This window comes from Micromonospora sp. PTRAS2 (assembly GCF_054052245.1).
This window is the reverse complement of sequence record NZ_JBSWBU010000005.1, coordinates 115343-173013: the sequence shown is the minus strand read 5'-3', so window position 1 is coordinate 173013 and position 57671 is coordinate 115343. Positions and strand designations below refer to the sequence as shown.

The 57671-nt window shown below is 75.6% G+C and carries 39 protein-coding genes and 1 pseudogene (2 of these 40 running past the window's edge); 20 read left to right on the top strand and 20 right to left on the bottom strand.

Annotated elements, in window-relative coordinates:
* The 3 genes in view from ACVMYR_RS18610 to ACVMYR_RS18600 are tightly spaced (each overlapping or abutting the next) and all read left to right on the top strand, a layout consistent with a single transcriptional unit that may run on beyond the window.
* Positions 1-1518 carry the 3' portion of a class I SAM-dependent methyltransferase gene (locus tag ACVMYR_RS18610; protein WP_431896824.1) on the top strand. 390 nt of this gene lie to the left of the window's left edge, so 1518 of the gene's 1908 nt are visible here — the last part of the coding sequence; its start codon lies beyond the left edge, outside the window; its stop codon occupies positions 1516-1518.
* Positions 1515-2246 carry a cytidylyltransferase domain-containing protein gene (locus tag ACVMYR_RS18605; RefSeq protein WP_077937060.1) on the top strand — a complete coding sequence of 244 codons (732 nt, stop codon included), beginning with the start codon at positions 1515-1517 and terminating at the stop codon, positions 2244-2246. The genes ACVMYR_RS18610 and ACVMYR_RS18605 overlap by 4 nt, the downstream gene beginning before the upstream one ends.
* Entirely contained in the window at positions 2243-3298 is a 1056-nt protein-coding gene (locus ACVMYR_RS18600) for a PseG/SpsG family protein (RefSeq protein ID WP_457122397.1), read from the top strand. Before ACVMYR_RS18605 ends, ACVMYR_RS18600 begins: the two co-directional genes overlap by 4 nt.
* Positions 3299-3340: 42 nt before the next feature.
* On the opposite strand, the gene ACVMYR_RS18595 is transcribed toward ACVMYR_RS18600, so the two are convergent.
* Positions 3341-5320 (bottom strand): hypothetical protein, encoded by a 1980-nt coding sequence (locus tag ACVMYR_RS18595; protein WP_457122324.1) that lies wholly within the window; start codon positions 5318-5320, stop codon positions 3341-3343.
* A gap of 123 nt (positions 5321-5443) precedes the next feature.
* Here ACVMYR_RS18595 and ACVMYR_RS18590 point away from each other — a divergent pair, with 123 nt between their 5' ends.
* Both ACVMYR_RS18590 and ACVMYR_RS18585 read left to right on the top strand, forming a co-directional pair.
* Positions 5444-6076 (top strand): alpha-ketoglutarate-dependent dioxygenase AlkB, encoded by a 633-nt coding sequence (locus tag ACVMYR_RS18590; protein WP_396788182.1) that lies wholly within the window; start codon positions 5444-5446, stop codon positions 6074-6076.
* Between the two features lie 80 nt (positions 6077-6156).
* Positions 6157-7479 (top strand): uracil-xanthine permease family protein, encoded by a 1323-nt coding sequence (locus ACVMYR_RS18585; protein ID WP_457122323.1) that lies wholly within the window; start codon positions 6157-6159, stop codon positions 7477-7479.
* Between the two features lie 22 nt (positions 7480-7501).
* Here ACVMYR_RS18585 and ACVMYR_RS18580 read toward each other — a convergent pair whose 3' ends face one another.
* Both ACVMYR_RS18580 and ACVMYR_RS18575 read right to left on the bottom strand, forming a co-directional pair.
* A complete protein-coding gene (locus ACVMYR_RS18580) occupies positions 7502-9991 on the bottom strand; it encodes a DNA topoisomerase (ATP-hydrolyzing) subunit A (RefSeq protein ID WP_396788181.1) in 2490 nt (829 codons plus the stop codon).
* Positions 9992-10071: 80 nt separating this feature from the next.
* Positions 10072-12171 (bottom strand): DNA gyrase/topoisomerase IV subunit B, encoded by a 2100-nt coding sequence (locus ACVMYR_RS18575; RefSeq protein ID WP_198956506.1) that lies wholly within the window; start codon positions 12169-12171, stop codon positions 10072-10074.
* Between the two features lie 318 nt (positions 12172-12489).
* Here ACVMYR_RS18575 and ACVMYR_RS18570 point away from each other — a divergent pair, with 318 nt between their 5' ends.
* Positions 12490-13746, top strand: coding sequence for an SGNH/GDSL hydrolase family protein (locus ACVMYR_RS18570; RefSeq protein WP_077937055.1), 1257 nt, complete (start codon positions 12490-12492; stop codon positions 13744-13746).
* 62 nt (positions 13747-13808) lie between these two features.
* Here the strand turns inward: ACVMYR_RS18570 and ACVMYR_RS18565 are convergent, their stop codons facing one another.
* Both ACVMYR_RS18565 and ACVMYR_RS18560 read right to left on the bottom strand, forming a co-directional pair.
* A complete protein-coding gene (locus ACVMYR_RS18565) occupies positions 13809-14447 on the bottom strand; it encodes a class I SAM-dependent methyltransferase (protein ID WP_077937054.1) in 639 nt (212 codons plus the stop codon).
* A gap of 51 nt (positions 14448-14498) precedes the next feature.
* Positions 14499-14951 carry an RrF2 family transcriptional regulator gene (locus tag ACVMYR_RS18560; RefSeq protein WP_077937053.1) on the bottom strand — a complete coding sequence of 151 codons (453 nt, stop codon included), beginning with the start codon at positions 14949-14951 and terminating at the stop codon, positions 14499-14501.
* 177 nt (positions 14952-15128) lie between these two features.
* Here ACVMYR_RS18560 and ACVMYR_RS18555 point away from each other — a divergent pair, with 177 nt between their 5' ends.
* From ACVMYR_RS18555 to ACVMYR_RS18540, 4 genes are all read left to right on the top strand, one after another.
* Complete coding sequence (locus tag ACVMYR_RS18555; protein ID WP_228986338.1) at positions 15129-16352, top strand: globin domain-containing protein; 1224 nt, start codon at positions 15129-15131, stop codon at positions 16350-16352.
* 78 nt (positions 16353-16430) lie between these two features.
* Complete coding sequence (locus ACVMYR_RS18550) at positions 16431-17696, top strand: glycosyltransferase (RefSeq protein WP_077937051.1); 1266 nt, start codon at positions 16431-16433, stop codon at positions 17694-17696.
* Positions 17697-17755: 59 nt separating this feature from the next.
* On the top strand, positions 17756-18619 hold the full coding sequence (locus tag ACVMYR_RS18545) for an alpha/beta hydrolase family protein (protein ID WP_077937050.1): 864 nt from the start codon (positions 17756-17758) through the stop codon (positions 18617-18619).
* 78 nt (positions 18620-18697) lie between these two features.
* Entirely contained in the window at positions 18698-19327 is a 630-nt protein-coding gene (locus tag ACVMYR_RS18540; RefSeq protein ID WP_043962742.1) for a hypothetical protein, read from the top strand.
* A gap of 92 nt (positions 19328-19419) precedes the next feature.
* Here the strand turns inward: ACVMYR_RS18540 and ACVMYR_RS18535 are convergent, their stop codons facing one another.
* Entirely contained in the window at positions 19420-20328 is a 909-nt protein-coding gene (locus tag ACVMYR_RS18535) for a DUF72 domain-containing protein (protein WP_077937048.1), read from the bottom strand.
* 121 nt (positions 20329-20449) lie between these two features.
* Here ACVMYR_RS18535 and ACVMYR_RS18530 point away from each other — a divergent pair, with 121 nt between their 5' ends.
* On the top strand, positions 20450-20953 hold the full coding sequence (locus ACVMYR_RS18530) for a DinB family protein (protein WP_396788174.1): 504 nt from the start codon (positions 20450-20452) through the stop codon (positions 20951-20953).
* Between the two features lie 60 nt (positions 20954-21013).
* Positions 21014-21943, top strand: a complete 930-nt coding sequence (locus ACVMYR_RS18525; RefSeq protein WP_457122322.1) for a hypothetical protein — start codon at positions 21014-21016, stop codon at positions 21941-21943.
* A 517-nt stretch (positions 21944-22460) separates the two neighbouring features.
* Here the strand turns inward: ACVMYR_RS18525 and ACVMYR_RS18520 are convergent.
* Entirely contained in the window at positions 22461-24527 is a 2067-nt protein-coding gene (locus tag ACVMYR_RS18520; RefSeq protein ID WP_077937045.1) for an amylo-alpha-1,6-glucosidase, read from the bottom strand.
* Entirely contained in the window at positions 24524-24934 is a 411-nt protein-coding gene (locus tag ACVMYR_RS18515; RefSeq protein WP_077937044.1) for an SCP2 sterol-binding domain-containing protein, read from the bottom strand. Before ACVMYR_RS18515 ends, ACVMYR_RS18520 begins: the two co-directional genes overlap by 4 nt.
* Before the next feature lie 187 nt (positions 24935-25121).
* Between ACVMYR_RS18515 and ACVMYR_RS18510 the strand changes: the two genes are divergently transcribed.
* Positions 25122-26171 (top strand): NAD(P)-dependent alcohol dehydrogenase, encoded by a 1050-nt coding sequence (locus tag ACVMYR_RS18510; RefSeq protein WP_396788172.1) that lies wholly within the window; start codon positions 25122-25124, stop codon positions 26169-26171.
* Here ACVMYR_RS18510 and ACVMYR_RS18505 read toward each other — a convergent pair.
* Entirely contained in the window at positions 26158-26670 is a 513-nt protein-coding gene (locus ACVMYR_RS18505; protein ID WP_396788171.1) for a mycothiol transferase, read from the bottom strand. The genes ACVMYR_RS18510 and ACVMYR_RS18505 overlap by 14 nt on opposite strands.
* 104 nt (positions 26671-26774) lie before the next feature.
* On the opposite strand from ACVMYR_RS18505, the gene ACVMYR_RS18500 reads away from it, so the two are divergent.
* The 3 genes from ACVMYR_RS18500 to recD2 all read left to right on the top strand — a co-directional run bounded on the left by ACVMYR_RS18500 (position 26775) and on the right by recD2 (position 30780).
* Positions 26775-27290, top strand: coding sequence for a 2'-5' RNA ligase family protein (locus ACVMYR_RS18500; RefSeq protein WP_077937041.1), 516 nt, complete (start codon positions 26775-26777; stop codon positions 27288-27290).
* Positions 27291-27517: 227 nt separating this feature from the next.
* A complete protein-coding gene (locus ACVMYR_RS18495; RefSeq protein ID WP_158229401.1) occupies positions 27518-28351 on the top strand; it encodes a glycosyltransferase family 8 protein in 834 nt (277 codons plus the stop codon).
* Between the two features lie 140 nt (positions 28352-28491).
* Positions 28492-30780, top strand: coding sequence for an SF1B family DNA helicase RecD2 (gene recD2, locus ACVMYR_RS18490; protein ID WP_396788170.1), 2289 nt, complete (start codon positions 28492-28494; stop codon positions 30778-30780).
* A 98-nt stretch (positions 30781-30878) separates the two neighbouring features.
* On the opposite strand, the gene ACVMYR_RS18485 is transcribed toward recD2, so the two are convergent.
* The 4 genes from ACVMYR_RS18485 to ACVMYR_RS18470 all read right to left on the bottom strand — a co-directional run bounded on the left by ACVMYR_RS18485 (position 30879) and on the right by ACVMYR_RS18470 (position 34073).
* Positions 30879-31184: a DUF5988 family protein gene (locus tag ACVMYR_RS18485; RefSeq protein WP_228986339.1), complete on the bottom strand. Its 306-nt coding sequence runs from the start codon at positions 31182-31184 to the stop codon at positions 30879-30881.
* A 158-nt stretch (positions 31185-31342) separates the two neighbouring features.
* On the bottom strand, positions 31343-32080 hold the full coding sequence (locus ACVMYR_RS18480; protein WP_077937038.1) for an ABC transporter permease: 738 nt from the start codon (positions 32078-32080) through the stop codon (positions 31343-31345).
* On the bottom strand, positions 32077-33018 hold the full coding sequence (locus ACVMYR_RS18475) for an ABC transporter ATP-binding protein (protein WP_077937037.1): 942 nt from the start codon (positions 33016-33018) through the stop codon (positions 32077-32079). Before ACVMYR_RS18475 ends, ACVMYR_RS18480 begins: the two co-directional genes overlap by 4 nt.
* A 281-nt stretch (positions 33019-33299) precedes the next feature.
* Positions 33300-34073, bottom strand: a complete 774-nt coding sequence (locus ACVMYR_RS18470) for an HAD-IA family hydrolase (protein WP_431894323.1) — start codon at positions 34071-34073, stop codon at positions 33300-33302.
* Between the two features lie 173 nt (positions 34074-34246).
* On the opposite strand from ACVMYR_RS18470, the gene ACVMYR_RS18465 reads away from it, so the two are divergent.
* Positions 34247-35656, top strand: a complete 1410-nt coding sequence (locus ACVMYR_RS18465) for an acyl-CoA synthetase (protein WP_077937036.1) — start codon at positions 34247-34249, stop codon at positions 35654-35656.
* Positions 35657-35718: 62 nt separating this feature from the next.
* Here ACVMYR_RS18465 and ACVMYR_RS18460 read toward each other — a convergent pair whose 3' ends face one another.
* Complete coding sequence (locus ACVMYR_RS18460) at positions 35719-36381, bottom strand: 4'-phosphopantetheinyl transferase family protein (protein WP_229404332.1); 663 nt, start codon at positions 36379-36381, stop codon at positions 35719-35721.
* Between the two features lie 174 nt (positions 36382-36555).
* On the opposite strand from ACVMYR_RS18460, the gene ACVMYR_RS18455 reads away from it, so the two are divergent.
* On the top strand, positions 36556-37008 hold the full coding sequence (locus tag ACVMYR_RS18455) for a cold-shock protein (protein ID WP_043964304.1): 453 nt from the start codon (positions 36556-36558) through the stop codon (positions 37006-37008).
* A gap of 129 nt (positions 37009-37137) precedes the next feature.
* Here the strand turns inward: ACVMYR_RS18455 and ACVMYR_RS18450 are convergent, their stop codons facing one another.
* Positions 37138-38541 (bottom strand): AMP-binding protein, encoded by a 1404-nt coding sequence (locus ACVMYR_RS18450; protein ID WP_077937034.1) that lies wholly within the window; start codon positions 38539-38541, stop codon positions 37138-37140.
* A 1498-nt stretch (positions 38542-40039) separates the two neighbouring features.
* Between ACVMYR_RS18450 and ACVMYR_RS18445 the strand changes: the two genes are divergently transcribed.
* A complete protein-coding gene (locus tag ACVMYR_RS18445) occupies positions 40040-42880 on the top strand; it encodes an AAA family ATPase (RefSeq protein ID WP_077937032.1) in 2841 nt (946 codons plus the stop codon).
* A 505-nt stretch (positions 42881-43385) separates the two neighbouring features.
* Positions 43386-46229, top strand: a complete 2844-nt coding sequence (locus tag ACVMYR_RS18440; protein ID WP_228986341.1) for a helix-turn-helix transcriptional regulator — start codon at positions 43386-43388, stop codon at positions 46227-46229.
* Between the two features lie 68 nt (positions 46230-46297).
* On the opposite strand, the gene ACVMYR_RS18435 is transcribed toward ACVMYR_RS18440, so the two are convergent.
* The 5 genes and pseudogenes from ACVMYR_RS18435 to ACVMYR_RS18415 form a co-directional block, all read right to left on the bottom strand.
* On the bottom strand, positions 46298-47725 hold the full coding sequence (locus ACVMYR_RS18435; protein ID WP_457122321.1) for a glycosyltransferase: 1428 nt from the start codon (positions 47723-47725) through the stop codon (positions 46298-46300).
* Between the two features lie 13 nt (positions 47726-47738).
* A complete protein-coding gene (locus ACVMYR_RS18430; protein WP_043962725.1) occupies positions 47739-48572 on the bottom strand; it encodes an ABC transporter permease in 834 nt (277 codons plus the stop codon).
* Complete coding sequence (locus ACVMYR_RS18425) at positions 48569-49606, bottom strand: ABC transporter ATP-binding protein (RefSeq protein ID WP_043962724.1); 1038 nt, start codon at positions 49604-49606, stop codon at positions 48569-48571. Before ACVMYR_RS18425 ends, ACVMYR_RS18430 begins: the two co-directional genes overlap by 4 nt.
* Positions 49607-49690: 84 nt before the next feature.
* Positions 49691-53674, bottom strand: a pseudogene (locus ACVMYR_RS18420) (type I polyketide synthase); the annotation flags it as partial.
* Positions 53675-53699: 25 nt separating this feature from the next.
* A protein-coding gene (locus tag ACVMYR_RS18415) for a type I polyketide synthase (RefSeq protein ID WP_457122320.1) crosses the window boundary here: on the bottom strand, positions 53700-57671 show its 3' portion. 5598 nt of this gene lie beyond the right edge of the window; 3972 of the gene's 9570 nt are visible here — the last part of the coding sequence; its start codon lies beyond the right edge, outside the window; it ends in the stop codon at positions 53700-53702.

Sequence of the window (57671 nt, the reverse complement as noted above, 5' to 3'; positions counted from 1 at the left end):
GCCGCCGTGCTCGCCCCCGGCGGGACCCTGCTGCTGCGGCTGGACAACCCGGTGGGGCTGACCCGGATGGTCGACACCGCGCCCTGGTACGCCGGCCGCGACGACGCCGACTGGGCGGTCGGCGGGGCGCTGGACGCCGGCCGTCCCGTCAACCTGGAGCAGGCGCGGGAGCGGCTGGCCGGGGCGGGGCTGCGCCCCGGCGGCTGCTTCGCCGCGTACCCCGAACCGGCCGCGCCGACCGCGCTGGTCGACGCCGGCGCGCTGGCCGCGCGCCCCGGCAGCGGGTTGTTGGACGCGGTGCTGCACGGCGCGTGCGCGCCGGGCCACGGCGACCGTCCCGTGCTCCAGGACCCGGCCCGGCTGGCGGTCGACGCGCTGCACGCGGGGCTGGGCGCCGCGCTCGCCCCGGGCTGGCTGGTGCTGGCCCACCGCGCGGCCCCGGCCGTCCCCGCGGCGGGCGACCCGCCGAACCCGGCCGGCGCAGCCCCGCCCGCGCCGACCGCAGAGGCCGGACCCGGCGGGCTGCCGGTGCTGTGGGTGCAGACCGGGCCGCCCGGGATCGGCGTGGTGGAGGTGACGGCGGCGGCGGACGGCTGGCGGTGGCGGGTGCCCGGCCCGGTCGCGGCGGCCACCGACGCCCCGTTCGCCACCCGCGCGGCGGCCTGGCGGGACCCGGCCGTGCTCACTGGTGCGGTGCCCGAGGGCCGGCTGCTGCGCACCGTCCTGCTCGACGCCTGCCTGCGCCGCGACCTGGCCGCCCTGCGCCGGCTGCTGCGCGGGTACGCGGCCTGGCTCGACGCGCACGCCGACGACGCCGGCCGGCTCACCGGCGCGACGGCCCTGGCCAGCCTCGACAACGTGGTGCTCGCCGACGGCGGGGCCTGCACGGCCCGGGACGCCACCGGTGCTGCCCCGGCGTTCGCGGTGCTCGACCCGAGCTGGCGGGCCAGCGACCCGTGGCCGGTGGACGTGACGCTGGCCCGGGGCCTGTGGCGGTTCGCCGCCGCCCTGGCCACCGGCGGGTACGCCCACCCCTGGTCGTCCACCCTCGACGTGGCCGGGCTGACCGTGGTGCTGGCCGGCACCGCCGGACGCGACCTGGACCGGGCGACGGTGACGGCCGCCGTCGACGCGGAGGTCGCGGTCACCGCGGCGCTGCGCGGGTTGGACAACGCCGACCGCGTCGCCCTCGCCGACGAGCTGCGCGCGGTGGAGCCCACCGCGCCCCCGACCGGCCTGGACAGCCACCAGCAGCTCCGCGAGGCGTGGCTGCGGCAGAAGGCGGAGCTGACCCGGGTGACGGCCCTGCTGCGCTGGACGGAGGAGCTGCTCACCTCCCGGGAGCGGGCGCTGCGCCGGGCCGAGGCGACCATCAACCTGCTCAGCGGCTCGCTCAGCTACCGGGTCGGCCGGCTGGCGATCACCCCGGCCCGGCTGGCCAAGCGGGGCGCCCGCGCGGCGAAGCGGCGGGCCAAGGACGCGCTCGCGCCCCGGCGCGACGAACAGGAGCAGCAGTGACGCGGATCGTGGGGATCGTGCAGGCCCGGATGGGCTCGTCGCGGCTGCCCGGCAAGGTGCTGCGGCCACTGGCCGGGCGCTCGGTGCTCGGCCGGGTGGTCCGGGCCGCCGCCGACGGCGGGGTGCTCGCCGACCTGGTGGTCGCCACCAGCACGGAGGCCGCCGACGACGCGGTGGTCGCCGAGTGCGCCCGGCTCGGCGTGGCCTGCCACCGGGGGCCCGTCGACGACGTGCTCGACCGGTTCGTGGGCGCGCTCGACGCGCACCCCGGCGACGCGGTCATGCGGTTCACCGCCGACTGCCCGCTGCTCGACCCGGACATCGTCCGGCTGGTCGCCGACGTGTACCGGGCCGTGCCGGGGCTGGACTACGCGAGCACGTCGATCGCGCGTACGCTGCCGCGCGGGCTGGACGTGGAGATCATCCGGGCGGACACGCTGCGTACGCTGCACCGCATCGCCACCGACCACCACCGGGTGCACGTAACCTCGTACGCGTACACCCATCCGGAGCTGTTCCGGGTGCTCGGGGTGACGCTCACCCCCGACCGGTCGGCCCTGCGGCTCACCCTCGACACCGAGCAGGACTGGGCGCTGGTGCGGGCGGTGACCGACCACTTCGGCGACGTCAGCGTCCCGCTGGCGAAGCTCGCCGACTGGCTGGCGGGCCAGCCGGCCCTGCGCGCCCTGAACGCCTCGGTGCGGCAGAAGCGGCTGGAGGAGTCCTGAGCACCGTACGCGTCGGGGTGCGCTGCGACGCCGGGCCCACCCGGGGGGTGGGGCACCTGGTGCGCTGCCTCGCCCTGGCCGAGGAGTTCCTCGCCCGGGGCCACCGCGTCGAGTTCTTCGGCACCGTCGAGGGGGTCGGCTGGGCGGGCCGGCAGCTCGCCGACCGGGGCATCCCGCTGCACCCCGGGCCGCAGCGCCCCGCCGACCTCGTGGCGACGGCCCGCCGGCACGGCCTCGACGTGGTGGTGCTCGACTCGTACGAGCTGGACCCGGCCGGGGCGGGGGCGCTGCGCGCGGCGGGGGTGGTGACCCTCGCCGTCGTCGACGGCGACACCCGGGGGCAGGACGCCGACGTCTACCTGGACCAGAACCTGGGCGCGGCGCACGGGCCGCTGCCCGGCAGGCTGCTCGCCGGGACGGCGTACCCGCTGCTGCGCGACGCGGTGGTGGCCGCCCGGCCGGCGGCGCCCCGCCCCGCGACGCCGGCGGCCCGGCCCCGGGTGCTCGCCTTCTTCGGCGGCACCGACGCGTTCGGGGCCGCCCCCGTGCTGGCCCGGGTGCTGTTGGCCACCGGGCATCCGATGGACCTGACCGTGGTCGTCGGCCGCGCCGACGTCGAGGCGGAACTGGCGGCGCTGGCCCCCGGCCGGGGTCAGGCCGTGCGGCCCGTGCCGCCGACCGACGACCTGCCCGCCCTGGTCACCGCCGCCGACCTGGTGGTCAGTGCCGCCGGCACGTCCACCTGGGAGCTGTGCTGCCTCGGCGCGCCGGCCGCGCTGGTGTGCGTGGTGGACAACCAGCGCGAGTCGTACGGCCGGGTGGTGGACGCGGGGCTCGTGGCCGGCCTCGGCGAGCTGCCCGCGCTGGCCGCCGACGGGCTGCCCGGCCGGACGGCCCGCGCCGGGGCCGCGCGGACGCTGCGCGCCCTGCTCGACTCCCCCGAGCGCCGGGCCGCCCTGGCCGCCCGCGCCTGGGCCACGGTCGACGGGCGCGGCCGGGCCCGGGTCGCCGACGCGGTGCTCGCCCTCGTCGGCACGCCCACCCGCGGCTAGGGGACCGCCCCGCGCCGCCGCCTGCCGGGCAGCCGCTCCAGCTCAGGGCAGCCGCTCCACGCTGACCCGGGCGCGCAGCTCGGGGCGGGCGGCGAGCAGGTCCTCGACGACCCTGGCCGCCGCCGCGTCGGCGGCCAGGAAGCGGATCGGCCCCGGCACCGCCGCCACCACGGCGGCGCTGCGGGCCGGCTCGGCCAGCGGCAGCCGGTACACCGCCGGCCCCGACGCGCCGGCGGTGCCCTGGAGGGTGGAGACGAACAGGGTGACCAGGTAGCCCTCGCGGCGGCGGTCACTCACCACCACCGTCACGGTGCCCGGCGCGGCCGGCGGCCGGGCCAGCGCGCGGACCGTCAGCGCCGCCGGGCCCGGGCGGGCCAGCGACCCCGACCACCAGGCCGCCGCCCAGGTGGTGACCCGGTCGCCGAACGGCTGGGCGAAGAGCCCGGTGCCGCGCGGCAACCCGGCCGCCCCGACGCAAGCCAGCACCACCGCGACCGCCACCGCCCACCGCGCGCCGGCCCGCTGTCCTTCGGCCCGCCGGCCCGCTCCGCCGCCGGCCCGGGCGCCGGGCACGGTCCGCCCCGGTGCCGGCAGCAGCAGGGCCAGCGCGCCCGCGCCGACGAGCAGCACCGCCAGCAGCAGGTGCAGCGTCTTGCCGTAGTAGTAGCGTGGGTCGGTGCCCAGCGCCCGGAAGTAGAGCAGGAACCCGGCCGCGAACACGCTCGCCGCGGCGAGCGCGTTCGCGTAGCGCCGCCACACCGGCAGCCGCCGGCCGGCGACCAGGCCCGCGCCGACCAGGCCCGCGAGGGCCAGGAACGCGTCGTAGCGGGGGAACACGCCGCCGCCGGTGGCCACGTTGTCGACCTGGTCGGTGCGCAGCAGGCCGGCGACGGCCGGCAGCGGCGTCAGCACCGCCGCCACCAGCGCCACCACCGCCAACGGCCGCGGCCGGCGACGCAGCCGCCGACGGTCCCGGACCAGCCACGCCGCCACCAGCGCCGCGACCACCGGCAGGAACATCAGGTACGCGAAGCCGACCGTCACGCACAGCGCGCCGACCACGGCCACCTGGGTGCCGGTGCGGGCCACCGGACGGCAGGTCACCGCCACCAGCAGCACCGTCGCCGCCAGCCCGAGGCTCTCGCCCGGGTAGCCGTAGACGACGAAGCGGGCCAGCTCGGAGCCGAGGCAGGCGGCCGTGACCGCGCCGGTCAGCGCGAGGGCGCGGGGCAGGTCGAGCCACGGGCCGGCGAGCCGCTGCGCCGCCCACGTCACGGCGAGCACCAGCAGCCCCCACGCCCCGACCGACCAGCCGAGGTAGTGGTCGAGGGCGTCGGCAGGCCCGGCGGGGGCCGTCGAGGACCGCAGGAACGTGTCCAGCAGCGCGGCGGTGAGGTGGAAGCCCTGCGGATACCAGACCATCGGCTCCGGGGCGATCCGCGCCGCCGCCTGCGGGTCGGTGAACAGGTAGCCGCCGACGGCCCGGATGCCCTCCACCGTGGCCAGGTGCCGGCTGTTGTCCTCGCCGGTCATCGCGTACGCGAGGCGGCCGGCGAGGTCACCGGCGCGCAGGTACGGCCACGCCATGGCGACGGCGGCCAGCAGCGCCGCCCCCACCGGCGGCAGGTCGGCGGCGACCGGACGGGGCAGCCTCGGCCGGCGACCGGTGGCCGCCGCGATCCCCAGCAGGCCCGTCAACGCGGTCCCCGCCACCGGCACCGGGTGCAGCCCCCACGGCCAGGCCGAGAAGAGCAGCCCGGCGGCACACGTCGCGCCGGCCAGCAGGGCGCCGGCCAACACCAGCCGGTCCAGCAGGGTCCGGCCGCCGCGCAGCAGCCCGGCCGTCAGGCCGAGCAGCACCAGCGGCAGCAGCCCGGCCAGCCCCGCCGCGTACGCCAGCAGGGGCCCGACCCACGCGGCGACGAGCCAGCCGACCAGCCGGCGGGCGTGGCGGGCCGGGTGGCCCGGCGGCGGCTGCGGCGGACCGGCCGGCGCGACGACGGTGGCGGACTGGCTCTGCACCCGGTCACGCTAGGCCCGGCCCGGCGACGGGCGGCGACGTCCACGTGTGCGGCAGGTGACCGGCGGGTGACGGACCGGACCACGCTCGCACACGCGTACGAAAGGCCAGGTAGGCTGCAGGGCATGTCCGGTGCCGCCTACCAGCCGTCGATGCTCGACCTCGCCGCCGACGGGCCGTCGCCGGGCCCGCTCGCCGGGCTGCGCCGGCACCCGCTGACCCAGGGCGCCTGGGTCGACCACCTGCCCGGCTGGGTGCGCGGCTCCGACGCGGTCCTCGACGTGCTGCTCGCCGACGTGCCCTGGCGGGCCGAGCGCCGCACGATGTACGACGCGCGGGTCGACGTCCCCCGGCTGCTCTGCTGGTATTCCGGCCACCGGGAGCTGCCCCACCCGGTGCTCACCCGGGCGCGGGCGGCGCTGACCGCCCACTACGCCCCCGAGCTGGGCGAGCCGTTCGTCACCGCCGGCATGTGCCTCTACCGCGACGGGCGCGACAGCGTCGCCTGGCACGGCGACACCCTGGGCCGCTCCGCGCACACCGACACCATGGTCGCCATCGTCTCGTTCGGCGCGCCCCGGCCGCTGCTGCTGCGCCCGCGCGGCGGCGGCCCCGGCCTGCGCTTCCCCCTCGGCCACGGCGACCTCGTGGTGATGGGCGGTTCCTGCCAACGCACCTGGGAGCACGCGATCCCGAAGACCGCGCGCCCGGTCGGCCCCCGGGTCAGCGTCCAGTTCCGCCCCGCCGGGGTCGCCTGAGCGCCGAGCCCGGCTCCTCTGCTAGAAACGACTTCCAGGGTCTCCGCCCCGCACCGCCGTCGACGCGAAAGGGCACCGCGATGACCGAGACCCCCACCGAACCGCGCTCCCGCTGGTCCCCCTGGTCCCTGCACGGCGACGGCCGCTCCGTCACCCCCGGCGACGTCGTCCACCCCGGCGAACGGCTCTCCTGGCCGCGCACCCTCGGCATCGGCGTGCAGCACGTCGTGGCCATGTTCGGCGCCACCTTCACCGTGCCGCTGATCACCGGCTTCCCGCCGGCCACCACGCTGTTCTTCTCCGGCGTCGGCACCCTGCTCTTCCTGCTGATCACCGGCAACCGGCTGCCGTCGTACCTCGGGTCGTCGTTCGCGTTCATCGCCCCCGTGCTGGCCGCGAAAGCCGGCGGCGACATCGGCCCCGCGCTCGGCGGCATCGTCGTGGCCGGCGCCGCCCTGGCCGCCGTCGGCCTCGTCGTCCAGCTCGCCGGGACGCGCTGGATCGACGCGCTGATGCCACCCGTGGTCACCGGCGCCATCGTGGCGCTGATCGGGCTCAACCTCGCCCCCGTCGCCTGGGACGGCGGCGGCAGCGGCACCGGCGTCAAGGCCCAGCCGCTGATCGCCGTGGTCACCCTGGTCGCGATCCTGCTCGCCACCGTCGCGTTCCGGGGCTTCGCGGCCCGGCTGTCCATCCTGCTCGGCGTCGTCGCCGGCTGGCTGTTCGCCGCCGCCCTCGGCGGCCTCGACCCGAAGGCCGTCGACGGGCTGCGCGAGGCGGCGTGGGTCGGCCTGCCCGAGTTCCACGCGCCCAGCTTCAGCCTGCGCGCGACCGTGCTGGTGATCCCCGTGATCCTCGTGCTGATCGCCGAGAACGCCGGGCACGTCAAGGCCGTCGCCGCGATGACCGGCCGCAACCTCGACCGGGACATGGGCCGGGCGTTCCTCGGCGACGGCCTGGCCACCATGCTCGCCGGCGCAGGCGGCGGCTCCGGCACCACCACCTACGCGGAGAACATCGGCGTGATGGCGGCGACCCGCGTCTATTCCACCGCCGCGTACTGGGTGGCCGGGCTGGCCGCCGTGCTCCTCGGGCTCAGCCCCAAGTTCGGCGCGCTGATCCTCACCGTGCCGGCCGGGGTGCTCGGCGGCGCGACCACCGCCCTGTACGGCCTCATCGCCGTCCTCGGCGCCCGGATCTGGATCGAGAACCGGGTCGACTTCCACGACCCGGTCAACCTGATGACCGCCGCCGTCGCCCTGATCGTCGGCGCGGCCAACTACACCCTGACCACCGGCGACCTCTCGTTCAACGGCATCGCCCTCGGCACCGCCGCCGCCCTGGCCACCTACCACGGCATGCGCCTCGTCGCCCGCCTGCGCGCCCCCACCCCGACACGCTGACCGGGGCGGGGGCGCGGACGGCTCAGTCGCGTTCGATCTGGTGACCGACCACCGTGGGGCCCAGCATCACGGCGAAGCCGCTGCCGTCGCGGCGCGGGTCCGCCGGGGGCAGCTCCACGGGGTCGCCGGTCGCCGTCGCGCCGACCGGCCGGGGGCCGACCCACGCCACCACCAGATCCGTCTCGCCCTTGAGGAACCGCTGCGCGCGCACCCCGCCGGTCGCCCGCCCCTTCGCCGGGTACGCCCCGAACGGCGTCACCTTCACCGTCGCCCCGGTGGACGTCACCACCATCGGCTCGCCGTGGGCCGGATCGTCCTCCCGGACCGCGCCGAAGAAGACCACCCGCGCTCCCGCCGGCAGGTTGATGCCGGCCATGCCGCCGCCCTTCGTCCCCTGCGGACGCACCGCCGACGCCGGGAAGCGCAGCAGCGACGCCTCGGAGGAGACGAACGCCAGCGTCTCCGCCCCGTCGGCCAGCCAGGTCGCCCCGACCACCTCGTCGCCCTCGCGCAGCCCGATCACCTCGAACTCGTCGGAGCGGACCGGCCAGTCCGGGGCGCACACCTTCACCACGCCCTGCCGCGTGCCCAGCGCCAGCCCCGGCGAGCCCTCCCCGGTCGCGCCCAACGGCGCCAGCCCCACCACCGACTCCCCCGGCTCCAGCGGCACCAGCTCGGCGGCGGACATGCCGCCGCGCAGCGACACCGTGCCGGCCTGCTCCGGCAGCACCGGCAGCGGCAGAACGTCGATCTTGAACGCCCGGCCGGCGCTGGTCACCAGCAGCACCCGCCCCCGGGCCGTGGAGTGCACCAGCGCGCGTACGGCGTCGTGTTTGACCCGACCGCTGCGCCGACGCCCCTCGGACGCCTCCTCCGACTCGGCCGCGGTGCGGGCGACCAGCCCGGTGGCCGAGAGGATCACCTGGCACGGGTCGTCGGCCACCTCCAGGGGACCCGCCGGCGCGGACGCGGCCAGCACCTCCTTCAGGTCCCCGTCGACCAGGGTGGTGCGCCGCTCGGTGCCGAACTTCTTCACCACGGTGGCCAGCTCGTCGGAGACGACCTTCCGCAGCACCTTCTCGTCGTCGAGGATCGTGGAGAGCTGCGCGATCTCCTTGCGCAACTGCTCCTGCTCGGCCTCCAGCTCGATCCGGTCGAACTTCGTCAACCGGCGCAGCGGGGTGTCCAGAATGTAACTGGCCTGGATGTCCGAGAGCTTGAACTGACGCATCAGGCCGTCCTTGGCGGCCTGCGCGTCGTCGCTGCCCCGGATCAGCCGGACCACCTTGTCGATGTCGAGCAGGGCGATCAGCAGGCCGTCGACCAGGTGCAGCCGCTCCTCCCGCTTACGCCGCCGGTAGGCGCTGCGCCGGGTCACCACGTCGTAGCGGTGCCGCAGGAAGACCTCCAGCAGCGCCTTCAGCCCCAACGTCTGCGGCTGCCCGTCGACCAGGACCAGGTTGTTGACGCCGAACGACTGCTCCAGCGGGGTCAGCCGGTAGAGGTCGGCCAGCAACGCCTGCGGGTTGACCCCCACCTTGCACTCGACGACCAGGCGGGTGCCGTTCTCGCGGTCGGTGAGGTCCTTGACGTCGGCGATGCCCGTGAGCCGCTTGGTCTTGTTGACCTCGTTGGTGATCGCGGCGATGACCTTCTCCGCGCCCACGCCGTACGGCAGCTCGACCACGGTGATCGCCTGCCGGCCCCGGCTGCCCTCCAGCGGGCCGATCTCCACCCGCCCGCGCATCCGCACCACACCGCGCCCCGTCTCGTACGCCCGGCGCACCTCGTCGAGGCCGAGCAGCACCCCGCCGGTGGGCAGGTCGGGGCCGGGGACGAACTCCATCAGCTTGTCCAGGTCGGCGTCCGGGTGGTTGATCAGCCACCGGGCGGCGGAGACGACCTCGGCCAGGTTGTGCGGGATCATGTTGGTCGCCATCCCGACCGCGATCCCGGACGCGCCGTTGACCAGCAGGTTGGGGAACGCCGCCGGCAGCACCGTCGGCTGCGTGAGCGAGCCGTCGTAGTTGGGCTCGACGTCGACCGTGTCCTCGCCCAGCTCGCCGACCAGCAGCATCGCCTCGTGCGACATCCGCGCTTCGGTGTAGCGCGCCGCGGCCGGGCCGTCGTCCGGGCTCCCGAAGTTTCCATGCCCGTCGATGAGCGGGACGTTGAGCGAGAAGTCCTGGGCGAGCCGGACCATCGCGTCGTAGATCGCGGTGTCGCCGTGCGGGTGGTAGCGGCCCATCACGTCGCCGACCACCCGGGCCGACTTCACGTGCGCCCGGTCGGGGCGGTGCCCCGCCTCGTGCATCGAGTAGAGGATGCGCCGGTGCACCGGCTTGAGGCCGTCGCGCGCGTCGGGCAGGGCGCGGGAGTGGATGACCGAGAACGCGTACTCCAGGTAGGAGTCGGAGACCTCGGTGACCAGCGGGTTGTCGAAGACCCGCGCGCCGGCCTGGTCGAAGGCGGCCAGGTCCGCCCGGGGACCGGTGTTCTTACGGCGTGCCATGGTTCAGCTCTCTCCTCGGCGGGCCACGGTCGGGCGGCAGTCTGCCCGGCGGGCCGGGGCGGGGCAGGGGCGGATGGTCGTCATGCGTCGATCGCGTCCCGGTCGACCCGGTCGGCGGACTCGATCAGCCAGTTGCGGCGTGGCTCGACCTTCTCCCCCATCAGCAGCTCCAGGATCCGCTCGGCGGCGTCGACGTCGTCGAGGGTGATCCGGCGCACCGCCCGGGTCGCCGGGTTCATCGTGGTGTCCCACAGCTCGTCGGCGTCCATCTCGCCGAGGCCCTTGAACCGGGGGATCGGGGTGACGATCTGCTTGCCGGCCTTCTCCAGCTTGCGGACCGTCGCCTCCATCTCCGCCTGGGTGTACGTGTAGATCGTCTGCGGGTTGCGCCCCTTGGTGGTGATCTTGTGCAGGGGCGGCATCGCGGCGTAGAGCCGGCCGGCCTCGATCAGCGGGCGCATGTACCGGGCGAACAGGGTGATCAGCAGGGTGCGGATGTGCGCACCGTCCACGTCTGCGTCGGCCATGATCAGCACCCGGCCGTACCGCATGGACGACAGGTCGAAGGTGCGGCCGGAGCCGGCGCCGAGCACCTGGACGATCGCGGCGCACTCGGCGTTGTCCAGCACCTGCTGGAGGTTGGCCTTCTGCACGTTGAGGATCTTGCCGCGGATCGGCAGAAGCGCCTGATATTCGGCAGATCGGGCAAGTCGCCCTGTCCCCAAGGCGCTGTCGCCCTCCACGATAAATAATTCACTTCTATCGATGCCTGCCGCGCGGCAGTCGACCAGCTTCGGCGGCATCGACGCGCCCTCCAGGGCGGTCTTGCGGCGGGCCGCGTCCTTCTGCTGCTTCTGGGTGAGCCGGACCCGGGCCGCGTCGACGATCTTCTGGAGCACCGTGCGGGCCTCGGCCTTGGTGCGGCGGTCCTCCAGCCACGCCTTGACGTGCGCCTCCACCAGGCCCTGGAGCACCTTCGTGATGCCGGCGGTGGACAGCTCGTCCTTGGTCTGCGAGGTGAACTGGGGCTCGGGGATGCGCACGTGCACCACGGCCGTCATGCCCTCCAGGACGTCGTCCAGGGTGGGCGCGTCCTCCTTGGGCCGCAGCAGGCCCCGGGCGGAGCGGGCCGCCTCGGCGAGGGTGCGGGCCAGGGCCCGCTCGAAGCCCTTGCGGTGGGTGCCGCCGTGGGCGTTGCGGATGGTGTTGGTGAAGCACTCGACGGTGCGGTCGTAGCCGGTGCCCCAGCGGAACGCGATCTCGACCTCGGCCCGGCGCTGCACGTTGGACTGCATGACACCGTTGGCGTCGGCGGCGTTCTCCCGGTAGGTGCCCTCGCCGGCGACCAGCAGCGTGCCGGAGACCGGCCGGTCGCCGGCCGGGGCGAGGAACTCGACCATGTCGGTGAGGCCGTTGGGGAAGTGGAAGGTCTCCTCGACCGGCTCCTCGCCGGTCTCGTCGCGCAGCAGGTAGCTCACGCCGGGGACCAGGAACGCGGTGTTGCGCACCTTGAGCCGGACGGCCTCGACGTCGAGCGTGGCACCGGTCTCGAAGTAGCGGGCGTCGTGCCAGTAGCGGATCGAGGTGCCGGTGCGCTGGCCGCGCTTCATCGCGCCGAGGACCTGGAGGCCGGGGCCGGGGGTGAAGGCGGCGTCGGGGCCGGGGCCGGCGAAGACGCCGGGCACGCCGTGCCGGAACGACATGGCGTGCACCTTGCCGCCCCGCCGCACGGTGACGTCGAAGCGCCGGGAGAGGGCGTTGACGGCGGACGCGCCGACGCCGTGCAGGCCGCCGGAGGTCTTGTAGCCGGAGCCGCCGAACTTGCCGCCGGCGTGCAGCCGGGTGAGCACCAGCTCGACGCCGGAGATGCCGGACTTGGCGTGCACGTCGGTGGGGATGCCCCGGCCGTCGTCGTCGACCTGCACCGAGCCGTCGGCGTGCAGGATCACCTCGACGCGCGTGGCGTGACCGGCGACACCCTCGTCGGTGGAGTTGTCGAGGATCTCGTTGACGAGGTGACCCACGCCACGGCTGTCGGTCGAGCCGATGTACATGCCGGGGCGCTTGCGGACGGCGTCCAGCCCCTCGAGGTGCGTCAGGTCGTCGGCCCCGTAGAGCGTCTCAGGCTGTGCGGTCAACTGGTCGTACTCCCAGGTCTCGGCGGTGGTGGTGCCGCTCACCGGCTCGATCACCTCGCGCGGCGCGCCGCAGCGAGCCTAACGGGCAGGTGGGACAGGACGCCGGCACCCCGCACCTCGGGCCGCGCCGCCTGCGGTGCGGGCCGTCCGGCGGCGGGCCCGCGGACTCCCCGACACCCGGGGTCAACGCCGCCGGGTCCGCGGTTCATCCCGCTCCCCGACGGTACGCCGGCCGCCCGCCGGCCCTCGGCCGGCGAACCCCTGATCCGGTCACCGGTCGTTGACGCCCGTCACGCGCCCGTGATGTGATCACCGTCTCGTAGAAACTTTCATATTTCCATGGATGGATGGAGGACGCGCATGTCCGTGTTCCGTCGTACCGCGCTCGCGGCGGTGCTGACCGTCGCGGCGGCGGCGCTGTCGACCGCCGTCGCGCCAGTCGCCCCGGCGGCGGCCGGCCTCCCCACCGCGGCCGTGGCGCTCGGCGACAGCTTCATCAGCGGCGAGGGGGCCGGGTCGTACTCCCCGGTCGTGGACGTCAACGGCGTCAGCCAGGGCTTCCCCGGCTGGGACGCGCCGAACAGCAACGCGTACTTCTGCCACCGCTCGCCCAACGCGTCGCTGTTCCAGGCCGACCTGCCGGGCATCACCGACCGGTTCAACCTGGCCTGCTCGGGCGGCCAGCCGTACGACATCGCCGGGGCCTCGGTCAACCGGGCCAAGGGCCGCTCGGTGGCCTCGCAGCTCGACCAGCTCCGCGCGGTCGCCCAGACCCACGACATCGACCTGGTGCTGGTCGGCCTCGGCTCGAACAACAGCTCGTTCACCTTCGGCAGCGTGGCGGAGAAGTGCGCCAACCGGTTCATCGCCGACGCGTGGACGGGCTGGTGGGAGTTCTGGGCGTACCTGGGCGGGCCGGTGCCGCAGGAGCCGTGCAGCGACGCCGACCTGGCCACCTCGGCGCAGTTCAGCGCGGCCACGGCGGAGACCACGGCCGCCGTACGGCAGCTGCTGGCCACCCTCGACCAGGTCGACGCCGACGGCCAGCACCGGGTCGTGTTCCAGGACTACACCAACCCGCTGCCGTTCGACCTGGCCTCGAACTACTGGGAGGAGGACGGCCGGGAAGACGACCGGGACAAGTTCCGTGACCTGGGCGCGGAGCGGTACGCGGCCGGCTGCCCGATCCACCGCGCGAGCCTCGCGCCGGGGCACCGCTTCTCCACCGGCCTGGGCACGATGGTCCGTTCGGTGCGCGACAGCCTGGCCACCGAGTTCCCGGCCGACGACCTGGTCTACCTGAACGTGCAGCGGGCGTTCGACGGCGCCCGGCTGTGCGAGCAGCCGACCAGCCCGTCGGGGGCGCTCGCCACGCCGATCCGGCTGATGGACGGCCCGAGCGGCAGCTTCGTGACCAGCCTCTCGGGCAAGGACAAGATCGACATTCAGCGGATCGCCAACACCTGCGTCTCGTACTTCCAGACCTGCCAGGAGTCGTGGCACCCGAACGTGGCCGGGCACAAGGCGCTGGGGCGCTGCCTGGCCGGCGCGGCCGTCGCCGCCAACCGGGCCGTCGCCTGCGTCCGCGCGGCCGACGGCACGATCACCGTCAGCTGAGGCGCAAGGAAGGGCCCCTTGTTAACGCATTCTGTTGTACAGGGGGCCCTTCCTAACCGTCGCTAACCACGGCGGGCGGTGCCGAGGACGTGCGGAGAGGGCGGCAGCGGGATCGGGGTGTCGGGGAAGCGGAACCGATGCAGGTCGGTCAGCGTGAAGCCGGCCGCCTCGATCGCGGCGACGGTGTCCCGCCCCGTGTGGCAGCCGCCGCAGACCAGCGGCCAGCAGGTGGCGTCGACGAGGCGCTGCGCCCAGCGCAGGGCGCCGGGCCGCTCGGCGCGTACGTGCTCGAAGAAGCGCAGCTGCCCACCGGGGCGCAGCACCCGGTGGGCCTCGCGCAGCGCGGCGGCCTGGTCCGGCACCGAGCAGAGCACCAGGGAGAACACGACGGCGTCGGCGTGGCCGTCGGCGACGGGCAGCGCCTCGGCCACCCCGGCCGCCACGGTGACCGGCACCGGCGCGGCGGTGGCGGCGTCCCGCGCGGCCCGGCGCAGCAGGGGTTCCGGCTCGACGGCGAGCACGGCGGCGACCGTCGGCGGGTAGTGCGCGAAGGCCCGGCCGTTGCCGGCGCCCACCTCGACCACCCGGCCGCGCAGGCCGGCCGCGAGCCGGCTGCGGTGCGCGCCGACCCCGAGCCGGTCCAGCACGTCGGTGGCCCGCCCGTAGCGCCGGGCGAAGATCGGACGGGAGACCCCGGACATCGCATCCCCCTCTCGCTCGTTCGAGCCTAGCCCGGGTCGCGGGCGGGTCGCTCAGAGCGGCACGGCGGCCGGCGGGGTCGGCCGGGGGCCGAGGGTGAGCAGCAGCGGGCCCGCCGGTCCGTCGACCAGGTCGGCCAGCCGCGTCTCGTCGAGTACGGCGAGGAACGCGGCCTGCGCGCGGCGCAACTGCCCGCGCAGCCGGCAGTCCACCGCCAGCGGGCAGGCCGGCTGCTCGCAGGAGACCACCTCGTCGTCGCCCTCGAAGGCGCGGACGACGGCGCCCACGGTGAGCTGACCGGCCGCCTCGGCGATGGCCACCCCACCCGAGCGGCCCCGGATGGTCACCAGCACCCCGAGGCGTTGCAAGCGCTGGACGACCTTGGCGACGTGGCTGCGGGGCAGCGCGAGCCGCTCGGCGAGCTCGTCCACCGTCGTGCGCGCCGGGGCGACGGCGGCCAGCATGGCGATGCGCAGCGCCATGTCGGTGGACCGGTTGAGCTTCACGCACCGACCCTAGCCAGCGGATCCGTCCTGCGGCACGGGCCGGAAGGCCGGTGCCCGCTGTGATCCGGACGACCCCCGACCCGGGACCTTCGACCCTGAAGAGGAATCTCTGATTCCTGTTTATTGGGCACATCGGGAGCCCGGCGGGACGAAGCCGGCCCAACCGCAGGAGGAAGCGTGCTCACGGAATCTTCGGCAGCAGTGGTACGGGCGACCCTGCCCGCGGTGCAGGCGCACGGCGCGGCGATCACCGGCCGGTTCTACCAGCGGATGTTCGCCGCCCATCCGGAGCTGCTGGACCTGTTCAACCGGGGCAACCAGGCCACCGGGGCGCAGCAGGCCGCGCTGGCCGCCGCCGTCGTCGCGTACGCGGAGCACCTGGTCGGCCTCAGCGACGTGCCGTGGGGGCCGATCCTGGACCGGATCGCGCACAAGCACGCCTCGCTCGGCATCACGCCGGCCCAGTACACCATCGTGGGGCGGCACCTGCTCGCCGCCGTCGGCGAGGTGCTCGGGGACGCGGTCACCCCGGAGGTCGTCGCGGCGTGGGACGAGACGTACTGGCTGCTGGCCTGCGAGCTGGTGGCCCGGGAGGCGCGGCTCTACCAGGGCGCGGGGGTCGCCGAGGGCGGGTCGGTCTGGCGGGCGTGGCGGGTGGTCGAACGGACCCGGGAGACCGCGGACGTGGTCTCCTTCGGCCTGGCGCCGGCCGACGGCGGCGACGTGCCCGGCTTCGTCCCCGGCCAGTACGTCTCCGTCGCGGTCGACCTCGACGGAGACCGGGGTCAGCAGATCCGGCAGTACAGCCTCTCCGGCCGCCCGGGGGCGGCGCGCTGGCGGATCACCGTCAAGCGGGTACGCGGCGTGGCCGGCGCGCCCGACGGGATGGTCTCCACCTTCCTGCACGACCGGGTCGCCGTGGGTGACACGCTGCGGCTGAGCCCACCGTTCGGTGAGGTCAGCGCGGTGGCCGGGGACGGGCCGCTGGTGCTGGTCAGCGCCGGCATCGGGCTCACCCCGGCGATGTCCGCGCTGGAGCACCTGGCGGTCACGGCGCCGCAGCGGCCGGTGACCCTGGTGCACGCCGACCGGGCCGGCACCGCGCACGCGCTGCGCGACGAGCTGCCCCGGCTGCACCACGCCCTGCCCAACCTGCGGACCGCGCTCTGGTACGAGGACCCGGACGGGGCCGACGGCTCCCTCACCGAGCTGCCCGTGCGGGTCACCCCGGGGCGGGTCGACCCGGAGCTGATCCCGCTCGCCGCCGACGCCCACGTGCACCTGTGCGGGCCGCTGCCGTTCATGAACCAGGTCCGGGGCGGCCTGCTGCGCCGGGGCTTCCCGCGTGACCGGATCGCCTACGAGGTGTTCGGCCCCGGCATGCTCCGCGACGCGGACTGACGCTGCGGCCGGGACCGGCATCGCGAGAAGTCGGCGGTGCGCCGGTTAGGCGGCGGGGGCGAGGGTAGGGACTCTGCCATGCGCATCGCGATGATCTCGGAGCACGCCAGCCCGCTCGCCGTGCTCGGGGAGCAGGGCGCCGGAGGGCAGGGCGCCGGAGACAGGGCCACCGGCGGGGAGGGCGCCGGCGGGCAGCACGCCCACGTGGCGGAGCTGGCCGCCGAGCTGGTCGGCCAGGGCCACGACGTGCGCGTCTACACCCGCCGCGACTCCCCCGCCCTGCCCGACGCGGTGCCCACCGGCGACGGCTACCAGGTGTGGCACGTGCCGGCGGGCCCGGCCCGCCGGCTGCCCTCGGACGAGCTGCTGCCGCACCTGGGCGAGTTCGGCCGGTGGCTGGCCGGCCAGTGGCGCGACGGCGGCTGGCTGCCCGACGTCGCGCACGCCCACTTCTGGACGAGCGGGCTGGCCACCGTGCACGCGGGACGTCGCGCCGGGGTTCCGGTGGTGCTGACGTACCACGCGTTGGGCGCGGCGGCGGCCCGGCGGCAGCGGGACCCCCGGCACGCCGGCCCACCGGGGCGGCTCGGCTACGAGCGCGCCCTCGGCCGGGCGGTGGACCGGGTGGTCGTGCAGTCCCAGGAGGAGGTCGGCGAGCTGGTCCGCCTCGGCGTTCCCCGGTCCCGGATGGCGCTGGTCCCGGCCGGGGTCAACGAGCGGATCTTCCGCCCGGACGGCCCGGTCGCCCCGCGCGACCCGGCCCGCCCGCGCGTGCTCACCGTAGGGCGGCTGGCGGAGCGCATGGGCCTCCAGGAGGTCGTCCGGGCGATGCCGGCCGTGCCGGACGCCGAGTGCGTGATCGTCGGCGGCCCGCCGGCGGGGCTGCTGCCCGCTGACGGCTTCGCCCGCCGGCTGACCGCGCTCGCCGAGTCGTGCGGGGTGGCCGACCGGGTCCGGCTGGTCGGTGCGGTCCCCCGCGCGGAGCTGGCCGCCTGGTACCGCTCGGCGGACGTGCTGGTCGCCGCCAGCTGGCACGAGCCGTTCGGGGTGACCCCGCTGGAGGGCATGGCCTGCGGGGTGCCGGTGATCGGCACCGACGTGGGCGGCATCGCCGACACCGTCGTCGACGGGCTCACCGGCGACCTGGTGCCGCCGCGCGACCCGCGCGCGCTGGGCGTGGCGATCCGCCGGCTGCTCGCCGACAACGTGCGCCGCTTCGCGTACGCGACGGCGGCGCTGGACCGGATCCGCAGCCGGTACTCCTGGCGGCGCTGCGCCGAACAGCTCGGCGCCGTGTACGCGTCGGTGGGCGCCGCCGCCCGGCCGGCGCCGGCGATGGCCTGACGGGTCCGCACCACCCACCCTGGCTACCCGCCGGTAGCTTACGGCCGTAGGCTGGGCCGGTGAGCGCGCCCGGGGAGTACACGCAGGAGTACGTCGACGTCGATGGGGCCCGGCTCGGGGTGCAGGTCTACCCCGAGCCCGACGGGGCCCCCGGCGCCCCGGTCGTGGTGATCTGGCCCGCCATGGGGGTGCGCGCCCGCTACTACCGCCCCTTCGCCGCGCACCTGCGGGCCGCCGGCCTCGCCGTGGTCGTCGCCGACCTGCGCGGGAGCGGGGAGAGCACGCCCGCGCCGAGCCGCGCCTGCCGGTACGGCTACGCCGAGCTGGCCGCCGACGTGGGCGCGGTGCTGGCCGCGCTGAAGCCCCGGCTGGACGGCCGGCCCACGATCCTGCTCGGGCATTCCCTCGGCGGCCAGGCCGCCCTGCTGCACCTGGCCCTGCACGGCACCGGCGCGGTGGACGGGCTGGCCCTGGTCGCCGTCGGCGTCCCCTACTGGCGCAACTATCCCGGCCCACGCCGGTTCGGGGTCCTGCCGTACACCCAGGGGATCGCCGCCACCGCCCGGCTGCTCGGCGTCTGGCCGGGCTGGGGGTTCGGCGGCCGGCAGGCGCGCGGGGTGATCCGGGACTGGGCGCACACCGCGCGCACCGGCCGCTTCCCCGCCCTGGACGGCGTGGACGTCGAGGCGGCGCTGCGCACGCTGGACGTACCGGTCCTCGCGGTGAGCGTCGACGACGACCAGTACACCCCGCACGGCACGGTGGACCACCTCTGCGGCAAGCTCGCCGCGGCCACCGTCGTGCGCGAGCGCCTCACGGCGGCGCGGGCGGGCGCCCCGCTGGACCACTTCACCTGGGTACGCGCCAGCGGGCCGGTCGCCGCCCGGGTGGCGGCATGGGCGGCCGACCTGCCCGGGGCCTGACATCCCGCTTCCCGTCCCGGGGCGTACTCCCGCGATCGGCGGGTATGCCGCTGCGCCCGTACGGTGGAAGGGGATCAGATGTCCGAACGACACACCGCCCTGCGCTCGATGCACGACCTCGGCCTCGCCGCCTGGTTCGGCGGCTCGCTGATGGGGGCGCTCGGCGTCAACGGCGCGGCGGCACAGATCGACGACTCGACCCAGCGGCTCCCGGTGGCCTCCGCCGGATGGTCCCGGTGGACGCCGGTCAACGCGGCGGCGATCGGGGCCCACCTGGCCGGCGCGGTCGGCGAACTGGCGACCGAGAGCCCCCGCATGCTCGCCCAGTCCGGGGTGGGCCGGATGAGCGCCGTGAAGACGGCCCTCACGGTCGGCGCGCTGGCGGTCACCGGCTACAGCCGGCTGCTCGGCATGCGGCTGCAACGGGCCGGCGGCCCCTCGGTCGAGGGGATCACCGAACCGAACCCGCAGACGCCGGCCGACGTGGCCTCCTACCAGCGGCAGATGCGGCTGCTCCAGTGGACCATTCCCGCGCTCACCGGCGCGCTGGTGGTGGTCACCGCCTACATGAGCGAGCAGCAGAAGCCCGGCCAGGTGTTCCGGGGGATGATCGGCCGGGTCGGCGGGCTGGCGAGCGCGCCGAAGACCATCGGCAAGGTGGCCGCGATGGGCGCGGCCAAGCGCCAGATGGCCATGTCCGGCCGCTGACCGTCCGCCGCGCGCCGCCCCTGCCCCGCCCAGCCACGGGCAGGGCAGGGGCGGCGCCCTGGCGGAGACGACCGGCATGCACCCGGAGGGGATCAGCCGCCGCGGCTGACCCCGGTGGGCGCGAGGGCCGCCCGGCCGAGGAGTTCGGCCAGCCGGGCGGCATCGCGCTGGGCCTGGTCGCCGCAGCAGTTGTTGAACAACACGTGCAGCTCGTCGACGCCGTCGGCCAGCCCGGTCAGCAGCTCCGCCCAGGTGCGCAGCTCCCGCTCGCCGTAGGCGTACCGGAACTTGTCCTGCTTGTCGCCGCTCTCCCACGCCGCGCTGTGGCCGTGGAACCGGACCACGGCCGGGTTCGCGGTGGCGACCAGGATCGGCGGCACCGACGAGGCGAACCCCTGCGGCATGTCCACGCAGACGAAGGAGAGGTCGTGCTCGCGCAGGAGGGTCAACGTGCGCAGCGCGGTGGCCTCGTCGGCGAACCAGGAGCCGTGCCGCAGCTCGACGCTCACCCGCCAGGGGCGCAGCCGCGCGGCGGTCTCGACGATGCGCCGCTCGGCGGCGGCGCTGCGCGCCAGCCACGGTGGAAACTGCAACAGCACCGCGCCGAGCCGGTCGGCCGCCGCGATCGGCTCCAGCGCCGCGCGGAACCGGCTCCACAGCTCGTCGTACGCCCCGGCGGGCAGGTCCCGGCGGCGCACGCGCGACGGGCCGCCGGCCGGGCGCAGGTCCCGGGGCAGCACCGAGACCGGCGTCGGGTGGCCGGTGAAGAGGCTGAACGCCTTGACGTCGAAGGTGAAGCCGGGCGGGGTGGCGGCCACCCACCCGGTGGTGGTCTCCGGCACGGGCACCGCGTAGTACGAGGTGTCCACCTCGACCAGCCCGAACCGTTCGGCATAGAAGCCGAGGCGGCCGGCGGGGGTGTTGACGGCGCGCGGATACCACCCGGAGCGCAGCAGCAGCTGGTCGGCCCACGAGGACGTGCCCACCCTGATCTCACCCATGTGGATCAGTGGACCGCGCCCCGGACGGATCGGCAACCGGAGCGGCGGGAGGGCCGGGCGCGGCGGAAGTGTCGGTGGGTCTGCATAGGTTGGTCGGGACGTGACCAGGAAGGACGGTGGCATGACCAGTCCCGAGCAGCTCCGCACCGGCGAGCGGGCCGACCTCTTGCAGGCGCTGCGCCAGCAGCGCGCGTTCCTGCGCAGGACCGTGGACGGCCTCACCGACGAGCAGGCCGCGCTGCGCAGCACCGTCAGCGAGCTCTGCCTCGGCGGCCTGATCAAACACGTCGCCCTCATCGAGCAGACGTGGCTGCGGTTCGCCGTGCACGGCGCCGAGGCGATGCAGGCCGGCCAGGATGACTGGGCCGACGGCTTCCGGATGGGCGACGACAGCCTGGCCACCCTGCTCGACCGCTACGCCCGGGTGGCCTCGGCGACCGACGAGCTGGTCGCCACGCTCGACCTGGACGCCGCCCACCCGTTGCCCGTCGCCCCCTGGTTCGAGCCCGGGGCGAGCTGGTCGGTGCGCCGGGTGCTGCTGCACGTGATCGCCGAGACGTCCCAGCACGCCGGGCACGCCGACATCCTCCGTGAGGCCATCGACGGCGCGAAGACGATGGGCTGAGCTGGTCCGTTCCGGTGGCGATGTGACGCCCGCGCGCCCGATGGCGCTGAGGGACACGAGATGAACGCACACCGGATGGACCAGGAGACCGTCGAGCGCCTGCTGGCCGGCTCCGTCGGCGGCCCCGTCGCCGGCGCCGTCGGCAGCCCCCGGGGCGGCCCGGAGCCGCTGGTCCGGCTCCTGGCGGCGGTCCGCGCCGCCCCCCGCCCCGACGAGCTACGCGGCGAGGGCGCGGCCCTGCACGCCTACCGCCTGGCCCGCGCCGCTTCGACCGCGCCGGTCACCGCGGCCCGCGCCCGGCCCTCGCTCCTCGCCGGCCTGTTGAGCGCGAAGGCCGCGCTCGCGGCCCTGGCCGTCGCCGCGACCGGCGGGGTCGCGCTCGCCGCCGCCCACGGCGCGCTGCCCCAGCCGCTGGGTGGGGCGGGCGAGCCGGCAGGGGCGCCGGCGAGCGGGCAGGCCGCGCCGAGCGGGTCGGCGGGGCGGACGGCCGGCTCGCCCGGGGGGATCCGCGACCCCCGGGTCCCGCCGGCCCCACTGGTCGTGCTCTGCCACCGGCTGCGCGCCGAGGGCACGGCGGACCACGCCCTGGCCGAACCGCGCTACGCGGACCTGGTCTCCGCCGCCGGCGGCCGGGACCGCGTACTGAACTGGTGCACCGAGGCGCTCGCGGCGTCGTCCGGCCCCGCCGCCCCGACGCCGACCCCGGTGCCCACGCCCACGCCCACGCCCACGCCCACCCCGACGGTCCGGACGGGCGGCGACAGCGGGCCGGACGGGCGGCCCGGCCGGTCCCCGGCCACCCCCTCGCTGCCGGTGGGGCCGCCGCCGGGGGTCCCGGCGTCGCCGGGGAACCCGTCGCTGCCGACAGCCCCGTCGGTCCCGGTGGCCCCGTCGGGGCCGGCGATCCCGTCGGCACCGGGAGCCCCGTCCGCACCGGCAGGCCGACCGGCCCCGGCCGACCCGTCCGCGTCCTTGCCCACCGCCCGCTGACCGGGGCTAAGGCGGGGCCGGGGGTGGGGCGAGGCCAGGGCCGGGGATGGGCCGGGGCCGAGGGTGGGCCAGGGCCGAGGGTGGGCCGGCGAGGCCAGGTTGCCCCGACAGCTGCTTCCCAGGTGATCGCTGGCACGGCCGGCCGTGCTGCCTCCGCGCCCGGCACCCGTCATTCACCGTTACTTAGAGCGACGCGTCAGCCAGGCAGGCCCACCATTGCAGCCAACCCCTTTGCTCTGCACCCACATACGCATCGGTCACACAGCGCAAAGATGGAGCAAACCCTCAAACATCCATTCACCTTAATTCAAGCAGCTTATTGCAGGTGTCGCGGATATGGGTGCAGAGCAAAGGGAGCGTGAGGTTGTTAGGCGGGCCGGAGCGGCGTGACGGAGGGTCAGGCGACCGGCAGCGCCGCAGCCAAGTCGGGGATATCACCGAGAGTGGTCGACGCGGGCAGCCGGCCCGCGTCACGGCGCGGCACAACGCAACGCAGCGCGGCGCGGCGCGGCGCGGCTCAGCGGAGGCGGGGGCGGGGGCCCCGGTCTCCCGGCGCGCGGTCCCGGCCGTACGCGTCGGCGTGCCCCCAGCGGCCCGGGATGTCGAGCAGCTCAATCCGCCCGGCGCCCTTCGGCAGTGCCGGGTTGACCAGCAGGTTCTCGCCGCAGGGCGACAGCCCGAGGACGGTGCCGAGCAGCATCAGCAGCGCGCCCGACGACCACGACTGGGGCCGGCCGGCGTGCGGGAGCTGGACCGGGAAGCGGGTGAGGTCGCGGTGGTAGCCGGCGATCACCTCCGGCACCGGGTTGCCCAGCATCTGCACGACGTCGAAGATGCCGGCCGCGATCTGGGCCGCCGCCTCGTCGCAGCCGTACCGGCGCAGCCCGGCCGCGATGATCGCGTTGTCCGACGGCCACACGGAGCCGAGGTGCGCGCCGACCGGGTTGTAGGCCCGCTGCCCGTCGGCCAGGGTCCGCACCCCCCAGCCGGAGAAGAGCCGTGGCCCGAGGAGGTGCTGGGCCACCGCCTCGGCGCGCTTCTCGTCGACGATGCCGCTCCACAGCAGGTGCCCCATGTTGGAGGCGAGCGCGTCGACCGGCTCGCCGTCGGGCCCCAGGGCCAGCGCGTAGTAGTCCCGGTGGGGCAGCCAGAAGTCCCGGTTGAACCGCGCCTTCAGCTCCGCCGCCTCCCGTTCCAGCCGGTCGGCGTACGCGGGGTCGTCCCAGAACTCGCGGGCCAGGCGCGCGCCGCGCCGCTTCGCGTCGTACGCGTACCCCTGCACCTCGCAGACGGCGCGGGGCAGCGCCGGCGCGCGTCCCTCGGCGTCGACGATCGCGCCCGGCGAGTTCTTCCAGCACTGGTTCTCCAGCCCGGTGCGGGTGTTGCGCCGCTGGTAGCGCACGTAGCCGTCGCCGAGGATGTCGCCGTACTCGTCGATCCAGTCCAGTGCCATCCGGGCGGGGTGGCGCAGCTCGCGGACCAGATCGGCGTCGCCGGACCAGCGCTCGTACTCGTCGAGCAGGATCACGAACAGCGGGGTGGTGTCGGCCGCGCTGTAGTGCAGGTAGGTGGGTGACTCGCCGAAGACCGCGTTCTCGCCGTAGCGGTACTCGGCAACGATCTTGCCGGGTTCCTCCTCGCGGTGGTCGTCGAGCCGGCCGCCCTGGCCGAGGGCGAGCAGCCGCAGGGTGGGCGGGGCCAGCTCCGGGGTGAACGGCAGCGTCTCCAGGCAGGTGATCATGGCGTCCCGGCCGTACAGCGCCATCGCCCACGGCAGGCCGCCCACCGGCAGCTTGCCCCGGATCGACAACGGCGTGTACCGCAGCGCGGCGAGGTCGTCGAGGCTTCCCTCGTACGCCGCGCGGAGCCCGTCGTGCTCGGCGACCAGCTTCGGGGCGCGCTCGTGCCAACGGCGCAGGTCCTCCCGCATGTCCCGGCGGATCTGCTCGCGGTGGGCCTCCAGGCTGGACCGCAGGTCCCGGGCCCCCGCCCCCCGCATGATCATGCCGATGTGCAGGTCGGTCGTCCACGAGCCGTTCGGGGGGACCCGGATCCGGAAGGTCATCCCGCCGGGGTCCACCTCCACCGGGGCGGTGGACGACACGACGGTCTCGCGGGCGAACCGCTCCCGCTGGTAGAAAAGCCGGAGCTGCCCCTCGGCCGGCATCGGGACGGCGACGATCCGCCGCTCCCTCGGCTTCTTGATCTCGGCGGTGTCGGCGAAGTCCGAGGCGATCTCCATCCGCACCGTGTAGTCCGCCGGTTCGGCCGAGTGGTTGAGCACGACGAGCCGCTCGTTGAAGCTGTCGTCGATCGACCGGTGCCGGATCACCGAGACGTCGGCGTCGACATAGTGGCTCGCCGCGCCGGGAACCAGCACGAACCTCGTCTCGAAGTACGTCATCTCGTCGCGGGACAGGGCCTTCAGCCGCTTGCCGTCGATGGTGAGCACCCAGCGGGACAGGAACCGGGTGTCGAACGAGAAGAGGCCGATGGGCGCGAGCGGATCGGGCGTCATGTCGCCCTGCGCGTCACTGACCGCGAAGGAGTTGCCGGTCAGCACGTTGACCAGTTCCTGCTTCACTGCCGCTCACCCCCGTGCGACTCCGACGTACGGTGCGTGGCGACCGCCCTGACCGCCACCTCCCGGGGGTGACGGGCGTCGGGCGGGCCGGGGAACAGCCGGCGCAGCAGCATCAGCAGCCGCAGGTCCCCCTGGGCGGTGACGTCGTTGCGGACCAGCGCCGCGCCGATGTGGGTGCCCTCGGCGACGAGCCGGTCGAACACCTCCCGGTCCCCCGCGACGACGAGGTCCGCCTCCTCCGCCGACCGGCTCACCCCGACCTGCTGGTCACCGATCGTGAGGAACCAGTGGTCGGTGCTGCCGTCGTCGCGGATGTCGAGGCGCACCGTGCCGCGGACGTTCTCCGGCAGGTCCTCGTGGCGACCCCCGACCCAGCAGGCCAGGTAGTCCGCGGCGGACGCGGTCATCAGCCCTCCCCTCCCGGACGACACAGGTCGTTTCCGGAGCATCCCCGCCCGGCGGGTGACCCCGGCTCACCCGGTCCGGGTGAATCCCGGGCGGGGCCGTCCGGGCCGGGCGCGGCGGCGACCGTTTGTCCGGACGCCGAACGGGCACGCCGGCAGCAAGAGCCGAGCGACGGAACAGGAGAGAGCCATGCGCGCGCTGCGGTTGCCGGGCTGGAAGTCCGAACCCGAGCTGGTCGAGGTGGCCGAGCCCACCGCCGGCCCCGGCCAGGTGGTGGTGCGGATCGGCGGGGCGGGGGCCTGCCACTCCGATCTGCACCTGATGCACGATTTCGACGCCGGGGCGGTGCCCTGGAACCCGCCGTTCACCCTCGGCCACGAGAACGCCGGCTGGGTGCACGACCTCGGTGCGGGGGTGACCGGCCTGGAGGTCGGCCAGCCCGTGGCCGTCTACGGCCCGTGGGGCTGCGGCACCTGCGACCGCTGCCGGGTGGGCGTCGACCCGTACTGCGAGAACCCCGCCGCCGCGCCGGTGCCCGGCGGGGGCGGCGGCCTCGGCCTGGACGGCGGCATGGCCGAGTACGAGCTGGTTCCCGACGCCCGGCACATCGTGCCGCTGCCCGAGGGGCTCGACCCGGTGCAGGCCGCGCCGCTGACCGACGCGGGCCTCACCCCGTACCACGCGATCCGCCGGTCGTGGCGCAAGCTCGCGCCCGGCAGCACCGCGGTGGTGATCGGCGTCGGCGGCCTCGGCCACGTCGGGGTGCAGATCCTCAAGGCCACGACGGCGGCCCGGGTCATCGCCGTGGACACCCGCTCCGAGGCGCTCAAGCTGGCCGAGGAGTACGGGGCCGACCTGACGCTGCGTTCCGGCGAGGAAACCGCGCAGGAGATCCGTGCAGCCACCCCCGGCGGGCGGGGCGCGGACGTCGTCCTCGACTTCGTCGGCGCCGACGCCACGCTGCGGCTCGGCGCGGCGGCCGCCCGTACGCTCGGGGACCTCACCATCGTCGGCATCGCCGGCGGCACGCTGCCGGTGTCGTTCTTCGCCGTGCCGTACGAGGTGAGCATCCAGACCACCTACTGGGGCAGCCGGCCGGAGCTGATCGAGGTGCTCGACCTGGGCGCCCGGGGCCTGGTACGCCCGAAGATCACCACGTTCCCGCTGGAGCAGGCGGTCGACGCCTACCGGAGGCTGCAGGACGGCTCGGTGGAGGGCCGCGCGGTCATCGTCCCGTGAGCAGCAGGCCGCGCACGTAGGCGGCCTGGCCGACGTGCTGGAGGTCGTCCTCGGCGACGCTGACCAGCCGGACCCCGAGGGTCACCGGCGGGTCCCACGCCTCGTCGACCACCCGGTCCAGGTCCGCCGGCCGCAGCCCGGCCAGGAATCCCCGGGTCCGTTCCGCGACCGCGTCGTGGTAGTCGACGAGGACCCGGGGGCTCTCCGGCGCGACGGCGGCGACCTGGTCCGGGGTGTGCGCGTAGCCGGTGTCGTCCGGGTCGGCGGACAGCCCGAACCGGGCCGCCCAGTCGCCGGTGACCCAGAGCTGCTCGGCGTCGAGCAGGTCGGCGACGTGGTGGTCCTGCACCCGGGTCAGGTGCCACACCAGCCAGCCCACCGGGTTCGCGCCGGGCGCGGGCGCGCGCCGCAGCTGCTCCGGGGACAGGCCGTCGACCGCGGCGCGGACCAGCGCGGGCAGTCGGCCGTAGGTCTCGGTCAGTACGTCGCTGATCTCCACGCGCTCCTCCTCGGCCGGGGCCTGCGGTCTCCTCGCCAGTACCGCACGGGCGGGAGACCAAACCTGCTCGCGGCAACGGCGCGGCCCCGCCCTAGGGTGGGCGGGTGGTCGCCGCGCTGGAGCTCTATCTCGACACCGACGCCACCCGGCGGATCCGGGTGCTGTGGGACGCGTTGGAGTCCGAGGGCGTGCAGAGCATGCGCAGCCTGCTGGAGCAGCGGCACCGGCCGCACGTGTCGCTCGCGGTGGCCCCGCGGCTGGACCCGGACCAGGTGGCCGACGCCCTGGCCGGGACGACGGTGGCGGTGCCGCTGCGGCTGTCGTTCCAGCACGCCGGGCAGTTCGTCGGCCGGGTGCTCTGGCTGGGGCCGTCGCCCACGGCCGACCTGCTGGCCCACCAGGCGCTCGTGCACGACCGGCTCGCCGCCGCCGGGGTCGGGTTGGCCGAGCACTACCGACCGGGGCGCTGGGTGCCGCACTGCACGCTGTCGATGCGCGTGCCCAACGCCCTGATGGCCGCCGCGGTGCGGCGCTGCCTGGAGGTGCTGCCGCTGGAGGCGACGGTGGTCGGCGCGGCGGTCACCGACCACGCCCGGGGCATCTGCCGGCCGCTGCCCTGACCCGTGGCGCAACGACGCCGGGCTATGCGAGGAATCCTCACGGACCGTGCGCGGCCGACCAAGTCCAGCACTTAAGGATGATTCAGGGGTCGATTCTGGGGTCGAATGATCCCACCTCGCACGAAACCCAAATTACGGGTTATCTAATGTGTAGTTTCCTTGCCTAAATCGCAATTCGCTACTTACATTTCACGGAGTTTACGCTCAGCCTGTGCGGAGGAGAGCACGTGGAACTCACATTGACCTTCGACGCCGCGTACGCGGCCCACGCGGCGGTCGTCATGGCGTCCGTCGCCGAATCGAACCCGGGCCAGGCGGTCCGCTACTGGCTCATCGCGGCCGACGACGTCAGCCCCTCGGCGCGCGCCGCCCTGACCCGGGCGGCCGGACCGGACGCCACAGTGGAATACCTGCGGGTGGACACCTCCGTGGTGAACCTGCCGAAGGGCAGCGACCCGGTGATGGCGTACCTGTCCCCGGCGATGTACCTGCGCCTGCTGGTCCCCGCCGCGCTTCCCGACGAGGTGCGGCGGGTGCTCTACCTGGACTGCGACACGATGTGCACGAACAGCCTCGCCCCGCTGTTCGACGTGGACATGGGCGGCGCCCCGCTGGGCGCGGTCCGGGACCCGTTCAACCGGCGGCTGCTCGACATGGGCGGCATCCCCGGCCTGGCCGAATACCGCGACCTGGACCCGTACGCCCTCTACTTCAACTCCGGGGTGCTGCTCATCGACGTGGCCCGGTGGAAGGAGTGCGAGGTGACCGAGAAATCGCTGGCGTACCTCGCCCGGCACGCCCACGAGTCGCGGTACCCGGACCAGGACGCCCTCAACTACGCCGTGTACGGCAACTGGCTGCGGCTGCCCCGGCAGTGGAACGACCTGATGGCCTGGCGGCTGGAGCCCGAGTTCGGCGGGAAGCTCTCCGACTCGGCGGTCATCCACCCGGCCGGGCCGATCAAGCCGTGGCAGCCCGGCTTCCCGAAGGGGGCCCGCCGGGACCTGTACTGGCGGCACCGCCGCCGCAACGGCGGGCTGGTCGCCACTACGCGCCGCTGACCCCGGAACCGGGCCGCCTCGTCGCTGACCCGAAGCACCGGGCCGCCGCGTGGCCGGCCCCGGGCCCCGAACCGCCGGACCGGACCGCAACCCGGCCCGGCGGGGCGGGGCACGGCGGGCGTTCTGCCATCATCGTCACGATGTCCGCCACCCCACCCGCGCCGACCGCCACCCCGGTCGCCGCCCGCGCAGCCGCACCCCCGGCCGGCCCCGGCGCCCCCGCGCGCGGCGCCGTGCTCGAGGCGGTGCTGGAACGCGTCACGTACGTCAACGAGGAGACCGGTTACACCATCGCCCGCGTCGCCACCGACCGCTCCGGCGACGACCTGCTCACCGTCGTCGGCGCGCTGCCCGGCGCGCAGCCCGGCGAGCGGCTGCGGCTGGTCGGCCGGTGGGGTTCGCACCCGAAGTACGGGCGGCAGTTCGAGGTGCACCAGTGCACCACCGTCCTGCCGGCGACCGTGCAGGGCATCGAGCGCTACCTGGGGTCGGGCCTGATCAAGGGCATCGGTCCGAAGATGGCGGCCCGCATCGTGGCCGCCTTCGGCGTGGACACGCTGCGGATCATCGAGGAGGAGCCGGGCCGGCTGGTCGAGGTGCACGGCCTCGGCCGCAAGCGCACCGCCGCGATCGGCGCGGCCTGGCAGGAGCAGAAGGCCATCAAGGAGGTCATGGTCTTCCTCCAGGGCGTCGGCGTCTCCACCTCGCACGCCGTGCGCATCTTCAAGCAGTACGGCGACGAGTCCATCGCCGTCGTGCGCGACGACCCGTACCGGCTCGCCGCCGACGTGTGGGGCATCGGGTTCCGCACCGCCGACAGCATCGCCAAGGCGGTGGGCATCCCGCACGACAGCCCGCAGCGGGTGCGCGCCGGCATCCGGTACACCCTCTCCGAGGCCGCCGACGGCGGGCACTGCTACCTGCCCGAGCCGAACCTGGTCGCCGACGCCGCGACGATCCTGGAGGTCCCGGCGGACCTGGTCGCCGCCTGCCTGGCCGACCTCGTGGCGACCGAGGACGGCGTGGTCGGCGAGGCGGTGCCGAACCCGAGCAACGAGGGCGCGGTCATTCCGGCCGTCTACCTGGTGCCGTTCCACCGGGCCGAGTCGGCCCTCGCGGCGAGCCTGGTCCGGCTGCTGACCGACCGGCTGGACCGGATGCCGGCCTTCGCGGACGTGGACTGGGGCCGGGCGCTGGCCTGGCTGAAGGCCCGCACCGGGGCGGAGCTGGCCCCCGAGCAGGAGCAGGCCGTACGGCTGGCGCTGACCTCGAAGGTCGCCGTGCTGACCGGCGGCCCCGGCTGCGGCAAGTCGTTCACCGTCCGGTCGATCATCGAGCTGGCCGCGGCGAAGAAGGCGAAGATCGTGCTGGCCGCGCCGACCGGCCGCGCGGCGAAGCGGCTCACCGAGCTGACCGGCCACCCGGCGACCACCGTGCACCGGCTGCTGCAGCTACGCCCCGGCGGGGACGCCACCTTCGACCGGGACAACCCGGTCGACGCCGACCTGATGGTGGTCGACGAGGCGTCCATGCTGGACCTGATCCTCGCCAACAAGCTGGTCAAGGCGGTGCCGCCCGGCGCGCACCTGCTGCTGGTCGGCGACGTCGACCAGTTGCCCTCGGTCGGCGCGGGCGAGGTGCTGCGCGACGTGCTCGCCGCCGAGACGGTGCCCCGGGTCCGGCTGACCCGCATCTTCCGGCAGGCGCAGGAGTCGGGCGTGGTGGTCAACGCGCACCGGATCAACGCCGGCCAGGCCCCGGTGTTCGGCGAGCACCCCGACTTCTTCCTCTTCCCCAGCGACGAACCGGAGGTCACCGCCGAGCAGGTGGTCGACATCGTGACCCGGCGGATCCCGCGCCGGTTCGGGCTGCGCGCCCGCGACGTGCAGGTGCTCACTCCGATGCTGCGCGGGCCGGCCGGCGCCGGCAACCTGAACACCCTGCTCCAGCAGGCGATCGCCCCGCACCGCGAGGACGCGCCGGAGCGGCGGCACGGCGGGCGGGTCTTCCGGGTCGGCGACAAGGTCATCCAGGTCCGCAACAACTACGACAAGGGCGCGGCCGGGGTGTTCAACGGCACCGTCGGCGTGGTCACGGCCCTGGACCCCGACGAGCAGACCCTGACCGTGCGCACCGACGAGGACGAGGACATCGGGTACGAGTTCCACGAGCTCGACGAGCTGCAGCACGCGTACGCCATCACGGTGCACCGGTCGCAGGGCAGCGAGTATCCGGCGGTGGTGGTGCCGGTGACCATGGGCGCGTACACGATGTTGCAGCGCAACCTGCTCTACACCGCCGTCACCCGGGCCCGGAAGCTGGTCGTGCTGGCCGGTTCGCGCAAGGCGCTGGCCATCGCGGTGCGTACGGCCGGCACGGGTCGCCGGCACACGGCGCTGACCCACCGGCTCTCCCCCGACCGGCCCTGACCCGCCGGTGGTCGGCGCGGTCCGCCCCGCCGGTGTGTCGGCGCGGCGGTCGACGCGGTCCGCCGGGGACCGCGCCGACCGCCGGGCCGCTGCCTGGCCTACTCGGCGATCCGGGTCCGGCCGGTCCAGCGGAAGACGACCGGCGCCTCGCCGCCGCCGGAGTCCCGCTCGAAGTGCTCGTAGCCCCCGTAGTGACGTACCTTGATCTTGTGTTCCACCGGGGAGACCCGGTGGCTGCGCAGCTCGGTCGGCAGGTTGGCGGGCCCGCCCTCCAGCACGACGTCGATGATGCCGGCGGCCTCGCTGCTGATGGTCATGGCCGGCACCGTCCAGGCGATCCGGTCGTCGTCGTTGACGATGGGGTTCGCCGTCCGGGCGGTGGGGGCGGATTCGGAAACTGTCATCGCACGACCTCCGTCGTTCGTCGCTCCGCCACGAACGTAATCCAGGTCACACTCGGCGGGCACCCCTTAGCGACCCCCCAGCGCGCCGGTGCCGGCGTGGGCCGCCGGTGAGAAGGGAACCCTTCTCTACCGGAGACGTTAAGAGGGGGCCCTTCCTTTCACTCCCAGCGGAAGAAGCGGGTGGCCAGGACGCTGCCGGCGACGGCGGTGACGGCCAGGGCGAGCAGCTGCGGCCACGCCGGGCTGTCGCCGGCCCAGGCCGCCGCGAGGGTGTCCACGGTGGCCCCGAGCGGCGAGTAGTCGCCGATGCGGGCCAGCACGGTCGGCATCTGGTCGCGCGGCAGCCAGGCGCCGGCGAGGAAGAGCAGCGGGAAGAACAGCGCCGGCCCGATGGACTGGGCAGCCCGCGCCGACGGGGCGAGCGCGGCGATGAGCAGGCCGACGGCGAAGAGGCAGGCCACGCCGAGCAGGAACGCCAGCACGAAGGCGGGCACGTTGGCCGGGGCCGGCTGGTCCAGCAGGAACCGTACGCCGATGGCGGTGACCACCGCGCCGGCCACGCCCATCACCAGGTTGACCACCACCTGTGCCACGAGCAGCAGGGCCGGGTTGACCGGGGTGGTGGCCAGGCGGCGCAGCACCCGCCGCTCCCGGTAGATGCCCAGCGCCATCGGCAGGGTGAACAGCGCGAGCATGCCGATGGTGAGGGCCAGCGCGAGGGCCGGCAGGAAGGTCAGCTCGCCGTGCTGCCCGGCGTCCGCGCCGGAGGCGCCGCGCTGCGGCAGCCCGAAGACCAGCATGAGGCCGAGCGGCAGGGCGAAGACGAAGAACAGCGACACCGGCTCGCGCAGGAACAGCTTCGCCTCGACGGCGATCAGCTTGGACAGGGCGTTCACGAGGACCTCTCGTCGGTCGACGGCGGGGTGGTGGCCCGGGCGGCGCGGCCGGTCAGCGAGACGAAGGCGTCGTCCAGGGTGGGCTGCTCGACGCGCAGGCCGGCGTAGCGGACCTTCTGCTCGGCCAGCGCCGACAGCACCGTCTGCAGGACCTGCTCCGGGCCGGTGACGGTGACCTCGTCGCCGGAGCGGCGCACCCCGGTCACCTCGGGCAGCGCGGCGAGCAGCGCGTCGTCCACCGGGTCGAGCGGCCGGAAGTGCACCCGGTGCTCGGTGCCGACCCGGGAGAGCAGGCCGGACGGGGTGTCGATGGCCACGACCCGGCCGGTGTCGATGATGGCCAGCCGGTCGCAGAGCCGCTCGGCCTCCTCCATGAAGTGGGTGACCAGCACGACCGTCACCCCCCGGTCGCGGATGCGCTCGACCAGGTCCCAGGTGTCCCGCCGGCCCTGCGGGTCCAGCCCGGTGGTCAGCTCGTCGAGGATCGCGATCTCGGGGCGGCCGACCAGGGCGAGGGCCACCGAGAGCCGCTGCTTCTGCCCGCCGGACAGCTTGTGGAAGGCGGTGTCGCGCTGCGCGGCCAGGCCGAGGTCGTCGAGCAGCTCGTCGATGTCGGCCCGGTTGCGGTAGAAGGACCGGTAGAGGTCCAGCGCCTCACGCACGCGCAGCTTGTCGGGCAGCTGGCTCTCCTGCAACTGGGCGCCGACGCGCTGCCGCACCTCGGTGCGGTCGCGGACCGGGTCGAGCCCGAGGACGCGGACGGTGCCCCCGTCGGCGCGGCGCAGCCCCTGCACGCACTCGACCGTGGTGGTCTTGCCCGCCCCGTTGGGGCCGAGCACGCCGAAGATCTCGCCCTGGTCGACGGTGAAGGAGACGTCGTCGACGGCGATCTTGTCGCCGTACCGCTTGTGCAGGTGCTCGACCTCGATGACCGGCATGGGCGTGGTCCTCCGTCAGGTGCGGACTGCCGCCGGCGAGGGCGGGCCCTCGGGGGAATCGCGGCGTCTGGGTGCTGGGTGGTGTCGCGGTGCTGGGGATGGGAGTGCGGTGCTGGGGTATGTGGTGCTGCGGGTGCGTCGTGGCCACGGTCGGACGACGACCGGCGCACGGGCGGTCGACGCCGGATATCATCCGGCCAACCGAGGCACGAATCAACTCATCGGCTGACGAACCGGGGTGCCGACCGGGATCGGGACCGGCCGGCAGGGGTGCGGGGCGGTCACCCGGCGTGTCCGTCCACCCCGGCCGGTCCCCGGCCGGGGGCCGCAGGCCCGTCGCCGCCGGCCACGGGCCGGTCGCCGGGCGGCGTGGCGCCGGGGGCGGGGCACGGGTCGCAGAGCGGCAGCAGCTCCCCCAGCCCGGCCAGGACGACGTCCGGGCCGGCGGCGAGCAGGGTCGCCGGGTCGGACTCCCCCCACAGCGCCGCGACCGCGAGGACCCCGGCGGCACGGGCGCTGGCCAGGTCGCTGGGCGCGTCGCCGACCATCAGCGCGTCGGCGGGCGCGACGTCGAGCAGCTCCAGCGCCCGGCGCACGATGTCCGGGGCCGGCTTCGGGCGGGCCACCTCGTCGGAGCCCACCACGTGGTCGACCAGGCGCAGCAGGTCCAGCCGGCCCAGCAGGTCGCGGGCGCGCACCCCGCTGCGGCCGGTCGCCACGGCCAGCCCGATCCCCCGCCCGCGCAGCACGCCGAGCAGGTCGGCCGCCCCGTCCACCGGCGTGACCAGGTGGGCCAGGCGGTTGCTCTCCCGCACGAAGGGGTCGGCCATGGCCGCCGGGAGGCCCATCAGCCGCAGCACGTCGGGCAGGTAGCGGCCCGGGTGGCGGCAGTATTCGTCGACGGGTGCGACGCCGCCGCCGACCACCTCGGCGTACGCGAGGGCGAACGCCTCCCGGGCCACGGCGAGGCTGTCGACCAGCACACCGTCGAGGTCCAGGACGACCGCCCGGACCCCCCCGGGCACCCCGGACCGGCGCACCGCCACACCGGCCACCGGCGTCACCTCCCCGCCCACGCGCACGACACGCCGACGCCGGCCCGTAGGGGTGGCCCGCTCCGGGCACCCCGACTAGCGTCGGGTCGCCGGGACCCGCCGGGCCGGGTCGACCGCGACGACCCGACCGGCCGGCGTCCCCGCGAACCCTACCGGTGGAGAGGTGCGTCCACATGCCGCTGCTGAGCTGGCTGTCCGAGTCCGCCGACGACCGACCGGACGCGGTCCGGGTCGACGACCGGGCCGTGTCCTGGGTGGAGCTGCGCCGGCTCGCCACGGCGGTCGCCGACGACCTGGGCGGCGTGGACCGGGTCGCCGTCGAGGCGACGCCCACCCTGGAGACGGTGGTCGGGGTGGTCGGGGCGCTGCTGGCCGGCGCGGCGGTCGTGCCGGTGCCGCCGGACGCGGGGCCGATGGAGCGGGAGCACATCCTGCGCGACTCCGGCGCGACGGCGCTGCTGGCCCCGGCGGGCGGCACCGCTCCAGCCGGCGACGGGGGCCCGCCGGTGATCCCGGTCGACCTGGCGCGGCGGTCGGACACCGTCCACCCCGAGCCGGACCCGGCCGCCACCGCACTGATCCTCTACACCAGCGGCACGACCGGGGCGCCGAAGGGCGCGGTGATCGGCCGGGGGGCGGTCGCCGCCTGCCTCGACGGGCTCGCCGACGCCTGGGCGTGGACGCCCGAGGACCTGCTGGTGCACGGGCTGCCACTGTTCCACGTGCACGGCCTCGTGCTGGGGGTGCTGGGGCCGCTGCGGCTGGGCAGCCGGCTGCACCACGTGGGCCGGCCGCGCCCCGAGCGGTACGCGGCGGCCGGCGGCACGGTCTACTTCGGCGTACCCACGGTGTGGTCCCGGATCGCGGCGGACCCGGAGTCGGCGCGGGCGCTGCGCCCGGCGCGGCTGCTCGTCTCGGGCAGCGCGGCCCTGCCGGCGGCGGTCTTCGCGGACCTGGCCGCCCTCACCGGCCACGAGGTCGTCGAGCGGTACGGGATGACGGAGACCCTGATCACGGTGAGCGCGCGGGCGGACGGGCCGCGCCGGCCGGGGACGGTCGGCGTCCCGCTGCCCGGGGTGCGGACCCGGCTGGTCGACGAGCACGGCGCGGCGCTGCCCGCCGACGGGGAGGCGATGGGCGAGCTCCAGGTCGCCGGCCCGACCCTCTTCGACGGCTACCTCGGCCGGCCGGACGCCGATGCGGCCACCCGCACCCCGGACGGCTGGTTCCGCACCGGCGACGTCGCCACGATCGGCCCGGACGGGTGGCACCGGATCGTCGGCCGCGCCGCCACGGATCTGATCAAGAGCGGCGGGTACCGGATCGGGGCCGGCGAGGTGGAGGACGCCCTGCTGGCCCACCCGGGGGTCCGGGAGGCCGCCGTGGTCGGCACCCCGCACCCGGACCTCGGCCAGCAGGTCACCGCGTACGTGGTGGGCGACGGGGTGGACGGCCCGGAGCTGATCGACTTCGTGGCCCGCCAACTGTCGGCGCACAAGCGGCCCCGCGAGGTGCGGCTGGTCGAGGCGCTGCCCCGCAACGCCCTCGGCAAGGTGCAGAAGACCAGGCTGGCGGCGGACTGAGCCGGGGCCGAGCCGGGGGTGGACGCCGGGCCGCGCCGGGGGTGGACGCCGGCCCGGCACGGTCAGCCGGTGACCGCCGGGATGCCGATGGCGGTGAGCACCAGGCCCCGCTCGACCAGGAACCGGCCGCGGAAGGCGGTCACCGGGGCGCCGCCGAGGACCGGGCCGGGCACCAGCAGGTGCGCGACGAACGTCCCGCCGGCGTCGACGACGATGTCCGCCTCGGCGAAGTCCAGCCACCGGCCGGTCAGCGGGAACCACGCCTTGTAGACCGACTCCTTGGCGCTGAACAGCAGGCGGTCCCAGCAGACCGTGGGGTGGGCGGCGGCCAGCGCGGCGGTGCGGGTCCGCTCGGCCGGCAGCGCGATCGCGTCGAGCACCCCCTCGGGCAGCGGCGCGTGCGGCTCGGCGTCGACGCCGAGGGTGGCCAGCGCGGTGGCGCGGCCGAGGACGGCCGCCCGGTAGCCCTCGCAGTGCGTCATGCTGCCGACCACCCCGGCGGGCCAGACGGGGGCGCCGCGCGCGCCGGAGACGATCGGCGTCTCGGCGATGCCCAGCTCGCGGAGCGCGCGGCGGGCGCAGTGCCGCACGGTGGTGAACTCCCGGCGGCGTTTGTCGACGGCGTTGGCGACGAGCCGCTCCTCCTCGGGGAACAGGGTCAGGCCGGCGGGGTCGGTGAACGCTTCGGCCACCACCGCGGCCGCAGGGAGGATCTGCTCGATCACAGCCGCCGATGCTAGGCCGCCCCGGCGGCCCGCGCCGTCCCTCGATCGGGCGCGACGCGCCGATAGGGGTGGGTACGGGTGGAGGGCGGCGGGGGCGGATGTCACCCTGAGGGGTGCCCCGGCCTGGTCGGTCGGGGGTGTGTAGTGGTCTTGGTCTGAGGAATGCGGGTGGCGATGCTGACTGGCAGGGTGGTCCGGTTCGACGAGGTGCGGGGTTACGGCTTCATCGCTCCGGACGGCGGCGGGGACGACGTGTTCGTGCACGCCAACACGGTCGACGGCGACAAGTGGGCGCTGGGGCCGGGCGTCCCGGTGGAGTACGAGGCGGTGGAGAACGAGCGCGGCCCGAAGGCGCTGACCGTACGCGTGCTCGGGCCCGCCGTGGCGGGCGAGCGCACCGCCCCGGTCCGGACGGTCGCACCGTCGACGGGGCGCGGCCACGAGTCGGGCCAGGGCGGGCTCGAGGACGAGGAGGGGCTCTGTGACGTGCTGTCCGAGCGGTCCTTCGTCACGGAGACCACCGAGGCGCTGCTGATCTCCGTGCCGGACCTGACCGGGGCGCAGATCGTGGCGGTGCGCGCCCGGATGCTGGCGCTGGCGCGGCGGCACGGCTGGGTGGAGGGCTGAGGCTGCCGCCTCCCCCGCTGCGCGTGGGGTCGAGCGGCCGGTGCGGCCCCGTCGCGCGGCGGGTTCGGCACGGTCGGCCGGTGCGGCGGGCGCTGCTCGGCGACGCCGACCCGGTCGACCGGTTCGCGGTCAGCCGGCCGCGATGAGCAGCGACTTCCTGATCCGGCCCTGCGCGCTGCGGGGCAGTTCGTCGACGAAGTGCACCCGGCGGGGCCGCTGGCCGGCCGACAGGTGGCGGCCCACGTGGTCGATGAGCACCTGGGCGGTGAGCCCCTCGGCGGCGACGACGTACGCGGTGACCTGCTCGCCCTGCCCGGCGTGCGGGGTGCCGACCACGGCGGCGTCGCGGACCCCGGGATAGCTGAGAAGCACCTCCTCGACCTGCCCGGCGTGGACCCGGCGGGTGCGGCCGTGCACCACGTCGGTCCGTCGCCGCCCGATGATCCGGTGCGAGCCGTCGGCCGCCACGGTGGCGAGGTCGCCGGTGGCGTGCCAGCCGGCGGCGTCGGCGCACCGCCCGCGCCCGTCGACATAGCCGCTGGACAGCGTGGGGCCCCGGATGCTCAGCTCCCCGACGGACTCGCCGTCGGCCGGCACCGGCCGGTCGTCGCGGTCGAGGATCCGGGTCTGCACGCCGGGCAGGGGCGTCCCGGCGGTGCCGGCGGCGCAGGGCGCGTCGACCCGCCCGGTCACCGCGATCAGGGTCTCGGTGGTGCCGTAACCCTGGATGAGGGAGTGCGAGGTGAGCAGGCGGAGCCGTTCGGTCACGGCGGGGGCCAGCGGGGCGTCGGCGGAGACCAGGATCCGGGCCCCGGACAGCGACCGGGCCCAGGGGTGGTCCCGCGAGATGCGCGCCCACTGGCCGGGGACGGCCAGGTACATGGTGCCGACCGGGCCGGCGGCCGCGTCCCGGTCGAGGTGGACGAAGCGGCTGCCCGTGCGCAGCGCGCCGAGCAGGCCCACCACCAGGCCGTACGCCCGGAACAGCGGGGCGCCCTGGACGAGGACGTCCTCGCCGTTCCACCGCCACGCGTCGGCCAGCAGGTCCAGGTCGGCGGCGATGGCCCGGCGGGAGACGCGGACGCCCCTCGGTGGCCCGCTCGCGCCGCCGGTGTAGAGGATCACCGCGTCGGCGTCGGGGTGCGGCTCGGGTTGGTGGGCCGAGGAGCGTCGGCTCAGGTCGACGGGGACGGTGGCCAGCCCGGCGGCGACGACCCGGTCGGGGGCGTCGGAGGGGTCGCGGCCGAGGAGCACGGTCGCGCCGGACTCCCGCAGGATGCGGCCGCGCTCCCGCGCGTCGGCCCGGGGCGGCAGGGGCACCAGCGGCACGCCGGCCTGGACGGCCCCGACCATGGCGACGACGGTCTCCAGGCTGGGGGTGGCGTCGACGGCGACCGCGGCGGCGCCCCGGATCCGGTCGGCGACCGCGTTCACGCAGCCGAGCAGGGCTTCGCTGGAGAGCGTCCGCCCGGCCACCCGGACGGCGTCGGGGCGGTCCGCGCCGGAGGCGCGTAATGCCTGCAGCAGTGTCATCCGCCCTAACCTCTGTCGAGGGCGCCGACGAGGCTCGGCAGTGGCAGGGACATCGCGGCCACAGAACCCTTCGCGTCATGGGTGCGGTAGCCCCATATCCGGCCATCCCCGCGTGCTGCGGGTGCCCCGAAATTAGGCTGCGCTATCGCCGGACACAACCCCTAGCCGTGGCGCGCGAGGCCCGCCACGACGCGGGGTCGCGCCGCCACCGGCGGGCGGGCGGGCCAGGCAGGACCCCCGCCGGGGCTAGGGCTGGTCGCCTTGGGCGGGGCGATGCTGTTCCGCGAACCGGCGGCCCGTCGTCGGCACTCCGCAACCGGGGCGGAATTGGAATCGCGGCGCGGGCCGTACGGATTGCGCAACCCGCCCGAAACGGAATTCCGATACATTGATTCCGACCACGCGTTCTGATTTGCCCTTGATTGACTTCAGCCACTGCAAGGGCCGCACTCCGTCGCCAGCCAATCGCGTATAACCCGCATTTAACGGCAAAGGCGTCTTTTGTTTTTGAAGCGGCCCTAATCGGGCAAGCGGGCGTCGATGCCATCGAAGGGGACGCGACCTTCCCGCGCTCCCGCCAGCCACCGCCGGCCGAGCCCGCCCCGGCGGGCAGCCCGCCCGGCCGAAATGCCGCAGGCATCGATCCCCGCCGCTCGCGCGCGGCAGCACGCCGGGCCGGCCGCCGCCCGCCGGCACCGCCGGGCCGTCACGCAGCGACATCGTCCCGCCCCTCGGGACGGGGTCGAACGCCCCGGCTCCGCACCGCCGGACATGGCCGCCCCGCCGCCGACACCCCCACCCACCACCCCACTCCCAGGACGAACGGCCCGCTCCGGCCGGGGTCGCGCCGCGACGGGCCCGGCCGCCGGGGCGGCAGACCCGCCGGACGCCGACGCGGCGCCGAGCGCGCGGATACCACGCAGCGCCACCGTCGCCGGAGGCCGGGCGCGGGCCGGCGCCGGCGGGACCGGCGACTCTCCGCACCGCGTCACGGGGAGCGCTCCCTTGGGGTCAACGGGGCCGCACAGCCCTTTCCACCCAATTGTCGGCAAGCCCCGAAAACGGCATCAACCGACCGGAGAAACGCTCACGTATCACTTTGTGAATTCACCCGGCGACGGTCCGCTGTCAGTTCCGCCGACGCGCCCAGCGCCGCCCGAAGGCACCAAACCGATGTTTGCCTATCCTTTACAACCTTCGGCTTGCCGCCCAATTGCCGGACTGCCATACTCCCAGCATGCACGGCGGTCGATAGCGGGGGGATGCGTCCGGACGGGCCCTAGAATTGTCGAAGGTGCTGGTAGAACCCTGGTCCGGGAACATCAGCCAGTCAAGCTAATCGATGGCCCGCCGCGAACGCGTGACGGCCGTCTATATTCGCCAATACGGGAATGGGTCGAAAATTGCCGGTCTCCGATTTCGTCAGGCTCGATGGCAGACCAGGGAAGGTGGCGGGCCCCGTGACGGCTGACCCCGCGCGCCTTCCGAGGCTACGCCCATGGAGCTGAGCGAACGGTCCCACCAGCTCGACCTCCTGGCCCGCCGGCTCGGCGACCTGGGCAGCCCCGCCGGTCCGCCCGCCGACGCCCGACCGGTGATCGCGCTGACCGGACCCGTCGGCTCCGGCAAGACCACCCTGTTGCAGGCCTTCGCCCGGCGGGCCGCCGACGCCGACGCCCGCTTCCTCGGGGCGAGCGCCTCCCGGGCCGAACGCGCCGTCCCGCTGGAGGTCGTCCGCCAACTCGTCCGGGCGGCTCCGCCGGACGACGCCCGCGCCCGCCTCGAACGGCTGCTCGACCAGGGCGCCCTCACCTGGCCCGACCTCGACGACGACCAGGAGGGGGCGGCCCGGACCATCGCGGCGATCGGCGGCGCCCTGCTGGAGCTGGCCGCCCGGGGTCCCCTGGTGATCGGGGTCGACGACGTCCACCACGCCGACGTGCCGTCGCTGCGCTGCCTGGACTACGTGGCCCGGCGCATTCCCGGCCTGCCCGTGCTGATCGTGCTGACCGAGGCGCCCCGCACCCGGCCGTGGCACCCCGAGGTCTACGCCGAGCTGCTGCAACCCGCCCGGCTGCACCGGATCCGGATCCCCCTGCTCACCCCGGACGGGACCTACCAGGCCCTGGCCGACCGGCTCGGCGTGCCGACGGCGCGGAGCGTCGCCGAGGAGGTGCACCGGATCAGCGGCGGAAACCCCCTGCTGGTGCAGGCGCTCGCCGACGACCACCTGACCGCCGCGCCGCGCGGCGCGGCCCGCCCGGAGGCGGGCGAGGCGTTCCGGGAGGCCGTGCTGAGCTGCCTCTACCGGTGCGAGCACCTGGTGCTCAAGGCCGCCCGGGCGCTCGCGGTGACCGGCGAACCGCTGCACGGCGCCCTGCTGCCGCAGCTCGTCGGCGTACGCGCGGAGTCCGCCCTGCTCGCGATCGACGCCTCCACCAGCGCCGGCCTGATCACCGAGGGCGGGCTCCGGCACGCCGCCGTCGGCCGGGCCGTGCTCGACGGGACCACCGCCGAGGAACGCGCCCGGCTGCACCGGCTGGCCGCCTGCCTGCTGCACGAGGACGGCGCGTCGCCGGTCCTGGTCGCCGGGCATCTGCTGCGCACCGACGAGCTGGCTGAGCCGTGGATGGCCCGGACCCTGCTCGACGCCGGTGAACAGGCGCTGCTGGACGGTGAGGTGGACGCGGCCCTGCGGTTCCTGCGCCGCGCCAACCGGGACTGCGCCGACGAGTGCCTGCGGGCGCGCGCCCGCTCCGCCCTCGCCCGCGCCGAGTGGCGCCTCGACCCGCAGGCCGCGATGCCCCACCTCCAGGGGGTGGCCAGCGCCGTCCGGGCCGGGCACCTGGGCAGCACGCAGGCCGCCGGGCCGATCCAGTATTTGCTCTGGCACGGCCAGATCGAGAAGGCCGTCGAGCTGGTCCAGCACCTGGGCGAGCGCGCCGACAGCAGCGACCCGCGCTCCGCCGCCGAACTGCTGGTCACCAAGGGCTGGATGGCCACCCTCTACCCCGGGGTGACGATCGACCACACGGCCCCCGCCGCGGCCCGGCGGGACCCGCTGACCGTCGCGAAGGTGAAGCAGCGGCTCCAGGGCGTGACCATGCTGGCCTCCGTGCTGGAGCGGGGCGACGGCGGTGCCGTCGAGGAGGCGGACCGGGTGCTGTCCACCATCGGGCTGGACGACGAGCGGGACATGTGGACCGCCATCTGCGCCCTGATCACCATGATCTACGCCGACCGGCTGGACCTCGCCGGCGACTGGTGCGGCCGGCTGGGCCGCAGCGCCACCGTCAGCCGGCATCCCACCCCGGCGGCGATGCTGACCGCCCTCGACGCCGCGATCGCCGGCCGGCGCGGCGACCTGCTCCGGGCGCAGAAGCTGGCCGACACCGCGCTGACCCAGCTCTCCCCGAAGGGCTGGGGCGTGGTGATCGGCATACCGCTGGCCATCCGGCTGCGGGCCCTGACGTTCCTGGGCGAGCTCGACGCGGCGGCGGCCTGCCTCCAGGTTCCCGTGCCCCAGGTGCTCTTCGAGACCCCGTTCGGGCTGCACTACCTGCACGCCCGGGGGCTGCACGCGCTGGCCGCCGGCAGCCCGGAGAGCGCCCTGGCCGACTTCCAGCTCTGCGGGCAGCTGATGACGGCCTGGCGGCTGGACCTGCCGGCGCTCATCCCGTGGCGCACCGAGTCGGCCCGGGCCCTGCTGCAGATCGGCCGCCGGCAGCAGGCCGAGAAGCTGGTCCGGGAGGAACTGGGCCGGCTGCGGCCCGGCCACGTGCGCTACCGGGCCGCCGCGCTGCGGGTGCTGGCGGCGGCGCAGGACGGGCCGGACCCGATCCCGCACCTGCGCGGCTCCGTGCGGCTGCTGCGCCAGTGCGGCGACCGGATGGAGCTCGCGCACAGCCTCACCGACCTGGGCCACGCCTACCAGCAGGCGGGCGACCTGCGGCAGGCCCGCAAGGCGGCACGGGCCGCCCGGACGCTGGCCCAGGAGTGCGGCCTGCCGCTGCTGCGGCCGGCCGCCGGCACCACCCGGGGCGGACCGGTCGGCGCCGACCCCGACGTGACGGTGCTGGTGGAAGGGCTCAGCGACACCGAGTCGCGGGTGGCCACCCTGGCCGCGCAGGGCCACACCAACCGGGAGATCGCCGAGAAGCTGTTCCTGACGGTCAGCGCGATCGAGCAGCGGCTGACGCGCATCTACCGCAAGCTCGACGTCGACTCGCGCCGGCAGTTGGCCGTTCGGCTGCGGTTGGACCGGCCCGGCGCGCTGCCGGCCGAACGCCTGGGCACGCCCCGCACGCCCCCCGGCCGCGACGACGACGCCCGGCGCTGACCCCGCCGCATTCACCGTCCCACCGACCACCCGGAACACCCGAACGCCGACGTCCGACCGCCGGACGTCCCGCCGTCGTGCCCTGGTGGAGGTGCGCCGGGACCCGAGCGTGTGACACCATCACCCCGCTGCGTCGACACCCGCCGTACGTCCCGTCGACACGTGCCGCCGCCCGGCCGTCACCGACCCCCCTTACGGCGTCGCTGGCAACCCCTAACGGCCACCCGGATCCGCAGGTTTGCGCGCGAAACGATGGGGTCTCGCGCCCGTTGTCGCACACCCGACCCGGTGCCAAACTCGCCTGGACATCCGGATCGCTCGCTGGGGAGCGCGGTCCGGTCAGGGGACAGTTCAGGTCCACCCGGCATGGCGGCCCGGTGCGCTCCACCCCTACCCGGTGCGACGGGTGGGTGTGGTGGAGGGGCGGCTGTCCGGCTTGGGGGGGCGGTGTCGGTCAGCGCCGGTGTTCCCGGCCCGGCACCGCGTACGAGAAGGGCTGACACGAGTGGTGCTGGTGCAGCGGGAGGAACAACTGGACCGGCTCCGGAGGGCGTTCGACGCCTGCGCGGAGCACCAACGCGGACACGTCGCGCTCGTGACGGGCGCGGTGGGCAGCGGCAAGACGAGTCTGTTGGAGACGTTCAGCGAGTGGGCCGCGGCCGCCGGGGGGCGGGTGCTCGGCGCGGCCGGGTCGCGGGCGGAACGCGGGCTCCACCTCGGAGTCCTGGGGCAGCTGTTCCACAGTGCAAGGCTGGAGCAGCAGGCGGCCACCCGGATCGAGAACCTGATGCGGGACGCCGCCTTCGCCGTGCCCCTGCCGGAGCCCGGTGGGGACGCGGCCGACGGGGCGGCCGACGGCGACCGGGTCTGGGCGCCCCTGCTGCACGGCCTGTTCACGGCCCTGCTCGACCTCGCCGACGCCGGGCCGCTGGTCCTCGCCGTCGACGACGTGCACCACGCCGACCCGGCGTCGCTGCACTGCCTGCTCTACGTCACCCGGCGGCTGCGGCACGCCCGGATCATGGTGGTGCTCGCCGAGGCGTCGACGCTGCGCCCGCCGCACCCGCTGTTCCGCGCCGAGCTGCTCAGCCAGCCGTACTTCTCGCGGATCAACCTGCCGCCGTTGACCGTCGACGGGATCGCCCGGCTGGTCGACGCCGACGGCGGGGCCGCCGCCCGGGAGACGGCCGAACGCTGCCTCAGCATGACCGGCGGCAACCCGCTGCTCACCCGCGCCCTCATCGACGAGCGGGCCCCCGGCGGGGCGGCCGACGAGCGGGGGGCCGACCCGACCGGCGGCGACCCCTTCGACCAGGCCGTCCTCGGCTGCCTCTACCGGCACGAGCCCGGGGTACGGCGCGTCGCGCAGGCCCTCGCCGTGCTGAACCGCCCCGTCCCGGCCGAGCTGCTCGGCCACGTCCTCGACGTGGTGCCCGAGTCGGCCGCCCCGGCGGTGCGGGTGCTGCGCACCTCCGGGCTGATGGACTCCGACCAGCTGCGCCACCCCCGCATCCTGCGGTCCATCCTGACCGACATGTCCCCCGAGGAGCGCCGCGGCCTGCACCAGCGGGTCGCCGAGGTGCTGCACGAGCACGGCGCGGAGCCGGGCGCGGTGGCCGAGCACCTGGTCGCCGCCGCGTGGGCGGACGCCCCCTGGGTGGTGCCCGTGCTCTCCGACGCCGCCGCGCAGGCCCTGGCGTCGGGCCGGCCCGACGTGGCCGCGGCGTGCCTGCGCCTGGTCGCCCGCGCCGACGTCGACGAGCGCCAGCGCACCGCCGCCACCGCGATGCTGGTCAACGCCCGCTGGCAGGTCAACCCGCTCGCCGTCAACGGGCACCTGACCGAGCTGGTGGAGACCGCGCGGGCCACCGGCTGGTCCACCGGGGCCGCCCTGTCCACCGTGCCGTTCCTGCTCTGGCAGGGGCGGGCGGAGGAGGCCACCGAGGCCGTCAGCGGCTTCTCCGGAGACGACGACCCCGGCCCCGCCGCCGGCCACGCCGGCCGGCTGCGGGCCATGCAGCTGCTGGTCTCCCTCTCCCACCCCGACCAGTTGGCCTCCGTGCGGGAGACGCCCAGCACGTGGAGCCGGGCGGCGACCGCGCCGACGTCGATCAGCCCCCAGTTGCAGGCGGTCACGGTGCTCGGCACGGCGCTGCTGCCGAACGCCGACAACGACACCGTGGCCACCGCCGAGCAACTGCTGCAACGGCACCACACCGACGACGGGGCGTTGGGGCTGCTCACCGCCCCGCTGCTCGCGCTGCTCTGGTCGGGCCGCTGCGACCGGGTCGTGGCCTGGGCCGAGATCCTGCTCAACCGGCCGGCGGTCCGGCACGCCCCGGTGTGGCGGGCCGTCGTGCGGGCGGTCCGCGCCGAGGCCGCGCTGCGGCTGGGCGACCTGCCGGGCGCGGAGCACCACGCCCGCGCGGCGCTGGAGGACATCCCCGCCCCCGCGTGGGGGGTGGCCATCGCCGGGCCGCTGGCCACGCTGATCGCCTGCGCGACCGAGGCGGGCCGGTTCGCCGAGGCCGACCGGTGGCTGGCCCATCCCGTCCCGGCCGGCATGTTCCGCACCCCGCTGGGCGTGCACTACCTGGCCGCCCGGGGCCGGCACCACCTGGCCATGGGCCGGCCGCACGCGGCGACCGCCGACCTGCGCCGCTGCGGGGAGCTGATGCGCGGCTGGGGCATCGACGTGGCCGGGCTGGTGCCGTGGCGGCTGGAGCTGGCCCGGGTGCAGCTCAGCGTCGGCAACAAGACCCACGCCACCCAGCTCCTGCAGGAGCAGCTGCGCGTCGCGCACGGCGTCGACGACCGGACCCGGGGTCGGTCGCTGCGGCTGCTCGCCACCACCGCCGCCCCGGACCACCGGCGCAAGCTGCTCGGCGAGGCGGTCAACCTGCTCCAGGGCTGCGGCGACCGGCTGGAGCTGGTGCGGGCCCTCGGCGACACCGGCCAGAGCCTGCAGCGGGCCGGCGACTCGGCGCGCGCCCGGCTGCTGGTGCGCCGGGCCTACCAGCTGGCCCAGGACTGCGGGGCGTCGGTGCTGGCCCAGCGGCTGATCCGGCGCGACGCGGGCGGCGGGCTGCCGGCGTACCCGGCCGGGGCCGAGGCGCACGAGCCGGACGACGGGCTCAGCGAAGCCGAGCGCCGGGTCGCCGCGCTGGCCGCGCAGGGGCACACCAACCGGCAGATCTCCAGCAAGCTGTTCATCACCGTCAGCACCGTGGAGCAGCACCTCACCCGGGTCTACCGGAAGCTGGACGTCAAGCGGCGCACCGACCTGCCGGCCCGGCTCGTCGCCTACGCGGAGCCGCTGGCCGAGGAGCCGCAGGGCGCGGCGTCCTGACCGACGACGCAGGGGCGGCGCGGTGGGTGACCACCGCGCCGCCCCTTTTCGCGTACGGGAGAAAGGGCTCAGCCGGCGGCGGGCGCGACGGCGCGACGCGACGCCGCCGCCTCGTCGCGGTGGCTCAGCACCAGGTCGGCGGCGGCGGTGACCCCGCCGGCCTGGCGCAGCCGGCGGCTCCACAGCGCCGCCCGGTCCCGGAAGGTCCGCTCGGTCAGCAGCCGGCGCAGCTTCGCCACGATGTCGTCGACGTCGAGGGTGTCGTCGTGCTCGACGGCCAGGGCGACGCCCGCGTCGACGACCCGGACCGCGCCGTCGTGGCAGTCGAACCAGAACGGCAGCACGAGTTGCGGCACGCCGAACCAGGCCGCCTCGTGGATCGCGTTGGCGGCGGCGTGGTTGAAGAAGACCCGCACGTGCGGGTGGGCCAGCACCTCCACCTGCGACGGCAGCCACGACTCGACGCGCAGGTTCGCCGGCAGCTCGGCGGCCGGCGGCAGGTGCCGCTGCCGGTCGGCGGGGAGCTTCCACAGCACGTGGTGGTCGGGGCCGAGCCGGGCGGCGACGTCAACGAGCGCGGCCACCTGGGCGGCGCTCGGGCGCATGATGGTGCCGAACCCGACGTAGACCACCGACTCGTGGGCGTCGAGCCAGCCGCGCAGCTCCGCGCCGTCGGGGCTCGGCACGATCTCGGTGGGCACCATCGAGCCGACCGTGCGCAGCGTCGCCGGCGCGGTGGCGAAGGGATATTCCAACCCGAAGACCGTGTACGCCAGCAGCGCCCGCGCCGCCTGCGCGTACAGCGAGGGCCGCAGCTCCACGTTGGGGATCCCGGCCGCCCTGCGGCGCTGGGCGGCGGCGGTGTTGCGGGCCAGCCGCTGCGGCTCCATCAGGGTCTTCAGCAGCGCCTCGCGGTGGCGGCCGTTGGCGGCCTGCTGGCTCGGGCTCATGTGCAGCGGCAGCCCCGACAGCGGCATCGGGTACGTCGGCGGCAGGCTGTCCTGGAGGAAGTTCGACGGCGGCACCGACACGCTGATCACGAACGGCACGCCCCGGACCGTCATCGCGTCCATCCCGAACGAGGCGAACGAGTCGACCACGGCCAGCGCCGGTGCCACCTCGTCGACCAGGGCCAGGCAGCGCTCGTACAGCTCGTACAGGTAGTCGTAGTCGACGGAGGTGTCGACGTACGTCGCGAAGTTCTCCACCCGGCTGCCGGCGGACATCCGCCGGTGGGTCTCGTCGTCCCAGTGCTCGGGGCGCACCGCCAGGCGGGCCGGCCCCAGCGACAGGAAGGTCAGCTCCCCGCCGCCGGGCAGGCCCTCGACGTCGGCCCGCCGCTCGTCAGTGCAGGCGAAGAACACCCGGCGCGCCCCCCGGCGCCTCAGCTCGCCGGCCAGCGTGAGCAGCGGGTTGAACAGCCCGGAGCTGCCCGAGGTGACGATCAGCAGCGGGCTCTCGTCGGCCGTCGTCGCGCCGGCCGCCTGAGTCGTCATCGCGCCGGCCGCCTCAGTCCATCGCCCGGCGCATGAAGCCGCGGATGCCGATGGCGCTGAACAGCACGAACACCCCGGCCAGCACGATCAGGTCCAGCCACAGCGGCACCGACTGCACCCCGGGCGGGGCGACCAGCGACCGGGTGGCCTCGCTGACATAGGTGAGCGGGTTGAGGGCGCAGATCACCTGGAACCAGGGCAGCTGGTCCAGGGCCCGCAGCGGGAACTGGGTGGCGCCGGTGAACATCAGCGGGGTCATCGTCACCGTGAACATGATCTGGATGCGGTGCGGCGGGACGAGCGTGCCGAACGTCAGGCCCATGGCCGCGCCGACCATCGCCCCGGCGGTGAGCACCCCGAGCACCGGCAGCAGCGTCGACAGCGGCCACGTGACGCCGAGCATCAGCATGCCGATGGGGATCAGCACCACCCCGGCGATGACGCCCCGGATCGCCCCGAAGACGATCTTCTCGAACGCGACCAGCGGGATCGCCATCGGCGACAGCAGCCGGTCCTCGATCTCCCGGGTGAAGGAGAAGTCCATCACCATCGGCAGGGCGGTGTTCTCCAGGCCGATGAGGAACGCGTTGAGCGCGATGACACCCGGCAGCAGCACGTTGGCGAAGTCGTTGCTGGCGTAGCCGAGGCTGGTCAGGACCTTGCCGAAGATCAGCAGCATGAACAGCGGCTGGAGGAACACCTGGGCGAAGAACGCGCCCAGCTCCCGGCTGGTGACGAACATGTCGCGCCAGAGCACCGCCCGGAAGGTGGCGAGCTGGTCCAGCCCGCGCACCGGCGCGGCCGGCGCCACGGCGGTCGACGGGGTGGCGGGTGCGGTGACGCTCACCGAAGTTCCCTTCCGGTCAGGTGGATGAAGACGTCTTCGAGGCTCGGCTGGCCGATGCTGAGGTCGCGGACCTCGCAGCGCAGGTCGGTGAGGATCTTCAGCGCCATCGGCACGGCGTTGGCCGGCGCGGTGCCGGTGTAGAGGCGGAACGACAGCGTCGCGTCCGGGTCGGCGGGGGCGTCCGGCACCGGCATCGGCGGCATCCCGGGGAACATCGGCATCCCGCCGGGCGGGCCGCCGGCACGCAGCCGCTCGACGCGCTCCACGTCGGCGACGTTGCCCAGCGCCGCCTGCACGTCCTCGGCGGGGGCACCGGCGGCCACCACCAGGGTCAGCGTGCTGCTGCCCGGCAGGGTGCGGGTCAGCGCCGCCGGGGTGTCCAGGGTGAGCAGCTTGCCGTGGTCGACGATGCCGACCCGGTCGCAGAGCTTCTCCGCCTCGTCCATGTCGTGGGTGGTCACCACGACGGTCACGCCGGCCTGCTTCAGCTCGGCGATCCGGTCGTGCACGAACAGCCGCGACTGCGGGTCGAGGCCGCCGGACGGCTCGTCGAGGAAGAGCACCTTCGGCGCGTGCATCAGCGCCCGCGCGATCATCGTGCGCTGGGCCAGGCCGCCGGAGAGGAAGTCCGTGCGGGCGTTCGCGAAGTCCTTCAGGCCCATCTGCTCCAGCAGCTCGTCGGCCCGCTTCGTGCGCACCGACCGGGACACCCGGTGGTACGCCGAGTGGAACAGCAGGTTCTGCCGGACGGTCAGCGCCCGGTCCAGGTTGACCCGCTGCGGCACCACCGCCAGCAGTTGCCGGGCCGCGGCCGGCGAGCGGACGACGTCCGCCCCGCACACGACCGCCCGCCCCGAGGTGGCCCGCACCCGGGTCGTCAGCACCCCGATCGTCGTGGTCTTGCCCGCGCCGTTCGGCCCGAGCAGACCGAAGACCTCACCGGCGGCGACGGAGAAGCTCAGCCCGTCCACCGCCGGCGGCATGTTGGGCTGGTAGCGCTTGACCAGCTCCTCGACCACCACTGCCTCGTCCACGTCGCCATGCTCCCGTCCTGGTCCCTGCTGGGACAGATGTCAATCGCTTCGTTAGGGGGTGCTAGGGGCAGGCCAGGGGCGCTGTCACAGGCCCCGGGCGGCCAGCCACCGCTGCACGGTGGCGGCCAGGTCGGGGCCCCGCTCGCCGACCATGGTGAAGTGGTCGCCGTCGGCGTCCACCGCCTCGTGCGGGTACGGCCACCGCGACCGCCACCCGTCGGGTTCGCCGTGCCACTGCCCCAGCGGCCGGGTGGCCCGCACCAGCAGCGTCGCCGACTCCAGCGGGGCGGGCTGCCAGGTGAGGAACAGCGGCAGGTAGCCGGCCCAGGCGGTGGTGCGGTAGTCGTCCATCGGCGTGTACGCGCTGTCCCGCTCGACCATCCCGTCGAGCAGTTGCCCCGTCCAGCCGCCGAGCACCTCGCTGTCGGCCGGGTAGGTGTCCATCAGCACCACCGCGGCGGGCGGCCGGCCCTGCCGTTCCAGCTCCCGGGCGAGCACGTTGGCGACCATCGCGCCGCCGGAGTGTCCGGCGAGGACGAACGGGCCGCCGCCGACCGTCCGCAGCACCGTGTCGGCGTGCACCCGCAGCAGCGCGTCCAGGTCGGCGGGGAGTTCCTCGCCGACGGCGAAGCCGGGGTTGGGCAGCGCCCACACGTCGCGGTGGCCCCGGAAGCCGGCGGCGACGCGGGCGTACTCGTGCGGGCCGGAGAGCAGCGACATGGTGCAGCAGAACACGATCGGGGCCGCGCCGGTGCCGCCCTCGGCGAGCCGCAGGATCGCCGCCGGGCGGCTGAGCTGGCCGGGCTCGGTGAAGCTGGGGCGGAACTGGGCGAGCTTGACCAGCAGCTCGGCGTATCCGGCGGCGTCCTCGCGGGCCTTGGGCTCGCGGAACAGCCCGCCGAGGATGCCGCCGGCCCCCTCCGGCGTGCCGTCGCCGGCCGCCGCGTCGCCGGCCGCGCCGAGCAGCTGGCCGAGCAGGTGCCGGGCCAGCGCCGTCGGGGTGGGGTGGTCGAACAGCAGGGTGGCCGACAGGTCCGCCCCGGTCTCCTGGCGCAGCGCGTCGCGCAGCTCCAGCGCGGTCAGCGAGTCGAAGCCCAGCTCCAGGAAGTCCCGGTCGGCCTCGATCGCCCCGGGCGAGGCGTGCCCGAGCACGGTCGCCACCTGCGCCCGGACCAGGTCGAGCAGGATCCGGTGCCGGTCGCCGACCGCGCTGGCGACGAGCCGGTCCCGCAGCAGCCGCGCGGGGTCGACCACCGGCTCGTCGGCCGGCGCCTCCTCGGCGGCGTCGGACTCCGGTCGGGTCGCGAGGTGCAGCGCCGGCGGCTCCGGCCAGTACCGCTCGTGGTGGAACGCGTAGGTGGGCAGGTCCACCCGGACGGCGTCGGTGCCGGCGAAGGGCGCGGCCCAGTCGACGCCCGCCCCGCGCAGGTCGACGGCGGCGAGCGCGGCGAGCAGGGTGGCCGCCTCCGGCTGGTCCCGGCGGCCGATGGGCGCGAACGCCGCCGCGTCGGCGTCCGGCAGGCACTCCCGGCCCAGGGCGGTGAGCGCGCCGTCGGGGCCCAGCTCCAGGAAGGCGCCGACCCCGGCGGCGGCGAGGGTGGTCATTCCGGCGTGGAAGCGGACGGTGTCCCGGACGTGGTCGACCCAGTAGCCGGGGTCGGTGGAGTCGGCGGCGCTCAGCGGGGCCCCGGTGCGGTCGGAGACCAGCGGCACGGCCGGCGGATGCCAGGTGACCTTCTCGGCGACCACCCGGAAGTCGGCCAGCATCGCGTCCATCCGGGCGGAGTGGAAGGCGTGGCTGACCCGCAGCGGGCGGGTCCGGTGGCCCTGCGCGGCGAGCCGTTCGCCGGCCGCCGCCACCGCGTCGGCGTCTCCGGAGAGCACCACCGACGCGGGGCCGTTCACGGCGGCCAGGGCGACCCGGCCGTCGAGCAGCGGGGCCACCTCGGCCTCGGACGCCCGCACCGCCAGCATCGCCCCGCCGTCGGGCAGGGCCTGCATGAGCCGGCCCCGGGCGGCCACCAGCGCGGCGGCGTCGGCCAGCGACAGCACCCCGGCGACGTGCGCGGCGGCCAGCCCGCCGACGGAGTGCCCGAGGAGCTGCTGCGGGCGCAGCCCGAAGGCGGTGACCAGCCGGTACGCGGCCACCTCGTACGCGAACAGCGCCGGCTGGGTGAACTCGGTGCGGTCCAGCAGGGCCGCCTCGGGGGTGCCGGGCGCGGCGAAGACGACCTCGCGCAGCGGGCGGGGCAGGTGCCGGTCGAGTTCGGCGGCCACCTCGTCGAACGCGGCGGCGAAGACGGGGAACCGGCGGTGCAGCTGCGCGCCCATGCCGGGGCGCTGCGCGCCCTGCCCGGTGAACAGGAAGGCGAGCTTGCCGGCGGGGCGGGCCACGCCGCGTACGACGTGGGGAGCCGGCCGGTCCTCGGCGACCGCGCGCAGGCCGGCGCGCAGCGCGTCGGCGTCGTCGCCGGTGACGGCGGCCCGGTGCGGCAGGGCGGCCCGGGTGGTGACCAGCGAGTACGCCACGTCGGCCGGGGCCAGGTCGGGGTGGGCGGCCAGGTGGTCAAGCAGGCGGCGGGCCTGCCCGGCGAGGGCCGGGGCGGAGCGGGCGGAGACGATCCACGGCACCGGGGGGGCGGGCGTCCCGGCCGGCCGGGTGGGCTGGGCGTCGGCGGGGTCGGCCTGCTCGACGATGGTGTGCGCGTTGGTGCCGCTGACGCCGAACGCGGACACCCCGGCGCGGCGCGGGCGGCCGGTGTCCGGCCACGGGGTGGTCTCGGTCAGCAGGGTCACCGCCCCGGCGGACCAGTCGACGTGCGGGGTGGGCTCGTCGACGTGCAGGGTGGGCGGCAGCACCCCGTGCCGCATCGCGAGCACCATCTTGATCACCCCGGCGACGCCGGCGGCGGCCTGGGTGTGGCCGATGTTGGACTTCACCGAGCCGAGCAGCAGCGGCGCGGCGTCGCCCCGGCCCTGCCCGTACGTGGCGAGCAGCGCCTGCGCCTCGATCGGGTCGCCGAGGGTGGTGCCGGTGCCGTGCGCCTCGACGACGTCGACGTCGGCGGCGGTGAGCCCGGCGTTGGCGAGGGCCTGCCGGATGACCCGGCGCTGGGACGGGCCGTTGGGGGCGGTGAGCCCGCTGCTGGCCCCGTCCTGGTTGACGGCGCTGCCCCGGATCACGGCGAGGACTCGGTGGCCGTTGCGGCGGGCGTCGGAGAGCCGCTCGACGAGCAGCATGCCGACGCCCTCGGACCAGCCGGTGCCGTCGGCGGCGGCGGCGAACGACTTGCACCGCCCGTCGGTGGACAGGCCGCGCTGGCGGGAGAACTCGACGAAGACCGTCGGGGTGGCCATCACCGACACCCCGCCGGCCAGGGCGAGGGTGCACTCGCCGAGCCGCAGCGCCTGGCAGGCCAGGTGCAGCGCCACCAGCGACGACGAGCAGGCCGTGTCGACGGTGACGGCCGGGCCCTCCAGGCCGAGGGCGTAGGAGATGCGGCCGCTGGCCACGGCGGCGGCGCTGCCGGTGCCGAGGTAGCCCTCGACGCCGCCGCCGACCCCGGACAGCAGGGCCGCGTAGTCGCCCTGGCTGCTGGTGGCCGCGTACACGCCGGTGGGCGCGCCGCGCAGCGTCGTCGGGTCGATCCCGGCCCGCTCGAACGCCTCCCACGCGGCCTCCAGCAGCAGCCGCTGCTGCGGGTCCATGGCGAGGGCCTCGCGGGGGCTGATGCCGAAGAACGCGGCGTCGAAGTCCCCGGCGTCGTAGAGGAACCCGCCGTCGCGCACGTACGAGGTGCCCCGGCTGGCCGGGTCGGCGTCGTAGAGCGCGTCCATGTTCCAGCCCCGGTCGCCGGGGAACGGGGCCATGGCGTCGCCGCCGGCGGCGACGAGGTCCCACAGCCGCTCCGGCGAGTCGACCCCGCCGGGGAACCGGCAGCTCATCCCGATGATCGCCACCGGTTCGCCGAGCGTGGCGGCGAGCTGCTGGTTCTGCTGACGCAGCTTCTGGTTGTCGAGCAGGGACGCGCGCAGCGCGCTGACGACCTCGTCCAGCGAGACGCTCATTCGGGGCTCCTTGGGGCGGGCCGGGTCACGAGTCGGTGCCTTCCAGGGCCATCCGGACCAGGCCGGCGACGTCGAGTTCGCGGATCTGGGCCTCGGGGGCTGCCGGGACGGTCGGCGTGGCCGGGCCGGTGACCGTGTGCGCGAGCTGGAGAAGCTGGTCGAGCAGTCCGGCCTGGCGCAGCTGGTCCAGCGGGATCGCGGCGAGGACCCGCCGCACCTGCTCCTCGTCGCCGGAGCCGCCCGCAGCGGAGCCACCCGGCCCGTCGGCGTCCGGCCCGGCCTCGGCACCGAACAGCTCCTCGTGCAGGTGGTCGGCGAGGCCCGCCGGGGTCGGGTAGTCGAACACGACCGTGGTGGGCAGGTCGTGACCGGTCGCGGCGGTGAGCAGGTTGCGCAGCTCCACGGCGGTCAGCGAGTCGAAGCCGAGGTCGAGGAAGCCCCGGTCGGTCTCGATCGCGTCGGCGGAGGAGTGGCCGAGGACCTTCGCCGCGTCGACCCGCACCATCTCCAGCAGCGCGGCCCGCCGCTCCTGGCCGGTCAACGACCGCAGCCCGGCGAGCAGGTCCCGGCCGGCGGGCGCCGCCGGGTCCGGCGCGGCGGCCGGGGCGGCGGTCAGCGCGTGCACGGCCGGCAGGTCGGCCAGCAGCGGGCTGGGCCGCAGCGCGGTGAACAGCGGGTGGAAGGTGGCCCAGTCGACGTCGGCGACGGTGACGCAGGTGTCCCCGGCGGCGAGGGCGTGCCGCAGCCCGGCCAGCGCCACGCCCGGCGGCATGACCCGCAGGCCGCGGCGGCGCAGCTGCTCCGGCGCGCCGTCGGAGAACATGCCCGACTCGGTCCACGGCCCCCACGCCACGGACGTGGCGGGCAGGCCCCGGCCGCGGCGGGCCTCGGCGAGCGCGTCGAGGTGGGCGTTGCCGGCGGCGTACGCGCCCTGCCCGCCGCTGCCCCACACCGCCGCGATCGACGAGAACAGCACGAACGCGTCCAGCTCGACGCCGTCGAGCAGCTCGTCGAGCAGCTCCGCGCCGACGAGCTTCGGGGCGATGACGTACGCGAGGTCTTCCAGCGTCGTGTCGGTCAGCGGCACCACCTCGCTGACCCCGGCGGCGTGCACCACGGCGCGCAGCGGCGGCCCGTCGCGGCGCAGGTCGGCGATCAGGTCGGTCATGCCGGCCCGGTCGGCGGCGTCGCACCGGGCGACCCGGCAGTCGACGCCGAGGGCGGTCAGCTCGGCCAGCAGCTCCGTCGCGCCGGGGGTGTCGGTGCCGCGGCGGCTGGTCAGCACCACCCGCTGCGCGCCGGCGGCGGCCACCCAGCGGGCCACGTGCCCGCCGAGCGCGCCGGTGCCGCCGGTGATCAGCACGGTGCCCCGGGGCTGCCACGGCTCCGGTTCCCCGGTGGTGACGGCCGGGGCGAGGCGGCGTACCAGCACGTCGGACTCGCGGACGGCGAGCTGGTCCTCGGCGACGCCGCCGGTGAGCACGTTGCCGAGCCGCATCGCGGCCCAGCTGTCGATCGTGGCGGGCAGGTCGACCAGCCCGCCCCAGCGGGCCGGCTGCTCCAGCGCCGCCACCCGGCCCAGCCCCCACAGCGTCGCCTGCCGGGGGTTGGCCGGCGCGTCGCCGGCGCCGGTGCCGACGGCACCCTGGGTGACGCACCACAGCCGGGCCGCCGCGTCGCGGTCGGCGAGTTCCTGGAGCAGTTGGACGGTCGCGGCGAGGCCGCGCGGCAGCGCCGGGTGCTCGGCGTGGCCGGCGTCGTCCAGGCCGAGGAAGGACAGCACCGACAGGGTCCCCTCGGCGGCGTCGAGGGCCTCGCCGAGCACGTCGGCGAGTTGCCCACCCAGCTCGTCGGGGTCGGCGGTGAGGTCGACGCCGACGGTGGTCACGTCGGTGCCGAGGGTCCAGGTGCAGGAGTCGAGGACGGGGTCGTCGACCCGGTCGGCGGGCAGCAGCACCAGCCAGTGGCCGGGCTCCTGCGGCTCCGGGGTGGCGGCGAGGGGCTCCCAGACCGCCCGGTAGCGGGAGGCGTCCACGAGGGACCGTTCCCGGCGGCGCCGCCGCCACGCCGACAGGGCCGGCAGCACCGCGCCGAACGGCTGGTCGCGGTCGACGTCCAGCTCGCGGGCCAGGGAGTCGAGGTCCTCGGCGTCCACGGCCGCCCAGAACCGCCGCTCGACCTCCGTGTCGTCGGCGTCCTCAGCGGCGGGGACGGCGGTGGCCCACGGCGGCGGCTCCGGCCAGTACCGCTGCCGGTCGAACACGTACGTGGGCAGGTCGACGCGTTGCGCGCCGGTTTCGGCGTACAGGGTGGGCCAGTCGGGGCTGACGCCGTGGGTGTGCAGGGCGGCGACGGCCCGCAGCAGGGCCGCCGGCTCGGGGCGGTCCCGGCGCAGGGTCGGCGCGACCAGCGGGGCCCGCCCGCCGGCCGGGGCGCCCTCGGCGAGGACGGCCTGGGTGAGCGCGGTGAGCACCCCGTCGGGGCCGATCTCGACGTACGCGGTGGTGCCCTGCTCGCGCAGGGCCGCGACGGCGTCGGCGAAGCGTACGGCGTCGCGGGCGTGCCGCGCCCAGTATGCCGGGTCGGCCAGCTCGTCCGCGCCGACGGGCGCGCCGGTGACCGTGGAGACCATCGGCACGGTCGGTACCTGCCAGTCCAGCCGCCCGGCGACGGCGGCGAGGTCGGCGAGCACCGGGTCCATCAGCGGGCTGTGGAAGGCGTGGCTGACGGTGAGCCGCCGCACGCGGACGCCCCGGGCGGCCCACTCGGCGGCCAGTTCCTCGACGGCGTCGCCGGCCCCGGAGAGCACCACGGCGGCGGGGCCGTTGACGGCGGCGACGGAGACCCGGTCGGCGCGGTCGCCGAGCGAGGCGAGCACGTCGGCCTCGGCCGCGGCGACGGCGAGCATCGCCCCGCCGTCGGGCAGGGCCTGCATGAGCCGGCCCCGGGCGGCCACCAGCGCGGCGGCGTCGGCCAGCGACAGCATCCCGGCGGCGTGGGCGGCGGCGAACTCGCCGATGGAATGCCCGGCGACCGCGTCGGGCCGCAGCCCCCACGCGTCGAGGAGCCGGAACAGCGCCACCTCGACGGCGAACAGCGCGGGCTGGGTGTATTCGGTGCGGTCGAGCAGCGCCGCGTCGGCGGTGCCGGGCTCGGCGAACAGCACCGGCCGCAGCGGCCCGGGCAGGTGCGGGTCGCAGGCGGCGCAGACCTCGTCGAGGGCGGCGGCGAAGACGGGGAACGCCTCGGCCAGCTCGCGGCCCATCCCGGCCCGCTGCGCGCCCTGCCCGGAGAACAGGTACGCCACCTTCGGGCGGGGCGCGACGGCCCCGGTGACCAGCAGCGGCGAGTCGTCGCCGGTGGCGAGGGCGCGCAGCCCGGTGCGCAGGGCGATCCGGTCGGCGGCCAGGACGACGGCCCGGTGGTCCAGGTCGGCCCGGGACACCGCCGACGACCAGCCGACGTCGACCATCGGCGGGGCCTCCGGCCCGGTGAGCTGGTCGGCCCACGGCCCGGCCTGGGCTGCGAGGGCCGCCGGGGTACGCGCCGACAGCAGCACCGGCACCACCGGCAGCCGGCCCGGGTCGCCGGCCGGCGTGACCGGGGCGGGCTCGTCGGGGGCCTGCTCCAGGATGGTGTGCGCGTTGGTGCCGCTGATGCCGAAGGAGGAGACGGCGGCCCGGCGCGGGTGGCCGGTGACCGGCCAGGGCCGGCCCTCGGTGAGCAGCTCGACCGCGCCGACGCTCCAGTCCACCTGGTCGGTGGGCTCGTCGACGTGCAGGGTCGCCGGCAGGAAGCCGTAGCGCAGCGCGAGGACCATCTTGATGATGCCGGCGACCCCGGCGGCGGCCTGGGTGTGGCCGATGTTCGACTTGATCGAGCCGAGCCACAGCGGCTGGTCGGCGGGGCGTTCCCGCCCGTACGTGGCGAGCAGCGCCTGCGCCTCGATCGGGTCGCCCAGCTTCGTGCCGGTGCCGTGCGCCTCGACGGCGTCCAC

What these genes read in the sequence shown, in the direction of transcription:
- ACVMYR_RS18465 (WP_077937036.1), top strand. Translation starts at nt 34,247, where the DNA reads ATGCCGCTGCTGAGCTGGCTGTCCGAGTCCGCCGACGACCGACCGGAC.
- ACVMYR_RS18530 (WP_396788174.1), top strand. Translation starts at nt 20,450, where the DNA reads ATGACCAGTCCCGAGCAGCTCCGCACCGGCGAGCGGGCCGACCTCTTG.
- ACVMYR_RS18590 (WP_396788182.1), top strand. Translation starts at nt 5,444, where the DNA reads ATGTCCGGTGCCGCCTACCAGCCGTCGATGCTCGACCTCGCCGCCGAC.
- ACVMYR_RS18445 (WP_077937032.1), top strand. Translation starts at nt 40,040, where the DNA reads ATGGAGCTGAGCGAACGGTCCCACCAGCTCGACCTCCTGGCCCGCCGG.
- ACVMYR_RS18535 (WP_077937048.1), bottom strand. Translation starts at nt 20,328, where the DNA reads ATGGGTGAGATCAGGGTGGGCACGTCCTCGTGGGCCGACCAGCTGCTG.
- ACVMYR_RS18510 (WP_396788172.1), top strand. Translation starts at nt 25,122, where the DNA reads ATGCGCGCGCTGCGGTTGCCGGGCTGGAAGTCCGAACCCGAGCTGGTC.
- ACVMYR_RS18540 (WP_043962742.1), top strand. Translation starts at nt 18,698, where the DNA reads ATGTCCGAACGACACACCGCCCTGCGCTCGATGCACGACCTCGGCCTC.
- ACVMYR_RS18550 (WP_077937051.1), top strand. Translation starts at nt 16,431, where the DNA reads ATGCGCATCGCGATGATCTCGGAGCACGCCAGCCCGCTCGCCGTGCTC.
- ACVMYR_RS18455 (WP_043964304.1), top strand. Translation starts at nt 36,556, where the DNA reads ATGCTGACTGGCAGGGTGGTCCGGTTCGACGAGGTGCGGGGTTACGGC.
- recD2 (WP_396788170.1), top strand. Translation starts at nt 28,492, where the DNA reads ATGTCCGCCACCCCACCCGCGCCGACCGCCACCCCGGTCGCCGCCCGC.
- ACVMYR_RS18585 (WP_457122323.1), top strand. Translation starts at nt 6,157, where the DNA reads ATGACCGAGACCCCCACCGAACCGCGCTCCCGCTGGTCCCCCTGGTCC.
- ACVMYR_RS18580 (WP_396788181.1), bottom strand. Translation starts at nt 9,991, where the DNA reads ATGGCACGCCGTAAGAACACCGGTCCCCGGGCGGACCTGGCCGCCTTC.
- ACVMYR_RS18515 (WP_077937044.1), bottom strand. Translation starts at nt 24,934, where the DNA reads ATGACCGCGTCCGCCGCGGACTACCTGGCCTGCTGGGTCGGGGGTCGC.
- ACVMYR_RS18570 (WP_077937055.1), top strand. Translation starts at nt 12,490, where the DNA reads ATGTCCGTGTTCCGTCGTACCGCGCTCGCGGCGGTGCTGACCGTCGCG.
- ACVMYR_RS18485 (WP_228986339.1), bottom strand. Translation starts at nt 31,184, where the DNA reads ATGACAGTTTCCGAATCCGCCCCCACCGCCCGGACGGCGAACCCCATC.
- ACVMYR_RS18525 (WP_457122322.1), top strand. Translation starts at nt 21,014, where the DNA reads ATGAACGCACACCGGATGGACCAGGAGACCGTCGAGCGCCTGCTGGCC.
- ACVMYR_RS18435 (WP_457122321.1), bottom strand. Translation starts at nt 47,725, where the DNA reads ATGACGACTCAGGCGGCCGGCGCGACGACGGCCGACGAGAGCCCGCTG.
- ACVMYR_RS18450 (WP_077937034.1), bottom strand. Translation starts at nt 38,541, where the DNA reads ATGACACTGCTGCAGGCATTACGCGCCTCCGGCGCGGACCGCCCCGAC.
- ACVMYR_RS18565 (WP_077937054.1), bottom strand. Translation starts at nt 14,447, where the DNA reads ATGTCCGGGGTCTCCCGTCCGATCTTCGCCCGGCGCTACGGGCGGGCC.
- ACVMYR_RS18475 (WP_077937037.1), bottom strand. Translation starts at nt 33,018, where the DNA reads ATGCCGGTCATCGAGGTCGAGCACCTGCACAAGCGGTACGGCGACAAG.